Source organism: Olleya sp. KJ81-1, assembly GCF_055808135.1.
Genome location: NZ_CM147854.1, coordinates 874,042 through 931,712, shown reverse-complemented (window position 1 = coordinate 931,712; position 57,671 = coordinate 874,042). Strand labels below are relative to the sequence as shown.

The window sequence follows — 57,671 nt, the reverse complement described above, 5'->3', positions numbered from 1 at the left end:
TTTAAATGTTGCTTTACGCTTAAAGTCTTTAGACAATAATGTATCAATTATTAGTAGTATTGGAGACGATAATAAAGGTAATAAAATAAAAGATTTCATTTTAAGTCAAGGTGTAAATATCGATAATTTACAAGTGGATGTTAAGTTAAAAACTGGTAAGGTTAAAGTAATGCTTAATGCAAAAGGTTCTGCTTCTTATGATATTATGTTTCCTAGAGCTTGGGATAATATTCAAATTACATCGCTTAATAAAAGTGTAACACAACAAGCTGATGCTTTTATTTACGGTAGTTTAGTTGCAAGAGATGAAAACTCTAGAGAGACTTTATACCAACTTTTAAAATATGCAAAGTACAAGATATTTGATGTAAATTTAAGAGCGCCATATTATACAAAAGAGGTTTTAAATCATTTAATGAATGAAGCTGATTTTATAAAATTTAATGATGAAGAAATTTTTGAAATAGGAGAAACATTAAATTCCAAAACACATTCTTTAGAGCAAAATATAAAATTTTTAGCGGATCATACAAACACCAAAACTATTTGTGTAACAAAAGGACGTCATGGCGCAATTTTATATTTTAATGATACCTTTTATTACAATAGTGGTTACCATATAGAGGTCGTTGATACTGTTGGTGCAGGAGATTCATTTTTAGCTACACTAATAAGCAAATTACTTAAAGGTGACAATCCTCAAGATGCCATTAATTATGCATGTGCTATTGGAGCATTGGTTGCGGGAAGTCAAGGTGCTAATCCTAAATTTAGTATGGAAGATATTAATACGTTTATTAACCCTTAAGCTATTTTACGGTTTTTTTAAAATTGATTGATAGTGGTTGATAAGGCTTTATGTTTACATAAAGCTTTTTTTATTCATTTAAAGCCCAATAATTCCATTGATATTTATTTAAATTTTTAGCATCTTTGTATGATGTATTCTGCTATCATAAATCATATAAATAATCACGTATCTCCAAGTTTGGAGGATATTAAATTATTTAATGCTGCTTTAAATCAAATATCTGTATCTAAAGGGCAGTTTTTACTAAAACCTGGCACACATGTTAAGCATGAATACTTTGTTGTCAAAGGCTGTCTAAAAGCATATTACATTGACGATAAAGGTGGTATTCATATTATTCAATTTGCTATTGAAAATTGGTGGATTGGAGATTTTGATGCTTTTTATAATCAAGGTTCATCCATCTTATATATTGAAGCTATTGAAGACGCCACACTATTGGCAATAAATTACGACGTGCTGCAAGAGTTATACACAAAAGCACCAGTTTTTGAACGTTATTTTAGGGTATTAATAACCCAAGCTTTTATCGCACAGCGTAAGCGTATTTTATCTACACTTGAAAAAAATACTAAAGAAAGGTATTTAGAGTTTTGCGTGTCGTATCCAAATATTGAAAACCGAGTACCCAATTATGACATTGCCAATTACCTAGGTATTTCTCCTGAAAACCTAAGCAGAGTAAGAAAACAATTAAAAAGTTAAATCTGTCTTAATTGATGTAGGTCAATTAAATTGATGTTTCTGATTTGTAAATTTGGTGTTATTAACATAATACAGTTTATAAACATGAGCAAACAACCTTTATTACTACCATATAACAAAAGCATAAGTTTAAATAACAGAGTCGTTATGGCTCCTATGACACGTAGTCGTGCAAATAACGATGGTAATGTACCAATAGATCAATTACACGGATTATACTATGAGCAACGTGCTTCTGCAGGCTTAATTATTACAGAAGGATCTCAAGTATCAAAAAAAGCTGTCGGTTATATCAATACCGCAGGAATACATACAGATGCGCAAGTAGAAGGCTGGAAAAAAGTAACCAAACGTGTGCATGATAAAGGCGGAAAAATCTTTATTCAATTATGGCATGTTGGTCGTATGTCACATCCAGACTTTCATAATGGAGATTTACCAGTATCATCTTCAGCTTTAAATCCAAACGCAAAATCGTATACACCTGATGGGTTTAAAGATACTGTGACACCTAAGGCAATGACTATTCAAGAGATTAAACAAACGGTTAAAGATTTTCAAGATGCTGCAGCAAATGCAGTAAAAGCAGGTTTTGATGGTGTAGAGATTCATTCATCAAATGGATATTTATTTCACCAGTTTTTTAATAATTCATCTAACAATAGAACAGATGAATATGGTGGAAGCATAGAAAATAAAACACGTTTTTTCTTTGAAGTTTTAGATGCTATAAAAGAAGTAATTCCGCAAGAAAAAATTGGAGCACGTTTTAACCCATCCTTAGATGGTCTTTTTGGTATGACAATGGATGAAGAGACCATTCCTACTTTTGAATATATTATCAAAAAATTAAATAACTATAATCTAGCTTACGTACACTTATCAGAACCTTTTAATGATGTTTCAGAGATTCCTTATGCAGTCAAAGAGATTGCTAAACATTTTAGACCATTATACAATGGTACATTAATGATTAATGCAGGTTTTGATCAAGAAAAAGGAAACAAAGTTATTGAGGATGGTGATGCAGATTTAGTCGCTTACGGTAAGTTATTTATTTCAAATCCAGATTTAGTAGCACGTTTTGAAAACAATTTAGAGCTGGCAGATTGGGATGAAGATACTTTTTACACAACAGGAGAAAAAGGATACACTGACTATCCAACAGCGTCTAAATAATTATAGTTTAACTTAAATCATACAAAATGAAATTTACAAGAAAAGCAAATGCAGAATGGAAGGGAAGTGGTAAAGATGGACAAGGAAGTCTAACCACAGGAAGTAAAGTTTTAGATAAAACACAATATTCGTTTCATACACGATTTGAAGATGGTGAAAAAGGAACAAATCCAGAGGAGTTAATAGGAGCAGCACACGCAGGATGTTTTGCAATGCAATTAAGCTTTTTATTAAACGAAGACAATTTTACAGCAACAAGTTTGGACGTAGATGCTACGGTTACTTTTGAGGATGGAGCAATTACTAAAATAACACTAAACCTAGAAGGTGATGTTCCAGAAATTGATGCCGAACAATTCCAGCAAATAGCACACAAAGCAAAGGAAGTATGTCCAATTTCCAAAGTTTTAAATACAGAGATAGAACTTAAAGTAACACTTAAAAAAGCATAAAAATGGCAATGACAACAGTAAAAGCATATGGTGCAACTTCAGCAACCGAAGATTTAAAACCTTTAGATATTCAAAGACGTGCTGTAGGTACAGACGACGTAAAAATTGATATTACGTATTGTGGTGTATGCCACAGTGATATCCATACGGTTAGAAACGATTGGAAAGGATCTACCTATCCAGTAGTGCCAGGACACGAAATTATTGGTCGTGTTACAGAGGTTGGATCAGCAGTTAGCAATTATAAAGTTGGTGATTTAGTAGGTGTAGGATGTTTAGTAGACTCTTGCCAATCTTGCGCATCATGTGATCAGGATTTAGAACAATTTTGCGAAAAAGGTGCAACGTGGACCTACAACAGTCCAGATAAACATATTGAAGGTAAACAAACTTATGGTGGATACGCATCGTCAGTAGTCGTTGATAAAAAATTTGTATTAAGTATTCCTGAAAATTTAGACGAAGCAGCAACAGCACCTTTATTATGTGCTGGAATTACAACATGGTCCCCTTTAAGTCACTGGAAAGTTAAAAAAGGAGATAAAGTAGGTGTTATTGGTCTAGGTGGTTTAGGTCACATGGGAGTTAAATTTGCGAATGCTTTAGGAGCGCATGTTGTTATGATTACAACATCTCCAGAAAAAGGTAAAGATGCAAAAAGATTAGGCGCACATGAAGTGTTAGTGTCTAAAGATGCAGACGACATGAAAAAACACCAAGGTAGTTTCGATTTTATCTTAAATACCATTCCTGTAGGTCATAAAATGGATCCGTATTTAGGGTTACTTAAAATAGACGCTACGATGGTTTTAGTTGGTGCAATTGAAGCATTAGAACCTTTTCATGGTGGAAATATTATAGTAGGTCGTAAACGTATAGCAGGATCTTTAATTGGAGGTATAAAAGAAACACAAGAGATGTTAGATTTTTGTGGAGAACACAATATTACCAGTGATATTGAACTTATTGATATGCAAGATATTAATAAAGCCTACGATCGTGTAACAAGTAACGATGTTAAATATCGTTTTGTAATTGACATGAATTCGCTTAAAAATTAAAGCACTTTTTTAATTATATAAAAAACAGCTTCTAAGTTATTTAGAGGCTGTTTTTGTTTTTAGGCTAAAGCCGAAAAATTCTCGTCGATAGATTACCCGATTTCGTATAGTTAAAACCCTCAAACGTCTATCGCTTTATAATAAGATAGTATATAGTTTCACCTTTGAAGTGTAGAATTAAAACACCTTTTAAAATGAAATTATATTTAATCATAGTCAGTTTATTTTTTGTGCAACTGTCGTTTGCTCAAGAAACATCAACTAAAGTTTGGTCGCTTCAAGATTGCATAGATTATGCAATTGAGCATAATATTACGATCAAAGATGCCACTTTAGATAAAAACCTTGCCGAAGTAGATTACAGCAAAGCAAAGTCATCTAGACTACCAAATTTATTTGGTAGTGCATCGCAAAATTTTTCTAACGGAAGTACTATAGATCCTATTACTAGCGATTATGTTACAGATCAAATCCATAGTACAAATGTTGGTATTAATAGTTCGATGACTTTATTTCAAGGGAATCAACTTAGCAACCAAATCAAGCAAAACAAGATTTTGTTAGAGCAAAGTATTTTTCTAGAAGAAGTCGAAAAAAACAATATTGTTTTAAACATTCTAGAAGTGTATCTACAAACGCTTTATAGTAAAGAAAGTATCGCTATAGCGGAAAACAATGTTGTTGCATCAGAAAAAGAAGTTGAAAGAGCAAAAGCAAGGTTAGATGCAGGAACTATTGCTTTAGGGGATTACACCGAAGCACAAAGTCAAGCAGCTACTAACAAATTCAATGTCATATCTGCTAAAAATGATTATCAGCAATACATTATTCAACTGAAACAATTATTAGAATTATCACCTTTAGAAGATATTCAAATTGAAACTATTGATGAAAACATGGATTTAATTAATCTAGACATCGATAAAAATCAACTTTACAATAATGCTATTGGTTTTCTGCCAGAAATTCAGGCAAGTAATTTAAATATTGCAGCAAACGAGAAAGAACTTGACATTGCTAAAGGTGGTTTTTTACCAACCTTATCCTTAACAGGAAGTATGGGTTCTGGTTACACAAGTATTAACGATAATACGTTTTCAGATCAGTTTGATGTCAACTTCAATCAAAAATTAGGGTTGTCGTTAACCATTCCAATATTTAATAGAAATCAAACTAAAGCAGCAGTTAAAACAGCATCAATAAATATTGATAAAGCGCAAATACAAAAGCAAAACACAGAAAAGGAAGTTTATAAAAAAGTAGAAACTGCTTACCAAAATGCAGTCTCTGCACAAGAGCAAGTTATAGCTGCTGAAGCCTCTAAAGTAGCAGCAGAACAAAGCTATAACCTAGCACAAAAAAAATACGAATTAGGTGCATTAAGTACTACAGATTTGGTAATAAGTCAAAACACATATACCAATGCACAACAAAACTATTTACAGTCTAAATACTTAAATATTTTGTACCACGAGTTATTACAATTTTACCAAGGAAACGATATTAAACTTTAATCAAAACGATCATGAAAAATAAAAAAAACATAATCATAACTAGCATTGTAGTACTTGTACTTGCATTTGTAGGCTATAGCTTTTTAAAAAGCGATGATGCCATAGTAATAGAACCTAAAACGGTTACAGCAAAAATAAATAACGTAACCACTATGGTTACTGCAACGGGAACTATTGAGCCAATTACACAAGTAGAAGTTGGTACACAAGTTTCTGGGGTTGTGGAGAAAATTTATGTAGATTATAATAGCGTAGTTAAAGAAGGTCAGCTTATTGCAGAATTAGATAAAACAAATTTAAATGCTGCAAAAACACAAGCACAAGCAGCTTATGATAATGCTGTAAGCCAAAGGAATTACACCAAAACAATTTACGACAGACAGCAAACATTATACGATAATCAAGTCATAAGTAAATCAGATTTTGATGATGCTGCATTTAACTATGCAACCGCTAAAGGTACAGTAACACAACGTTATTCAGACTTACAATCGGCTAGAACCAATTTAGGTTATGCAAATATTTATTCGCCAATTGATGGTGTTGTATTATCTCGTGCTATTGACGAAGGACAAACCGTTGCAGCAAGTTTAAGCACGCCAACCTTATTTACAATTGCTCAAGATTTAAAAGAAATGCAAGTAGAAGCAGATGTAGATGAAGCAGATATTGGAAATGTAAAAGAAGGACAACGTGTAACCTTTACAGTAGATGCTTATTTAGGCGAAACTTTTGAAGGTGAAGTCACACAAGTTCGTTTAGATCCAACAGTAACATCAAATGTCGTAACCTACACAGTGGTTATTAAGGCACATAATCCAGATTTAAAACTAAAACCAGGATTAACAGCAACCATTTCAATTTATACTTTAGAACTAAATGATGTGTTAACTGCGGAAGCTAAAGCCATAAACTTTACTCCAGAAACTGAAACATTAACGTCTTATAATACACATCATAATTTATCAAGTAGTGTTAGTACTGCTTCAAAAAAAGAAACTACACTTTGGGTATTAGGAAAAGATAGAAGTATAACACCAAAAACAGTAACATTAGGCGCTAGTGATGGTGTAAATGTACAAGTTTTAAGCGGAGTTAATGAAGGTGATGAGTTAGTATATAGTTTAAAAGGTGTATCAAAAGCAGAAGCTTCAGGACCAGCAGGAGCAAACGAAAGTCCGTTTATGCCACAACGTCCAGGAGGAAACAAGAAAAAATAAAAGCCATGAGTAAAGACATTATTAAAATAGAAGACTTAAAACGTCAGTTTACCATGGGAACCGAAACGGTACATGCCTTAAAAGGAATTTCGTTTAATATAAAAGAAGGCGAATTTGTTACCATAATGGGATCTAGTGGTTCTGGAAAAAGTACGATGCTTAACATTTTAGGGTGTTTAGATCAGCCAACCTCTGGTGAATATGAAATTGATGGAGTAAGTGTTAAGGCTTTAAGCCGAAATGAATTAGCAACCATAAGAAACGAAAAGATAGGATTCATATTTCAATCTTATAACTTATTGGCAAGAACATCTGCAATAGAAAATGTAGAATTACCCTTGTTATATAACAGTAAAGTGTCTACTGAAGAGCGCAGAGAACGTGCTATAAAAGCATTAGAAATGGTTGGTTTAGGAGATAGATTGCATCATACACCTTCGCAGCTTTCAGGTGGACAACAACAACGTGTTGCTATAGCAAGATCCTTGGTAAATAACCCAGTAATGATTCTGGCAGATGAGGCTACAGGAAACCTAGACACAAGAACCTCGTACGAAATTATGTCGCTGTTTCAAGAGCTAAATAAAAAAGGGATTACCATTACTTTTGTTACACACGAGCCTGATATAGCCACTTTTAGTAGCAGAACTATTGTATTAAAAGATGGAAGTATCATGCAAGATTATAAAAATCATAAAGTACAATCTGCAGCAGAGCAATTAGCTAAACTGCCTAAACAAGACGATTAATTATGAGACTATTAAATTTAATAAAAATTGCTTTTAAGGCAATTGTCCTTAATAAAATGAGAACCTTGCTGACTATGTTAGGTATCATCATTGGTGTAGCGTCAGTAATTGCTATGTTAGCTATTGGTGAAGGTTCTAAAGAAAGTATTCGTTCTACCATTTCAAATATGGGTTCAAATATGATTACCATACAACCAGGAGCAGACGATAGAGGTCCTGCAAGAGGTAGTGGAGGAGATGTGCAAACATTAACGCTTCAAAATTACGAAGTGATTAAAGCGCAAGCCGATTTATTAAGTTATGTAACACCAGTCGTTAATGGTGGTGGACAAGTTATTAATGGCTCAAACAACTGGCCTTCTACAATTTATGGTGTAAATCCTGAGTATCTAGATATTAAGGTTGTTGGTTTACAGAGTGGTAGTATGTTTACAGATGCCGAAGTTAAATCGGCTTCTAAAGTTGTAGTAATTGGGCAAACGGTTGTCGACAATGTGTTTCCAGATGGACAAGAACCTGTTGGACAAATGATTCGTTTTAATAATATACCGTTTAAAGTTATTGGTGTTTTAGAAGAAAAAGGAGAAAACACCTTTGGTCAAGATCAAGATGATGTAGTTATTGCGCCTTATACAACGGTTCAAAAACGTATTTTGGCAATAGACCATTTAAATCAAGTTATAGCATCTGCAATTAGTGAAGATGATGCTGCAAATGCTGTGACTCAGGTTACAGAAATTTTAAGAACTGAGCATAAATTATTAGATAATGAAGAAGATGATTTTAGTGTGCGTTCTATGGAAGAGTTAATTTCAACGTTTAGCTCTACTAGCGAAATGCTAACCGTACTTTTAGTTGCAGTAGCAAGTATATCGCTATTAATTGGTGGTATTGGTATTATGAATATTATGTATGTTTCTGTAAAAGAGCGTACTAAAGAAATTGGTTTACGTATGGCTGTTGGTGGTAAGGGATCGGATATTTTAATGCAGTTTTTAATCGAAGCTATTTTAATAAGCATCACTGGTGGATTACTTGGTGTAATCTTAGGACTTGGAGCCACGGTTTTTATCGAAAATTTCTTAAATTGGCCTACAAGTGTTGCGCTGTACTCAATAGTAATATCATTTGCAGTATGTGCAGTTACAGGTATCTTTTTTGGATGGTATCCTGCAAGAAAAGCTTCAGCTTTAGATCCAATAACCGCTTTACGTTACGAATAAAAAACTCATGATTAAAAATAAAAACATAACACTGTTATCGCACATTCTAGTATGGTTTGTATTGTTTAGCATGCCTTACTTATTGTCTTACGGTCAAGAGCAAGACATAAATAGAGTGGTTATACATTTTTGGATTCCGTTAGTGCTATCTGCTGTTTTGTTTTATCTCAATTATTTTGTGCTAATAGATAAGTTTTTATTCACAAAAAAAACAGTTTGGTTTGTAGGTATTAATGTGATTTGCATAGCGTTATTCATTTATTTTAAAGAAACAGTTGAAGGTGCATTTTTTCAGGATATAGCAAAAAAACGACCAAGTAGTGATAGTTCTGGTCCACCATTTAAGATGTTTATTTATGTTCAAATGGTATCTTATATGGCACCTTTATTGTTTTCAATTGCAGTTAAAACAACAAAACGTTGGGTAAAAACAGAAGCAGAACGTAAGGAAGCTACCAATTTTAAATTACAGTCAGAATTACAACATTTACATTACCAATTACAACCGCATTTCTTTTTCAATTCGTTGAATAATATTTATGCTATGGTAGATATTTCACCAGATCAAGCCAAAACATCAATACATAGTTTGAGCAAATTAATGCGTTACATGTTATATGAAACAAGCGAAGAATCTATAGCTTTAACTAAGGAAATAGATTTTATGAAAAAGTATATCGAGCTTATGAAGCTTCGTGTGTCTGACAAAACAGTTGTTAATTATAGTTTTCCTTCAGTTGAAACGGGAATTAAAATTGCACCTTTATTATTTATTTCATTAATTGAAAACGCTTTTAAACATGGTGTTTCCGCTAGTAAAACAAGTACTATTGACATTAATATGACTTGCGATAATCAAACGGTTTTATTTACTATCGAAAATCATAACTTTCCGAAGAAAACCGAAGATAAAAGTGGCTCAGGAATAGGACTTCCTAATATTAAAAAACGATTAGAGTTGTTGTATCCTAACAAAAACAGTTTTAAAACCTTTGTAAAAGAATCGCGTTTTGTAGCCCAATTAGAAATTGAAACCAACTAAAGTATGAGCAACCTAAAAATATCTTGTGTTATTGTAGATGATGAGCCTATGGCTTTAAATTTAGTAGAAAGTTATGTGGAGAAAACACCTTTTTTAGACCTAAAACAAAAGTGTAGTAGCGCAATTGAAGCTATGGAGTTTATTAAAAACAATCCTGTAGACTTATTGTTTTTAGACATACAAATGCCAGATTTAACAGGTATTGAATTTTCTAAAATGTTACCTAAAGATACTCGCGTTATTTTTACCACAGCTTTTGATCATTATGCGTTAGAAGGCTTTAAAGTAGAAGCTATAGATTATTTATTAAAACCTTTTGATTACCCTGAGTTTTTAGCTGCAGCCAACAAAGCAGCTACTTGGTTTGAATTAGTAAAAGGGAAGAAGCAACCTGTAATTTCTGAAGCAAAAGAATTTCTTTTTGTAAAATCGGAATACAAACAATTGCGCATAAAATTAGCAGATGTTTTATATTTTGAAGGCTTAAAAGACTACATTAAAATCTGGTTAAAAGATAACCCAAAAGCTATTTTAACTTTAATGAGTTTAAAATCTTTGGAACAAGAATTACCAGAAACGCAATTCATGCGTGTGCATCGTTCTTTTATAGTATCACTTAAAAATATAGATGTTATAGAGCGTAGTCAGATTATAATTAACGACCAACGTATAACGATTTCAGAGCAATATAAGCCTAAGTTTTTAGAGTATATTAATAATAATTCTTTGCATTAATTTACTAGGATTTTGTCTCTTCAAAATAATCTCATCTATAAAAATTTTGGTTTAGTAGATACAATCTAGCTAACGGTCTATTTTCATTTTTTAACAGGAATAATTCAAATACCTTTAAACTATTAATACTAAAAAACGTCTTAGTATTAATAGTAAAATAAAGTTGAATTTTAAATCTTTAAATTATGAAAACATTTATAAAAGCATACATATTGCCAGCAGTATTACTGGTAGCATTTGCAACACAAACAGAAGCACAAACAAGAAGAACTACAAGTAATAAAAAGGTTGTTACAACCACAACAACGACTACTAAACGTACTGTTGCTGCGCGTGTGCCTAGTACTAAGGTTACTTATAAAACACCAAAACGTAAAGTGGTTTCGGTTAGAACTGTACCAAACAGAACAGTTGTAGTACATAAAGGACAAAATTATTACTATGCTAACAATAAGTATTATACACAGTCTAGAGGTCGCTATATTGTAATAGCGCCAAAGGTTGGTTTTAGGATTAAAACCTTACCAGTAAATTATAAAAAAGTACGTTATAATAATCGTAATTATTACAATGCTTATGGTGTATTTTATACTCAAATAGGTAATGAATATGAAGTAGTAGATCCAGAAGTTGGAACTATTGTTTATGAGTTACCAGACGATTATGAAAAGGTTGTTATAAATGACGAAACATATTACGAATACGCAAATATTTTATACGAAAAAGTACAAATAGATGGTACCAGAGCTTATGAAGTGGTTGGTATTATAGAAATGGAATAAATGATTTTTTGATTTGGTTTGTTGATAGTGAGAAAAGGGGATAATTGAAAAATTATCCTCTTTTTGATTTATATAATTTATTAAATTAAATAACTGTTTAAAAGGGATTCTAAATCGCATGACATAAATCTATTAAACCAATAAAACTCCACTATATTTGCATAAAATTATATTTTATGTCACAACAATTTTTAAGTTTAGGTATTCACGCAGCATTGCAAAGCACTTTAGCAGATTTGCAAATTACAAAACCAACAGATATTCAATCTAAAGTAATACCTGTAATACTAAACCAAACTGACGATATTGTTGCTATTGCAAAAACAGGAACAGGAAAAACTGCTGCTTTTGGATTACCATTATTACAATTAATAGATAGTAATAAAAGTGATATTCAAGTAGTTATTTTAGCTCCAACAAGAGAGTTGGGTCAGCAAATATTTAAAAATTTAGAAGCATTTAATTCATCTCAATTAAACGTGTCTATTGCTGGTGTTTTTGGTGGTATACCAATAAAACCACAGATCGAAGCACTTAAAAAAACGACACATATTGTTGTAGCAACTCCTGGACGTTTAGCGGACTTAATAGAGCGCAACGCTATAAATATAAAAGAGATTTCATATTTTGTTTTAGATGAAGCAGATGAAATGGTTAGTGCACATAAAGAAGGTCTTGATGCTATAATTAAGGTTTTACCAAAAAGCAGAAGAACGTTGTTGTTTACTGCAACTATGCCAGGAACAATAAAGCAATTGGTTCAAAACAGTTTATCTAAAAAAGTGCTGACTATTGAAGCTGATATGGAAACCGTTGGTCACCAAGGTATAGATCATCAATATGTGGTGGTTGAGCCTATAGAGAAATTAAATGTGTTAATGCACTTTTTAAACGCCAATGATGGTCAGCGTGGTATTATTTTTTGTAAAACAAAAGCAGCAGTTAATAAGTTAGCTAAAAATCTAGCGATAAATAAATTTTCTTCTGGAGCTATACATGGTAGCTTAACACAAGGGATTCGAGATCGTATTATGGGTCAATTTAGAGAAGGTCACATTAATATACTTGTAGCAACAGATTTGGCTGCTCGTGGAATTGACGTAAAAGATTTAGCTTTTGTAGTTAATTATCATTTACCTGATACATACGATGCTTATGTGCATAGAAGTGGTCGTACAGCTAGAGCAGGAGCAAATGGTCTTGCATTAAGTGTTATCCAAGAAGACGAGGTACAAGACATTCCGGAGTTTGAAGCAGAACTAGGTATTAATTTCAAACAATATCAAAAAGCTGATGCTAAAAGTATAGAAGAAAATAATGGATTACTTTGGGCTAAAAAAATCTTTAAAACTAAGGTAAACAGAGATATTCCAGAAGATTTTAAAGCGAAAGTAAAAACTATTTTTCATCATTTAACAAAAGAAGAATTAGTAGATAAAATATTATCTAATTACATAGCAGAAAATAATACCATTGTTGATAAACAAGAGGTTATAAAGAAAAAAAGAAAAAATAAACCATGAGTAGCTATTTAAAAGTACAGCAAGATATTTTAGATAAATTAAATATCAAGGCACTTAATCCAATGCAGGAAGAAGCTTTGTTATCTATTACAAATGCTGAAAACACAGTGTTATTATCGCCAACCGGAACTGGTAAAACACTAGCCTTTTTATTGCCTACCATTACTGCATTAAATACAGATTGTAAAAATGTACAATTACTAATATTAGTACCTTCAAGAGAATTAGCCATTCAAATAGAACAGGTTATTCGCACTATGGGAACCGGTTTTAAAGCAAATGCTGTTTATGGAGGTAGACATTTTAGTAAAGATAAAATCGACTTAGCGCATACACCTGCGATTTTAATAGGTACTCCTGGTCGTGTGGCAGATCACTTAAGACGTGAAACCTTTATAGTGGATGATATAAACACGTTTGTTTTAGACGAATTTGATAAGTCTTTAGAAGTTGGCTTTGAAAAGGAAATGAGTGAAATAATAGCTAGTTTGCCTCATATTAAAAAAAGGATTCTAACATCAGCAACTCAAGACATGGAAATTCCGCGTTTTGTAGGTCTTGAAAACGAATTGATTATTGATTATTCTGATACTAAAGTTTCAAATTTAGAAATCAAGCAAGTTTTGTCTCCAGATAAAAATAAGCTTCAAACGTTAGTCGATTTATTACATGATATAGGTAATAAACCAGGTATTATATTTTGTAATTATAAAGATACTATACAATTTGTAAGTGACTTTTTAACTAAAAATAATATTGGACATGGTTGTTTTCAAGGTGGCATGGAACAAATTGATAGAGAGCGTGCATTAATTAAATTTAGAAACGGTACACATCAAATTATAATAGCCACTGATCTTGCTGCACGTGGTTTAGATATTCCTGAATTAAATTACATTATTCACTATCAATTACCTTTAAAGGCAGAAGAGTTTACACATCGTAATGGTCGTACTGCACGTATGAATGCAGAAGGGACATCTTATGTTATTCAATGGGAAGGAGAGCGCCTTCCGGATTTTATTAAATTTGATGATACAGTAACGCCAAAAGGAACAGTTAATATTTTAGCAACAGATTGGGTAACACTATTTATTTCTGGTGGACGTAAAGATAAAATATCTAAAGGAGATGTTGCAGGTGTGCTGTTTAAACAATGTAATCTAGATAAATCCGAAATTGGAATTATAGAACTTAAACAAGATTGTGTGTTTGTAGCTGTACCAAAAACAAAAGCAACCATTATTATCGATAAAATTAATAACACAAGATTAAAAAAGAAAAAGGTAAGAGTTTATTCTATTTAATTATTGCACGTAGTTTTAACCTATAATTATATATGATTTAACTTAAATGTATTACTACTTATTGTTTAATCAATTTAAAGGCTAATAATTAACAATTTATTAATAAAACCGTTAAAAATTTTAATATTAATATAAAACGTTTATATTTGGTAAACCAGTTTGGTAAACCAATTTCTAAATTTTTATATTTTTATAATGAAATTCGCTTTTTCTTCAACCGCATTTGTATTAAAAACAGCTTTGTTTTTAAGTTTATGGATGTCTTGTTCATCGGTTGATAATCCAGAGGATAACAATACGACGACTATTGGTCAAATTCTCGAGACTGAAAATAGCACACCCATTATAGACTTTACAAATTGGAAATTAACGTTACCAGTAGATTTAAATAATAATGGTTCTCCAGACGAGTTTCAACCAAATCAATTAGTAGATTTTGGTTATCAAAATATAACAGCTATTCAACCATATTTATATGACGATACTTCAGACAATAGTTTAGTGTTTTATTCTATTCCTGATGTTTCAACCTCAAATAGTTCGTATTCCAGAACAGAACTAAGAGAATTAATCAATCCAAATAATGCCAAGCAAAATTGGTCTTTAAACGATGGAGGCGAAATGATTGGAAGATTGCAAGTGGTATCTATTTCAGAAGATGAAGATACTAGTGCAAATTTTCATAAGGTAATCGTAATGCAGATTCATGGTATAATTTCCGAGGAGGATATGGCTATTCATGGATTTTCTTCTAATAATGGACCTCCTTTAATTAAAATATATTGGAAAGATGGTTATATATGGTCACATAAAAAATCATTAATAAATCAAACAACTTCTGGTGATGCACTTCTAGAAACTTCAAGTGCTACATGGTTTGATATTAAACACAATCTAGGTTACGTTGGCTTTGAAGCTTTTGATTTTAGGATTTTAGCCTCAACTGGTAGAGTAGAAGTGCAGTTAAATAATCAAGAACCACTTGTTTATACAGACGTAAGTTTAAATAAATGGCCTTTTCACAACTACTTTAAAGCTGGAAATTATTTAGGTACTACAAGCCCAAACGGTTTTTCGTACATCAAATATTTTAGTTTAAACGTGATACATTAAAAATTATAACAGCAACAAATTAATCAATTTATAGATGAAAAAAATAATAACATTTTTACTAATTACCATAGTATTAGTCTCCTGCGGAAACACAGAAATTTCTAATAATATTAAGGTGAATTCTATTGAAGAATTGCAAAATGCAATTAAGGATAGTAAAGCTGGAGATAACATTGTATTAGCAGATGGTATATATAAAGATGTTGAAATTGAATTTTATGGTAAAGGAACTTCAAATAAGCCAATCACGCTAAAAGCGGAAACTCCAGGAAAAGTAAGTATAGAAGGGATTTCAAACTTAAAAATTGGTGGAGACTATTTAGTAGTAGAAGGGTTACATTTTAAAAACGGTCATACGCCTTCAGAAAATGTAATACAATTTAAAATTAATGATACTTTAATTGCTAACCACAGTACAGTAACTAATTGTGTAATTGATGCTTTTACGCAACCAGATAGAGATGTTAGTGATCATTGGGTTGAGTTTTGGGGACGTCATAACCAATTAAGTAATAATTATATTACCGGCAAATCAAATTTTGGTCCAACCGTAATGGTAAGATTAGATGGTAACCAACATGTAAAAAACTACCATCAAATAATAAACAATCATTTTGGACCTAGACCAAGAAAAGGTGGTCCACATGGCGAAACTATGCAAATAGGAGATAGTGGTACATCTATGACACCATCACATACCAATGTAGAAAATAATTTATTTGAACGTTGTAATGGTGAAGTTGAAATTATCTCTAGTAAATCAAACAATAATACATTTAAAAATAATGTGTTTTTTGAAAGCGAAGGCTCTTTAGTTTTACGTCACGGAAACTATGCTACAATAGATGGAAACGTTTTTATAGGTAATGATAATTCGCAATTTATTGGTGGAATTAGAGTGATTAATACAGGACATTGGATTACAAATAATTATTTTTATAACCTTAAAGGTGAAACGTTTAGAGCGCCTTTAGCTATAATGAATGGAATTCCTAAATCGCCATTAAATCGTTATAATCAAGTTACAGATGTTGTTATTGCACACAATTCTTTTATAGATACAAAAACACCTTTTCACTTTAGTGTTGGGTCAAATGTTAGTCAAAGTGACGTGTTACCAAAATCCGAAATTCGTTCTGCTAGACCAACTAGAACAGTAATTGCTAATAATGTTTTATACAATCAAACACCTTTTGATTTTCCAATTAGAAATTATGATAAGGTAGATGGTGTTTTATTTAAAAGTAATTACACTAATAGCGATAATAAAAGTGAGGTAAAACCTGAAGGTTTAATTACTACTAATATGGACGTTACAGCAGTGTCACCGCAATTAATGGTGCCAAAATTAGCAAATGGTAATGTGTATTCCGGTTTTGATTTTGAAACTATTGATACTGATCTCTTCGGAAATAAAAGAACTGCAGACAACACTACTGTTGGAGCAATTATTAATACAGGAAACCACAAAGTATTATACGATAAATCTAATTACGGAACCGATTGGTATAATACAAATAAGGCAAAAACCGAAGCTAAAACGATTAAAGTTAGCACATCAGTCCAATTGGTTGAAGCCTTAACAAAAGCTAATTCTGGAGACACAATAAGCTTACAACCTGGAGCATATCTAGTTAATCAAGAATTACCAATTTCTAAATTAATTACATTAAAATCTACAGATAAAAATAATAAAGCAGAAATAAGTTTTACATCAAATATTACAGCTTTTTCAATGCAGCCAAAAGGTGTGTTGCATATCGAAGACCTTATTTTAAAAGGAAACCAAACCCAAGCAGCCTTTAAAACTTTAGACAAAAACATGAGTAGCGCTTATGGTTTGTGGCTTAATAATACAGAAGTTAGTGAGTTTAACAGCGTATTAGAAGTGTCCAAAGGGTCTTTTGCAGATACCGTTTCGGTAGCTAATTCAATTATTAAAAATTGTAAGAGTGGAATTCAATTAAATAAAGAGACTAACGACAAAGGTGATTATAACAGTGAGTTTGTTTACGTAACTAACAATACTTTTATTAATGTAGATGCTAATGTTTTAAATTATTATCGTGGTGGTTATGACGAGTCTACCATTGGTGGAAACTTAGTATTTAAGGATAATACGGTTACAAATTGTGGACAATCTGAGACAGAAAACATCTTGATTAAAAATAGAGGTATTGTTAATGTGGAATTTGCTAATAATACCTTTAAAAATAATCCAGTTAAGATTGTAGCTGTTCTTTGGGGAGAAAAAGATCAAAAGCCTGAAAATAATACGATTACCAATTCTGGTGAAATTAAAGTTGTGCAAAATTTGAAACTGAAATTAATGTATTAGTATGAAAGTCTTTTGCTTCAATTTAATAATATGCCTAGGTTTTGTCAACCTTTTAGATGCTCAAAATATTCCCTCTGACAAAGTAATACCTATTCCAGAACTGAGTAATTATTTAACTAAGTCTGTAAAAAAACAGCTTATTGCAAATGGTGACCTATCAGAACAAAGATTGGCTGAGTATTTTAGAGAAAAATTTTCAGAGCGTTACTTTTATGATTGGAAGACAAATGAAGAACGATTTAAAGAGTATCAAACCATTTATCCCGAAGCGGAAGCTGGACATACAGAGCGTGCTCTAGATCATTTAGCAAAATTTGAAGCAAATGCACAATGGAAACTTCCTTTTAACTATCAAAATGGTCAGCCAGTAAATGCTTATGCTTTAAGGCATTTGGCTAGGCAGCATAAAATGATAGATATAGGATACTACTATTTTTATCAAAATAAAAACCAAAAATATTTAGATTATTTCACACAGCAATTAGCGTCATTAAATTTAGCATTAGCTAATAATCAATTTGAAACTCTTCCAGATGGCAATGGTGTTTATGAAGCTTTTAGGTCTGGCTATCGTGTTATAAATTGGTTACAATTACATAGTTTATTTTTGGGTCAATCGGGTTATTCTGATCAAGAACAACTTGTAACAATAGCTACTTTTTTGCAACACGCACAACATTTATTTGAAAATAACCAAGAATTTGTACCTGGTAATCATCAAACTAGAGGGCTAACAGCTTTAGCAATGATTGCCATTATTTTAAAAGATTTTGAAGGTGCTGATCAATGGTATAATCATGCAATGACACTTTTAGGAGTGCATTTAAATAAAGAAATTAATAATGACGGTTTCCAGTTTGAACGCACAGTGCATTACCACATTAGCGACATTGGAACTTATTATTATGTCTACCAATTAGCTAAAAAAAGTAAACTACCTATAGATTCTGTTTGGGAAAGTAAACTAAAGTCTTTATTTACAACGCTTTCAAAAATTGCTTTTCCAGATAAATCAGCTCCTGTATTGTCAGATGATACAGATACACCTTGGGCAGAAACTAATGATATTTCTGGAGCCATGACTTTAGGGTATCTTCTTTTTGAAAATCCTGAGATTGGTTATTTTGCAACAGATCAATTAAGTACTAAGTTTTATTGGACAGCTAGTCAAACTCAGTTAGATAAACTTAAAAACAAGCAATCATCACCTCCCAAAGCCTTATCCTTAGATTTTCCAGATACTGGTTACTATTTAATGAGGGAAGGTTGGGATAAACATGATAATATGATGGTTATTTCGGCAGGAGTAGACCCTGTAAAACCAGACCATCAGCATGGAGATGTACTTGGTGTTCAAGCTATGGCTAATGGTAAGGTGGTTTTACCTAATTATCAAGTTAGGTATTCACTTTCAGACCTAGAATTGTTTAAAAACTCAATGACTAAAAATGTTGCTTTAGTGGATGATCAGTTACTAGGAAAGCAATACACAAGTAATAAAGGAGGTAGTGGTTTTGGAAAATTTAAAAAAATAGCGCAACCTAAAACACTTACATGGTTTAATAATGCTGTAATGGATGTTTTTGTGGGTACTCACGATGGGTTTAATAACATTAGTGTTGATTATGTAAGACAAGTGATAGCTATAAAAAAAGAGTTTTGGATAGTAAAAGACAATTTTAAATCAGAAAGTAATCATACTTATAAACAAGTTTGGCAAGGACATTATACCAAAGAAAATGGACCAAATTTATTACGTGCTTCGTTTGATAACGGTTCAGGATTAGATATTTTACAATTAAATACTATAGATTCAGTAAAAACAGATGGAGCCAGAGGTAAACAATGGTCTGTCGTTTCTAAAAATAATCAAAACTCATTTAATTTTATAAGTGTCATTTTTCCTTTTAAAACCTATGATAAACGTATTGACGAAACAGAAGCAATACCTAATATTAATAATTGGAAATTAAATCAGTCTGACTGGAAAGCTAGTAATAATGACGCAGTCTCGTTGACTAAAGCAGAGGCTTCTTTATTCTTTTCTGTGCAAACAATAACAAACAAACAGGTATCTATTATGTTTTCTCAGACTTCGGATATTTATATTTTTAATACTGATGATACCATAAAAATACAATTACTGTCTCAACCTTACAATGATTTATATATGCAAGTTATGGTTGATGGTAAACCATTAAAGACTGTAAATAAAATAGCTTATAAAACTGGTAAAATTCCTGTAAAAGGAAATCAAGTGTATCAATTAGAAATTGCCTTAAATTAAATAACGATGACTAAACAAATAGCCTTAATCCTTAAAAGCACAGCATTAATACTGGTATGTATTATGTTATCGTGTAATAATAATGAGTCAACAGTAATTCAAAAAAAGGTTGAAAAAGATAATTACAACGCTAAAAGCCATCCAAAATTAATTTTAACTGCTCAAGGCGTAAAAGATATTAGAGCCCAACTAGGTAACATTCCAATTTTTGATAAAACATTACAACTGGTTAAAGAAGAAGTTGATGCCGAAATTGCTTTGGGTATCGACACACCAATTCCGGTAGATTATTCTGGTGGATATACTCATGTAAAACATAAAAGTAACATGATTATTATGCAAAAAGCTGGTGTTTTATATCAAATTTTAGATGACCAGAAATATGCTAAATATGTAAAAGATATGTTGATGCAGTATGAAGCATTGTATAAAACATTACCATTACATCCAAAAACAAGGTCTTATGCCAGAGGTAAATTGTTTTGGCAGTGTTTAAATGACTCTAATTGGTTAGTGTATGTTAGTCAAGCTTATGATTGTATTTATAATTATTTAACTAAAGAAGAACGCAATACGCTGGAAACCAATTTATTCAGACCATTTGCAGATCACATCTCAATAGACAGTCCACAATTTTATCAAAGAGTACACAATCACAGTACCTGGGGAAATGCAGTTGTAGGAATGATTGGTTTAGTTATGGATGATCAAGAATTGACAGATCGTGCATTATATGGCATTAAAGATTTAAAATTAGACTCTAACAAAAAAGACGACGATGGTGGTTTTTTAAACAAAGATGGAAAAGCTGGTTTTTTAGCAAATATTGAAGAGCCTTTTTCGCCAGATGGTTATTATAATGAAGGACCTTATTATCAGCGCTATGCTATGTATCCTTTTTTAATTTTTGCTGAAGGATTACACAATGTAAAACCAGAGTTAAAAATATTTGAATATAAAGATGGTGTTTTACTTAAGTCAATTAATGCATTATTGAATTTATCTGATGCAGATGGAGATTTTTTTCCTTTAAATGATGGTCAAAAAGGGATGTCATATTACACAAGTGCGTTAGTCACAGCAGTAGATATTTCGTACCATTTTGGAACACAAGACCCTGGGTTATTAAGTATCGCTAAAGCACAAGATCGTGTCTTATTAGACGACTCTGGATTAGCTGTAGCACTTGGTATTAAAAATAATAAAGCCGCACCTTTTTCTAAAAAATCTATTAACCTATCTGATGGTCCAGAAGGAACACAAGGTGGTGTTGCAGTTTTAAGAAACGAAACTATAGAATTAGTATTTAAATATGCAGCGCAAGGATCAAGTCATGGGCATTATGATAAGTTATCCTATTCTTTATATGAAAATGGAGAAGAAGTTATACAAGATTATGGTTTAGCTAGATATGTAAACATTGAGCAAAAAGGAGGCGGAAATTACTTAAAAGAAAATAAAACTTGGGCAAAACAAACCATTGCACACAATACGATTACTCAAAATGAAACCTCTCACTTTGACGCAAAATATGAAGTTGGTAGTCAGTATCATTCTGTTTTAAATTATTTTTCTTCAGATAATAAAAATGTACAAGTAGCAAGTGCAAAAGATAGTAATGCTTATCCAAATACAGAACTTTTACGCACTATGGCAGTCATTAAAGACGAAGATTTTGAAAAACCATACGTATTAGATATAATGAAGGTGACTTCAGACAAGCCTAATAAATATGATTTCCCATATTATTTTTTAGGACAATTAATTCAGACAAATTTTGATTATAAAACACCTAATACATTAAATCCATTAGGTAGTAAAAATGGATATCAACATTTATTTGTTGAAGGTACAGCAAAAGCGACTAATGAGAATAGTCAACTATCATGGTTAAATAAAGGTAAGTTTTACACATTAACAACTTTGACAGAAGCAAATGATAACTTGTTGTTTACTAGGATTGGAGCAAATGATCCAGAATTTAATTTAAGACGTGAGGCAGCATTTATGGTCAGACGTAAAAATGCTAAAAACACCATTTTTGTATCCACTATAGAAGCACATGGAAGTTACAGTCCAGTAACTGAGTCTGCTATAAACTCCAACAGTAATATAAAGCAATTAAAGGTAGTCTTAAACTCGGAAGCCTATACAGCTATTCAAATTACAAATGTAAAGGGTATTACTAAATTATTTATAACAGCTAATACAAATGCTATAGTAGACGCAAAACATAAAGTTACAATTAACGATAAGGATTACGAATGGTCAGGTTCTTATTATTTTAAATAAAATAATTAAATACAAATAAAAATGAAAAGATTTAGCGAAAAGTACATTGTCGCAAAAGACATGGAATGGGAAACACTAGGAGGTGGTGTCTCCAGAAAATTTTTGGGTTATGACAATCAAATTATGATGGTAAGTGTAAAGTTTGAAAAAGGAGCTTTAGGTGCGCCTCATCAACATTTTCATACACAAGCTACGTATTGTGTTTCTGGAAAATTTGAATTTGAAATTGATGGCGTTAAGCAAATTGTTGAAGCTGGTGATGGTGTTTATATTGAACCAAATCTATTACATAGTGCAATTTGTTTAGAAGAAGGACAGCTAATAGATACTTTTAGCCCTGTGAGAGAAGATTTTTTAACAGGTGTTGGACCGTCGTATTTTTCGGATAAATAAGCATTATTATTTCTTATTTACCTACATGTTAGAAGGTTTTGGTTAAAAAAAGTAGTAATAGCGCAACGCACATTTATTTGCTATTTTAACACTAACATCCTCTATTTTAACATTTAAATTTTACGAAAACGTTGTAATTAACAAAATTTTATATATATTTGGTAAACCAGATTGGTAAACCAATTTGAATTATAGTAAATAAACAAAAAAAGGACAAGTTTAAAACTCATCCTTTTTATAAAAATACTTCTTTGACGGGAAGTTATTATGCAAAAACATAACATTACAAAAGTAACAAACATATTGATACTTGCCTAATATTTATGTTTTTAGTGAAACAAATTAATTAACTAAAACTTAAAAATTAATTATGAATTTAAAAGCTAAATCGGCACTATTTGCAATGCTCTTTATGTGTATTGCAGCTTTTGCGCAAGAAAAGTTAACAGTAAAAGGGGTAGTGGTTGACGCAGAGTACAATATGCCATTACCTAACGTTAATGTTATTATTGTAGGCACCAATACAGGAGCTAGTACAGATTTTGATGGTAATTATCAAATCGATGCTAAAGCTGGAGACGTTTTACAGTTTTCATATATTGGATATGCTGCTCAATCAGTAATTATTGATAAGCAAACACAAGTTAATATATCTTTAACTGTTGATGCTAATACTTTAGAAGAAGTTGTTGTAATTGGTTATGGTACTCAAAAGAAAAGCCATTTAACGGGTTCAATATCTAAGGTTGTAAATGATGATTTAGATCAAATCGCAGTACCTAGAGTTGATGATGCATTAATTGGTCAAGTGTCTGGTGTTAATATACAAGCAACATCTGCTGAGGCTGGAGCAGCACCAACCATTCGTATTAGAGGAACAGGATCTATTAATGCTAGTTCTGGTCCTGCTGTTGTAGTAGACGGAATTGTTGTTAGTTCTGATTTTCTTGGTAGTATTGATATGAACGATGTAGAGTCTTTTGAGGTTTTAAAAGATGCAGCATCTGCAGCAATATATGGTAGTGAAGGTTCAAACGGAGTTATAATTATTACAACAAAAAGTGGTAAGGATGGAAAAACTAAGTTTAGTTATGACACCTATACAGGATTTAAAGAAGCACACGATAGTGATAACTATAAAAAAAGCGTAAGTGATTGGGCTGCTAAAGAATTAGCCGAAACTGGTGAACTTTCAGAAAGAACACAGTACATGCAATTATTAGTTAGTACTTTAGGTGTGGACAGAGATTGGCAAGATGTGTTTTTTGATGGAGGTAAAATTACTAGCCATTCGCTTTCTGCTAGAGGTGGTAACAAAAACACAAAGTTTAGTACAGCATTAAGATATTCTCATGATGAAGGTGTTGTATTAACAGATGACTATAAAGTATATAGCTTTAAACTAAAAGTAGATACAAAGCTAAACGAAAAATTAAAATTTGGTGCAAGTCTTACGCCTTCTTACTCTAAAAGAAGAGCATTACCAACATCAATTCACAATCCTATAAGACAGTCTCCTTGGTTACCAATTTATCATACTGAAGAGTCGCTTCAATTTGTAAATCAAGACGATCCTTCTGCAAATTACTATTTTCCAGATCTACAAGTAGGAGATTACTTTTTAGAAGATCATTTAATGGAGCTTGATTTAGATGGAGATGGTAGTTCTACTAGACCACGTACATCTGGAGATGCTAATGCTTACGCACAGTATGCTGAAAGAGAGCATTATGAATTTAACAATAAGCTTTTAGGTTCTACATATTTAAGTTATGAAATTTTAGACGGACTGACAGCTAAAACATCACTTGGTGTTACGTTAGAAGGAAGAAAAAGAACGCGTTGGAATGGTACACAACACCACCAAAATGGAGCAAGTAGAGCATCTTACGAGTTGCAAAACAGAGAATCTAGACGTATAATATCAGATAACACTTTATCATATTCTAAAGATTTTGGAAACCATGAGTTTGATTTCCTTGCAGGTTTTACAGTTCAAAACCGAAGAATTGAAAACAGTGCAGTAGAAGGTTCTGGTTATACTAATGACTTAATTAAAAATCTTAATGCAGCAACTACTATTGCTAGCTACGGAGAATATAATATCGAAAAAAATAAAATCGGTTATTTTGGAAGGGTAAACTATGCATATAACGACAAGTATTTGTTATCAGCGTCATTTAGACGTGATGCAAGTTCTGTATTTGGAGCAAGTACAAAATGGGGTAATTTCCCAGCATTATCTTTAGGTTGGAATGTATCTAACGAAGATTTTTTAAGCGAAAGCGATGTTGTAAACAACTTAAAATTAAGAGTAAGTTACGGTCTTACAGGTAATGAAAACTTTGATACAGGAAGTGATCTTACAGATTGGTACGCATACTTATCTTTATTAAACGACTCAAATGCTATTATAGATGGTAACGTTACTACAGGTTTTTCTCCAGCTAATATTGCAAATGCAGAGTTAAGATGGGAAGCTTCAAAAGAGTTTAATCCAGGTATTGACTTTGGATTATTTAACAACAAAATTAGTGGTTCTTTAGATTATTATAAAAGAACAAGTAATGACTTATTGTTAAACAACCCAGTATCTTACACGACAGGTTTTTCTGAAGGTATTGTAAACTTAGGAGAAGTTGTAAATAGTGGTTTTGAATTAGAGTTTAGAACAAAAAATATTTCGACAGAAAACTTTAGATGGAACACAACTTTAATCGCTTCAACAAACAAAAATGAATTAACTGATTATGGTGATTCAAATGGTGCAACTCCAGAAGATACATTTGGTAGAAATTCACAATGGATAAACCTAGTAGGTAACCCAATATCATCGTTTTATGGTTATGTAGTAGATACAGAATTAGCAAACCAATACTGGGAGTCTCCTTACTTCCCAATTAATGGACAATCACAAGATGTAATTGTAAAAGATTTAAATGGTGATGGTTTAATTACAGAAGAAGATAAAGCAATCTTAGGTAATCCTTACCCAGAATTAGTTTGGAGTTTAACTAATGAGTTTAGTTATGATCAATTTGATTTTTCATTCATGGTTCAAGGTAGTCATGGTGCAGAGGTTAAAAACATTGGAGACCAATATTTTGCTACACATTGGCAAGGTGCAACGACTAGTCCGCAAGAAGTAGTCGATGCAGGAATTATTCCAGATGCTTCATTTTTACAAGAAAGAGTATTAACAGATGACGTGGTACAAAGTGCATCTTACTTTTCTTTAAGAAACATCAACTTAGGTTATACTTTACCAGATGACATAACAGAAAGAATTGGTTTATCTAAATTAAGAGTTTATGCTACTGCTCAAAACTTATTATACATTACGTCTAGTGAGTATAATGGATTTAACCCAGAGTTTGTAGATGATGATACACCAACACAATATGGTGCACAAAGAGCAGGTACACCTATTTTTAAAACTATCTCTTTTGGTTTAAACGTAGACTTTTAATTAAAAAAAACATATAAATTATGAAACATATAAAATATATAGCGGTCTTAGTTTCAGGAATGATGTTATTTTCTTGTAACGATGATTTTCTAAACCCAACGCCAGACTCAGTAGTAGTAGTTGATCAGTTTTTTAATAACGATGACGATGTACTTGCTGGAATTATCGGAATTTACGATGCTATTCAAGGCGTAAATGAAGATACCGAAACTAACTCTTCAAATTTTAATAGAGGTGTACAGTTTGAATATCTTTTAACAGAAATGAGAACTGATAATACTAGATCTGCTACAACAGAAGGATCTAAAGCAGATTTTCATAGATATCTAGTAGATGCAAATAATGTGGAAGTAGAGGATTACTATGCTAGTTCTTACGAAATCATTTTTAGAGCAAATACTGTTTTAAATTATATTGAAAAAGCAGATGCAGCAAATAGAGCATCTTACACAGCTGAAGCTAAATTTTTAAGAGCATACGCTTACTTTAACCTAGTACGTTTATTTGGTGATGTACCATTAATTACATCTGTAGTTGGTCCAGAAGAAACAGATGTACTTTTTACAAGAGTTAGTACTTCAACTATTTACACTGTTATAATTGAAGACTTACAAGAAGCAATATTAAATTTAAATAGTACTTATAAGTCAAGAGCATCTACTGCAGCTGCACAAGCATTATTAGCTAAAGTATATTTAACTAAACAATCACCAGATTATTTAGGCGCTCAACAATTATGCGAATCAATAATACAAAGCATGCAATTTTCATTAATGCCAAACTTTCATGATGTATATTATTCAGAATTAAACGATGAAATACTATTTGCAATTGGTTATGTAGCAGGTAACACTGCAGAGAGTCAAGGATTCTCATCAGAGTTTACAACATCTGTTGGTAGACAAGATGGATTAAATGTAATTAATGATAATTTAATTGCGGACTTCGGACTTTATGGAGGAGATAGAACAGCAGAATCTTACATTACTGTTGGTTCTTTCTACGAAGTAGCTAAGTTTTTACCTAATGGTTTTGGATTAGCAGATAATTATGGTCCAAATCCACGTCAAGCAGGAAACGATTGGATTGTATCACGTTATGCAGATGTATTATTAATGCATGTAGAAGCTATTATGGCAGGTGGTGCGCAAACAACAGTACAAGCAGCAAGAGATTCTTTTAACGAAGTTAGATTAAGAGCTAATATGCCAACGATAGATGCTCCAGATGCGATAACTAAACAAGATTTAATTAATGAAAGACGTGTAGAATTGGCTTTTGAAAACCATAGATTCTTTGATTTAGTAAGATTTGGAATTGCAAACTCAGTATTAAGTGCACATGCTACAGAGATGGACTACACTTTTAATACAAGAGATTTATTACTACCTATTCCAGCTAGAGAAATTAATATAAGTAATGGACTTTTAAGTCAAAACCCAGGATATTAAAACATAAAAAAATATGAAAAACAAAGTTAATATTATTCGTACGACTACGTTTTTACTTGTAAGCATGATAATGTCATTCACTTTTACAAGTTGCGAAGATCAATTTGAGTTTGAGTTACCAGACGCTAATTCAAAAGTAGACACTGTTTTACCAACTGCAAATTTTACATATGCAGCAGATATAGATGATTTTAAAAAGATTTATTTCTCTGATTTATCATCAGAATCTACAATGTATTTGTGGGATTTTGGTGGAGGTGTAACAACAACGGATCAAGATCCTACTTATACATTTGAAGCAGGAGAAGGGACTTATCCAGTTACTTTAACAACAAGTGACGCTAATGGTGCATCAGACACAGTAACAATAGATGTTGTGGTGTTTGAACCAGAAGAGCCTTTAGCTATCATACCTGTTATTTTAGAACCAAGTTTTGAGGATAATACATTACCTGATGGTTCAGGAGATGGTCGTGATTCTTGGAAAAACTCTAACTTAGGTGGTGTAATTCAAATTAATACAAGTAGCACTGTTCCAGATGGTGGACAAGCAGCTAAATTTCCAGGAGCAGGAGACAGAATTGGTTACCAAGAAATTGAAGTATCTCCAAACACAGATTACGTGATTTCTTACTCTTATAGACTAGAAGCTGCTGGTGGATCATGTACAGTTGCAATACTTGCAGGTGGTGGATTTACTACACAAGCTGAAACAGATGCAGCAATCTTACAATCTTTTACAGGATCTGCAGAAGCTTACACGCCAGTAAACATTATGTTTAATTCTGGTGCTAATAACACAGTAAGTATTTACATCACAAATCAAGGTGAAGAGGCTAGAGTAGATAATTTTACAGCCGATTTACAATAATTAATAACATTCAATAAATATTAAAGACTGAAACTTATGCGTATAAAACTTAAATTAATAGTCTTGTTTGTTTTTGTTTCAGTCTTCAATGCTAACTGTCAATCTAATAAGGTTGTTACAGAGTCTAAAGTTGAATCAAAAAAGAAGAAGAAAAAAAGAAAAGAAATAGATATAAACTACCAAACATAGATTTAACCCATTGGAAAGTAACAACTCCTGCTGGTGATGGTAAAAAGCCACAAGAAGTGTCTCCTCCAGAAATTATGGATTATGCTACAAATGAATCGTTAAAACCTTATATGTATAACGATTCTACAAAAGGAGCAATTGTTTTTTATGCATTTCCAAGTAGCGCAACCACTGCAAATACTAAATACTCTAGGTCAGAACTAAGAGAGCAAATGGTATCTGGAGAGAATAATGTTAATTGGACATTCAAGCAAGGTGGTTATATGAAAGGAAAATTAGCAATAGATGATATTTCTAAAGATAGTGATGGTAAATATCATCGCACTATCATTATGCAAATTCATGGTAGATTGACTAATGAACAAAGAGATTTAATAGGAGAGAAAGATAATAATGCACCACCAATTCTTAAAATTTATTGGGACAAAGGAAAGATTAGAGTAAAAACAAAAGTCCTTAAAAACTTAGATGCAACAGAAGAAGAAATGTTACATGAAGATGCTTGGGATGATGACGAAGGATTTAATTTTGAGCAAGAAGTAGGATTCAAAAAATTTACTTTAGAAGTGGAAGTTTCTGACGGAAAAATGGTGGTTATTTTAAATGAAAATGAATACAAAGTTTACGAAGATATCCACATGAAAAAATGGGGTGTTTTTGAAAACTATTTTAAAGCAGGAAACTATTTGCAAACCAGAGATGAAGGGGCTTTTGCAAAAGTTAGATATTATGATTTAGAAGTCAAACACTAAAAATATTTGATTAGTCTTGTTGTTAAGTTAGGCTTTATAGGTCATTAAAAAGACCGTAAAGTTTAGCTTAATAATTAAATAAAAGTCTACTCAGAATTCTTAAATTTGACATGAAAAGTTAAATAAATAAAATGTTATTTATATGAAATTGGAAATCCTTACAAAAAACGAAAATTTTAATATTCAGAAGACAATAATTGCTAACATCAGAGATTTAATTAATAAAAAAAATCTTGAACCTGGAGATAAATTGCCAGCTGAACGTATGTTATCAGAAATGTTTGAAGTTTCTAGAAGTAATGTAAGGGAAGCCATTCAAAAATTAGAATTTTATGGTCTGTTAAAATCAATTCCGCAAAGCGGAACATTTGTAGCAAATATTGGAGTCATAGCACTTAATGGTATGATAGAGGATATTTTAAGATTAGAGGATCCTGATTTTAAATCGTTAGTCGAAACCCGAATTTTGTTAGAATTAAAAACGGTTAGATTAGCAGCTTTAAGACGTACAGATGAAGATTTAGAAAAAATGAAATCTGCCTTAGATGCTTATAAAAATAAAGTAGTTAATAAAGAAGATGCAGTTCAAGAAGATTTGTTATTTCACTTAGCTATTGCAAGAGCTAGTAGAAATAGTACAATGAATACTTTTATGTTAATCATCACTCCAGAAATAATTACAAATTTTGAAAAGTATCATGTTTGTGATAAAAATCTATCTCAAACAGCTATTAAAGAACACGAATTAATTTTTGAAGCAATTAAAAATCAAGACCCAATTGAAGCTAAACAAGCAATGAAAAATCACTTTAACGAACTGTATAAATACTGTTATAACTTATAAAATAAACAGATGATAATTTAAGATCGTTAATTCTCAAATTATTTTCAATCAAAAACAATATAAATTAAGTTAATCAACTGATAATGAGTAGTTACTTGTTATTCGGTTTAGACTTTTATTTTTTTAAATTAAAAAAAACATGAAATTAAAAGGACTTAGATGGTGGGTAGTTGGACTTGTAGCTTTGGTTGCAGTTGTTAACTACATAGACAGACAAGCTTTTGGAGCACTTTGGCCTGAAATTGCTAAAGATCTATTTCCAGACATGGATCAAGATGGACATAAGTTAATATTTGGAACAATATCAACAGTTTTTATATTATCATATGCTGGTGGTCAGGCATTGTTTGGTAAAATCTTTGATTGGATTGGTACCAGAATGGGATTTGCACTTTCAATAGGTGTGTGGTCTATAGCAACAATGTTTCATGCATTTGCACAAGGTATGCTAAGTTTTTCAATTTTTAGATCAATATTAGGTTTAGCTGAAGCTGGTAATTGGCCAGGAGCAGCTAAAGCAAATGCAGAGTGGTTCTCCTACTAAAGAGCGTGCTTTAGCACAAGGCGTATTTAATTCTGGAGCTGCAATTGGAGGTATTGTTGCCTACCCTGTTATAGGACTATTATCTGCTTATTTAGAGTGGAAAGCTATATTTATAGTTGTAGGTGCTCTTGGATTATTATGGTTAATCCCTTGGTTATACATTGTAAAGTCAGGACCAAAAACACATCCATGGTTATCTGAGGATGAAAGAAAATACATTCTTTCTGGACAAAAAAATCAAGACTTAGATGAAGACGGAAATTACGATGATGGTTATGTACCAACAACTGCACAACTTCTTAAACATAAAGAAAGTTGGGGAGTAATTATTGCATCAGCAGCATTAGATCCTATATGGTGGTTATTTATAGTATGGATACCAATTTATTTATCTGAAGTCTTTGGATTAAACGTTAAAGAAATCGCATTTTCTGCTTGGTTACCTTACGTTGGTGCTATGATTGGTGCTTGGGCTGGTGGTCTGATAGCGCAAAATAGATTAACAGCAGGTTGGTCAGTGGATAAAACTAGAAAAATGGTAATTACATTAGGATGTTTAATTATGATTCCTTGTTTCTTTTTACTTAAAGCACCAGGATCTGCTACAACTGCAGTAATTATAATGGCAGTGTTACTTTTTGGATTTCAAATAGCAATCGGAAATATCCAAACGTTACCTAGTGATATGTTTGGAGGAAAAATAGTAGGAACATTATCAGGTTTTGCTGGTATGGCTGCAAAATTAGGTGCTGCAGGATTAACTCTTTTAGTAACGTTTATAACAACAGGAGGTAATTATACTCCCGCTTTTTTAATAGGAGGCGCTTTAGCAATAATTGCATTATTGGCTATTTGGATATTATGTCCTAAAATAGAACCTTTAAAACCAAGTAATTAATTAAGCATATAGATTTTTAAATATAGAATAACAACAATAAAAACAATTAGAAATGAGTAATACAAACGGAAAAGTAGCTATAGTAACAGGAGCCACAGGTGGAATTGGTTTTGAAGTAGCAAAACGATTAGGAAAAGATGGCTATACTGTAATCTTAAACGGTATTGATGATGCAGCTGGAGCTGAAAAACTAAAAGAATTAGTAGGTTTAGGTATCACTGCAGAATATTACGGTTTTGATGTTACAAGTGAAGCCCAAGTAACAGAAAACATCGTTAAAATTGGAGAAAAATATGGTCGTATTGATGTACTTGTTAATAATGCAGGTGGATTAGGTGGTCGTTCTAGATTTGAAGAAATGACAACTGAGTTTTACAGAAACGTAATGGCATTAAACTTAGACTCTGTATTTTTTGCTTCTAGAGCTGCAATTCCTTTTCTTAAAAAAGGAGAACATCCTTCAATAATAAACTATACATCAAATGCAGGATGGACTGCAGGTGGACCAGGAGCAGGAATTTATGGTACGTCTAAAGCAGGTGTGCATGCCATTACAAGAGCATTAGCTAAAGATTTAGCAGAATACGGAATACGTGTTAATGCTGTATCTCCAGGTACAATTGATACACCTTTTCATGCACAAATTAAAGCGACTAAGCCAGAAGTATTTGCATCTTGGGCAAATAATATTATGTTAGGTAGATTAGGTCAGCCAGAAGATGTAGCAGGTGTAATTTCATTCTTAGCTAGTAAGGATGCTTCATTTATCACAGCAGAAACTATCCAAATTGGTGGTGGTCAAGCATTAGGTATTTAATAACCTAAATTTATAAAGTCAGATTGTTTTGTTTAGTCAATTGATTATCTTCACGGTAATACAATAGATTTAAGCAAAACAATCTGGCTTTTAATACAATTAATAGAATAGTAATCAAATTTATAAAATGAGTAAAATTGTCACATTCGGAGAAATAATGCTTAGACTTTCAACAGAACGTCATTTGCGGTTTTCTCAAGCAAAAACATTTGCTGCCTCTTATGGTGGTGGAGAATTTAATGTAGCAGTATCATTAGCAAATTATGGTATTCCTGTTGAATTTGTAACCCGATTACCTGATAACGAAATTGGCGCTTGTGCACTTAAAGAGATGCGCAAATTTAATGTCGATTCTAAAAACATAATTTATGGAGGTGATCGTCTAGGTATTTATTATTTAGAAACTGGAGCAGGTACACGTGGTAGTAATGTGGTTTATGATAGAGCTCACAGTTCTATGTCAACTATTCAAACTGGATCCATAGATTGGGAAGCGGTCTTAAAAGATGCGACTTGGTTTCATTGGAGTGGTATAACACCTGCAATATCTCAATCTGCTGCAGATGAGTGTTTAATCGCCTTAAAAGTTGCTAATAAATTAGGGATTACAATTTCTTCAGATTTAAATTATAGATCCAAATTATGGCAATATGGTAAGACTCCAGATCAAATTATGCCAGAACTTTTAAAATATAGTAATGTAATTTTAGGCGATATTGATACTGCATTTTTTATGTTAGGTAAAGATAAAGTAGACCCTAATTATCAAAACGAAAAATCGTTGCCAGCTTTATACGACCAATTATTTAAATTATGTCCTAATTTAAAAACTGTAGCGACTACATTAAGATATTCGGTTAGTGCATCGCACCAACGTATTGGAGGCGTATTATATGACGGAAAAACAATTTATAATGCAGATGTTAAAGAGGTAACTCCTGTTGTAGATAGGGTAGGAAGTGGAGATGCATTTATGGGTGGATTGATTTATGGTTTAGTAAATGACGATACAGATAAACAAAAAGCATTAAATATAGCAGTAGCAGCTTGCTGTTTAAAACATACTATTTCTGGTGACCTTAATTTAGTAACACTTAACGACATAGAAAAATTATTAAGTGGTGATTCATCAGGAAAAGTTTCAAGATAAAAAACAATAACATGGCACAATATTCAAGAATAGAAGTTGCATCAGTAATGCAAAAGACAGGCTTAGTTCCTTTATTTTATAATGAAGACATAGAAGTCAGTAAAAAAATATTAAAAGCATGTTACGATGGTGGTGCAAGACTTTTAGAGTTTACAAGTAGAGGAGACTTTGCTTTTGAAACCTTTGCAGCACTAAACAAATATGCTATTGCTAATTTACCTGGAATGATTTTAGGTGTTGGCTCAATTACAGATGCTGCAGCTGCATCATTATATATGCAATTAGGAGCAAATTTTATTGTAACACCAGTATTAAGAGAGGATATTGCTTTAGTATGCAATCGCAGAAAAGTATTATGGTCTGCAGGTTGTGCAACATTAACAGAAATAGCTAGAGCAGAAGAGTTAGGTTGTGAAATAGTAAAATTATTTCCTGGTAATGCTTACAATCCAAGTTATGTAAAAGCAATAAAAGGACCATGTAGTTGGACTAGTATTATGCCAACTGGAGGAGTAGAACCTACACAACAAAGTTTAGAATCTTGGTTTAATGCAGGAGTAACGTGTGTTGGTATAGGCTCAAAACTAATAGCAAAAGATAAAGATGGTAACTATGATTTAGACACCATTACTAACCTTACAAAAACAGCAATTAATATTATTAAAACGCTTAAAAAGTAAGTTTTACTACCTATAAATTTAGCATTTACAAGTATATTTGCACTATAAAGCAGCTTCTAAACAGGCTGCTTTTAATATATGACTAAATATGAAAGTCTAAATAATAAAAGTATGCAAAAAAAAGCAATATTTTATATGACTATCAGCGCATTAGGATTTGCACTATTAAATGTTTTAGTCAAACAATCTAGCCATTTTAATGTTAATCAAGTGGTATTTTTTAGATCCATTGGGACCTTATTTTTTACTGTTCCGTTTTTACTAAAAAACAAGATAAATTTTTTAGGAAATAAAAAAGGTTTATTAATTGCTAGAGGAGTAGTTGGCTGTATTGCTATGACATTGTTTTTTATGTCTCTTAATCATCTATCCATGGGATCTGCAGTATCCATTAGGTATATTTCTCCCATATTTGCAGCTTTTTTTGCAATATTTTTACTAAAAGAACATATCAAATACTTTCAATGGATATGTTTTTTTATAGCCTTTTTGGGAGTAGTTATACTAAAAGGATTTGATAATAATATTGATACTTTAGGCTTATTATATGCATTATTATCTGCTGTTTTTACTGGATTAGTTTATATTATAATCCGTAAAATTGGAAGCCATGATCATCCCATTGTTGTAGTAAATTATTTTATGATTATTTCTGCAATCATTGGAGGCGTGTTAAGTATAAACCATTGGACAAATCCACAAGGTATGGAATGGGTTTTATTGCTAAGCTTAGGAATCTTTGGTTATTTTGGACAACTATACATGACTAAAGCTTTACAAAATGCCGAAATTAATCAAGTTGCACCATTAAAATATATTGAAGTTGTATTTACAATGATAATTGGAGCTATTTGGTTACAAGAAATCTATACGCTAATTAGCTTACTTGGTATAATTTTAATTATTCTGGGATTAACTTTAAATATTGTTTTAAAAACGAAATTTAAATAAAGTATTCTATTTATAGTTTATCGTCTATAAATTAAGTCGTCGATGAATATTACTTTTTAATTTGAAGTAATTGATTTACAGTATATCGTTTCAAATTCCGAATAAAACTATTTATCATGTATTTCTAACAATAGAAGAGGTTTTGAAATATTCTATTTTACATAATATAAATTATAGTACATTTTTATAACAATTAGCGAATAGCACTTTTTTGTGCTATTTTACATAGTTGCAGATATAATGTCTTTAGACTTATATCGATAGATAAATCGACTTCAGGAGATTCACGAACTCCAATTTATTTAAATATAAAATCGTGAGTAATTATGTAAAAGCTAATTGTGGCTTCGTTAGATTAATTTAGATCTCTAGCTTTTATATTTATGCTATTTGTATAAATTAAATATTCTGTACAATCATTCAATATTTTTTAAATACGCGATTCTCAGGAGTGTGAATTTTCATACAATAAATAGCGAATCAAATTTTAATAGATTTGTTACAAATTATGTAAAATAGAAATAAACGATATGTTCTTCAAAAATTATAAAACAAATAGCTGTTTAATAATACAATCTAAAATCAAGTAGTTTACACAATTTGTAATGTCTTTGATGTAATTCTTCCACAACATCAAACATATTATCATCTTCTTTAAATAAATTAAAAAAGGCAATATCAAGATTAGAGCTGGTTATTCCGTTATATTCATAACCATAACCAGAGATAGCTTTTGCTCCAGTAATATCTAAAAAATATTGTGCTTCTTCTTCATCTAAATCCAACACTTTAGCATTGGAAAAATGTAGAATCTTGCCTTGTAATCTTCCTTCAAAAAGCTCTGCAACTTCTTGTAAACTATAATTATAATCGTTTAGAATAATACTATTAGCTTCGCCTGGAATTACTAGATAAATTATTTCATAATCATTAAAGTTATGATCGTCCAAGACCAATGCATTTAGGTTAGATTCTAAACCTTCAATAGAGTCGCATGTGTTATAAATACTGGCAACACCATACTGTGATGTTAATAAGTCTAGTTTGTTTTGCGTTTCTGTTACAGTTTCAATCTCTTCATCTTCAACTGCTTCAAGACAGTAAATAAAATAGTCTGTTTCTAATACTTGTGTTTGTGGTAATTGCTGTTTTTTATCTAACAAATCTTATTTTTTATGCTTAATATATTGACTACAAAAATAATACATATCTTCTGTTTTTTAGGTGATTTTAACTTAGTCATAAGACTACTTAAAACTTTAAAATTTAGAGCACACGATTATAAATTATCCAAAACACCAAGTGCAGCCTTCTCTCCTGCTATCATAGCAGCATTTAAAGACCCATTTAATTGTATATCTCCTGCTAGAAAAATTGTATCAGTCAAACACGTTTGTGATGGTAAAAGGTTGTACTGTAAATTTTGTAATTTAGGTAAAGACATTGGGATTTTATAATGCTTGATAAGTTTAATCACATCAATACCACAATACTGTTTTAATTCGGTTTGAACACGTTGTATCAATTTATCTGAAGACAAGTTTTGATTATCTACAACAGTAACAGATAGCAACTCTTTATTACCCTTTAAATCGGAAGCAAGGCTAGTGTGATAAAAAATGTTATTTATTACTGTATCTTTTTCAGGGATTAAACCAATTAAAGGTTTATTAATAACTCTACTTTCAGTTTCAAAATACAAAGTATCACAGCTTTGCCAGTCTGTTACTTTTTTGTTTAGTTTATTAACTAATTTACTAGGTTCTGTTGCTATAATGGTAAAATCACTTTTAATCTTTTGCCCATCTTCAAGAGTTATATCGCTATCATTAACAGTTGCCACTTTTGTATTAAATTTAAACGTGGTACGCTTTAAATTATTTGATAGTTGTTTTGGTATGGCTTGCATTCCTCCTTTTGGCAACGCTGCGTCACCTTCACCAAACATTTTATATACAAATTCAAACATCCTGCTAGAGGTTTCTAATTTTTTTCTAGAAAGATTCCGCTAAAAAAAGGATTAAAAAAGTCATTTATCATTTTTGAAGAAAAACCAAAATCTATTAAATAGGATTTTGTGGTTTGTTCTTTGCTTGAAAATATTTCTGAAAGTGATTTTTTCTTTAATTTAATATTAAGTTTCAGAATCTTTAATTTATCAGAAAGGGTTCCTACTCTAGCAAATACCGTCGATAATAATAATGACTTATCTCTTAGAGGATCTCCAATACTATTTTGTTTTCCATTTTTAAAAATTGAAGCTCCTGGAATAAACGTTTGTAATTGTAAGGCTTCAAGATTAAGATATTTTTGTGCAGCAGGATAAGCAGTTAATAATACCTGAAAACCATGATCTAATTGATAACCTTCTACAATATCTGTTTTTACTCGGCCTCCAATACTGTCTGTTGTTTCAATAATAACAGGAGAAAATCCATTTTTTTCTAAAACAGTTGCAGCAATTAAGCCACTAATTCCAGCTCCAACAATGTGTATTTTATAATCCTGTTTATTCACTATACGTTTTTTTTGTTTAATTATTTTTATGTAAAGATAAACAAAATTAGTATTTTTGAGAGTAGTTATTTAAAGTTATAAACCAATAAAGCCATCATTATCATGAATTATTTAATTATTACACTTCAAATTATAGTAGGTATAAGTATACTTAACGTATGGCTATTACAGTATAACAAGGCTACCAAATGGCGAGGCGGAAATGCTAAAACCTTAATGGAAGAGTTTCGCGTTTATGGATTATCAAAACAAATGTGTTACGTCATTGGTTTTTTTAAGTTAACACTTGCTGTTTTATTAATTTGTGCTATTTGGTTTCCTGCTTTAAAACAACCAGCAGCTTTAGGATTAGCTGTACTTTTATCGGGATCTGTTGTGATGCACTTTAAGATAAACGATCCATTAATTAAGTCTTTTCCGGCAGCTTTGTTTTTAATGTTATGCCTTGTTATTGCATTTGCATAATGCTGACTATGAGACTATTTTGTAATAATATTGTACGCTTATATATAAATTTATAACTGCGAATAATAGAGATGGTAGGGATCGTAATATGCTATCCTTAATTTTTATTCTAACTAAAAAGCCTAAAAACATTAAAATTGATAATCCTGCAGCAGCTATTACTGTTACTATTGGAAATAAGAAATAACCTAAAATTAGACCTAACGCGCCTAACAATTGTAATATACCTGTTAGCTGTCTTTGTTTGTCTAAACCAAATCTGACAAACTCGTCTTTCATTGTTTGAGAAACAAGGCAATTAATACCGTAAAATAAAAAGGCACAGCTAGATAATAGTATTGCTAAATTTAAAAGACTCATTTAAAGTATGTTATAAGATGTTTAATAAAAAAAGCTAGAAACCTTATTTAAGGTTTTCTAGCTTTTTCATAACTTCTTCAGCTTCAAACGTTTTTTGGTCACTTAGTTTTCTGTTTGTAGTAGATAACGTGTGGGCTTCTTTTAAAAGCGTTTCATATTTAGCTTGTAATTTTTCTTTTTCTGATTTCTTTTTAAATATTCCGAACATAGATTTTAATCTTTTATACTAATAACACCTTTTATATTATTGTATAAAGATACAATATGTTTAACTATACATTGTTAAAGTTAAACAAAAGTATTGAATAAAATTTCTTTTTTTAGTAGACCCTCTGCTCTTATATTTTTAATACCTTAATAAACCATAATTTTCTTAACTAATTGCTTGTTTCCATGTTTTATTTTTACAAAATATAGTCCATTTGATTGGTTTTTAAAGTCGATCAATGTATCCTCTATTTCTTTAATGGTATTGATTACTTTAATGGTTTTACCAGTTATTTCAAATACTTCTATTTGGGACAACTTATTATCAAATTGTTTATTTAAAAGTTTAACCACTCTATCCGTTGGACTGTATACTATTTTTAATGCATCTATTGTAAATTCAGTATTGCTTAACGTATAATTACAAGCATTAAATATATCGTATATGTTCTCTCCTGAAGCGTTAACCGTTATTAACCTATTACCTCCTGATACTGTTGCACAAGAGTCGTCAGGTCCTGGTGTTTCGTCATTCCCCCAACCTGCTGCACTCAAGTATTTGTATTCAAATGTTATTGGATAGTCTGCAGGTGTTGGAAAACGTAATGTAGCACTATGAATATTTGAGTTAGCATTTGGAAACGACAATACGCTAGGATTCCAGTCAGTTAACCAACCTGCCATATGTACATTTCCGGCAGCAATAGTCCCTTCACTTGCCATATCTACATTAAAAGTAACTTCAAATCCTGTTCCTGATGTATTACAACCGTTAAAAGGTACTGGTTCTAAAATAACATCTAAGTTAGAATTATTAATATACAAGTATCTATCACCATTTGATGGTGCACATGGGTAATTTGCAGACTCTTCTGTTCCCCAAGTATTCCCATTTAAAAATTTGTAACGATGCCAACCTTCATTTAGTGGTATGGTTACAGAATAGATACCTGTTGCGCCTTCTTCCGTAAGCATAGTAGCATCTGTAGACCATCCATTAATTGTTCCTACAACATGAATTCCGTCTGCACTTATTGTCTGGCCAGTCATATCTACCTTTAGGGTAACATTAACTTGTGAAAAACTTTGTATTGATATTAAAATGGTAAGAATTATTAATCCTTTGAAGTAATTTTTTTCATAATAATAAATTGTTTAGATTAATAAACTAGTGTCTGCATAGCATGCGGTAATATTGTATTTTGAATTTGCGAACCACCAACAATTAATTTATAATCAATTGGACTGTCTGTTTTATTCATTAATACTGTTACAATTTGTCCATCAGGATTTTGAAACGATGTACTTTCAATTGTACTTCTGCTAGTAGTTGTACTAATTCGTTTTGCTTTTGACTTTATGAATTTTGAAAAATGACCTATATAATAATACGTTGGTGTATATATAAGTTCGTTATTTTGAGTGTCTGCATGTATTGGTGCAAAACAAAAATTTTGAACATGGTTTGGTCCTCCTTTTTCATTTAATAGGATGTTCCAATCGGTCCAACCTACTGTTCCACTATTAAAATCATTAATCATAGAGTTACCATAACGCTCTGCATTAGACCAACGATTATATTGAGTGGGATCAAATTTTTCTTGACATCCTTCGGTAAACAGTAAATTCATTTCAGGAAAAGATGCTTTAATATTTTTTAAATTATCGTATTTAGGTTCTCCACCAGTCCAAGTTTCATACCAATGAAAACCAATTCCCCAAGCGTATTTTATAGCTTCTGGATCTTCAAAAATCGTATTAGCTCTATGCGATATTAAATCTCTATTATGGTCCCAAACCACAATATTTTTATCACCTAAATTATTTTTTTCAAATGTTGGGCCTAAATTATTTTTTAAGAAATCACGCTCCTCCTCTGCTGTATAAATACAAGATTCCCAGCGTTGTTTAGCCATGGGTTCATTTTGGATTGTTACACCCCAAACAGGTATACCTTCTGCTTCATAGGCTTGAATAAATTTAACAAAATAGTTGGCCCAAGTTTGGTAATATTCTGGTAATAATTTTCCTCCTTGTAGCATGTGATTATTAGATTTCATAAATGCTGGAGGACTCCATGGACTAGCATAAAACACAAGATCGTCTTTAATTATTGCTTGTGCTTTTTTAATCATAGGAACACGTTTTTCTAGATCTTTTTCAATAGAAAACGTTTTCAAATCACTATCGCCTTCTTCTATATAGGTATGGCTTCCCAATCCAAAATCGCTACTATGAATACTAGTTCTAATAATATTATAGTTAATACCTTCTTCTGAATAATAGGCCTTAAGTAGCTCGTCTTGTTTATCTTTACTTAATAATGAAAATACTTCTGCAGACGCATCTGTAATAGCGCCACCAATACCTAAAAATTCTTGAAATTGTTTTTTAGGATTAACAAATATGGCTACTTCCGTTTCTAAAGGTTGTTGTGCGTTATTAAAAGTCTTTAAACTATCTAAAGACAACCTTTTATCTGTGTTTTCTGCGGTAGTATAAACTTTTGCGTCTTTACCCAATAAGTTAATTTGCTGCTTAGCAACAGTTTCTTTTTTAACCGATTGAGTGTTATCGTTTTGACTTTGAGTATCTGCGTCTACGTTTTTGCAAGCAAATACTGTAGCGACTACAAATAATATATAAAAACAGTTTTTAATCATTTTATTTTTTTAATTACCAAACAAAAGTTGCTACAGCACCAGCTGGCATTGTAACTGAAATTGGTTGAGTTTCTACGTTTATATTAAGGGATTTTTGTACATCAGAGTTATTTAGTACAATAACAACAATCTTATTATCAGGAGTTTTATAAGCAACATTAGGAAATTCAAAAGACGTATTAGATTCTATTCTAACAGAACCTGCTGGTACAAATTTTGAAGCATGTGCAATAATATAATATCCAGGATTACGTTGTACTGAATTCCCATCGATAGTAATGGCACCTAAACATTCTGTACAACCTCCATCAGTATGAGGGTTATTGTTTGGATCTGCAGCTAAATTCCATTGTAACACGTTTTTGCTCCAATGTCTTGGTGCTCCAACAATTAACTCTCTAACATGCCAACGTATATCAGAATAGAAGTCTCCTGGTGCTTGTATCCACTGCTCTGTGAAATACACATTTTTGTCAGGATGTGCGTTGTGAACAAGAGACATATTACTTATTTGACCTGCATATAAATGAAACGCTGAACCATCAACATAATTTTTTGCTGAAGCATCATTTAAAATAGAAATCGGGTAATCGGGATTATCTAAATTATGATCAAATAGAATAATTTTAGTAGAGATGTTTTCCGTTTGAAATACAGGTCCTAAGTTATTTTTAATAAAATCTTTTTGTTGGTAAGCACTCATTACCATACTTGGATTATTGTATGGGTTTTCTGGTTCGTTTTGTATTGTAATGGCATCTATAATAATACCTTGAGCAGCCATAGCCTCTATATATTTTACAAAGTAATTAGCATAGGTATTATAATACTGTGGTAATAATACTCCTCCTATTGTTGAGTTGTTGTCTTTCATCCATGTTGGTGCAGACCAAGGTGTTGCTAGTATTTTAATATTAGGATTTATAGCTAAAATCTCATTTAATACAGGAACTAAATTGGTCATATCTGGATTTATTGAAAAATTATCTAAATTCTCATCCGTTTGACCACTTGGTAAGTCATTATAACTAAATGTGGTTGCATCCAAATCTGATGCTCCAATACTAATTCTTAAATAACTAATACCAATACTGTTATCTCCTGAACCAAAAAGTTCTTGTAATAATTCAGATCTTGAACTAGTGGACATATTGTTAATTAACATAGCACTTCCTCCTGTTAATGTATATCCAAAACCATCCATTTCTTGATAGCTTGTACTTTCTGTTACGTTAATAGTAAAGTTAGAGTTTGCTACCATTGGAAACAACCCATTTGTAGTTGCTTTAAGTAGATTAGCTTGGTCTGGTGAAGTTAAATAAAAATCAACGTTAACATCTGCTATTGTAGGTGGTGGATACGTTTTAATATCATCTTCGTTGCAAGCTTGAAAGGCAACTAGAAGAAGCAAAGTAATGTAAAATTTCAAATTATATCGTTTTAATAAATTCATAAATATTATCTTTTTATTGTGCAAATTCGTAGGTTCCTGTTTGATAATCATCATTTAAAATTATGGTTACCGTATAAGATCCATCTGTAGTAATATTAAGTAGATTGGATCCACCTCCATTTATAAGGTTTCCGGTTAATGCTGTTGGATTATCACTACCAAAATCTAAATCCCAAGGACTTATAAATTTGCTATCATATCCTGCTGTCAGATTTGTGGTTACAGTATATGTATTAGGATGATTATAAGTCATTGCAATCTCTTGGCGATCATCCCAAACTTGCCAATGAAACAATTTAATGTTGTAATACGTCCACGTCAAAGTAGGAGCACTAAAATCTATACTAAATTGTAAAGCTCTGTCAGTGATGACTGAAAAAGTATTATTACTCTCTATCAGAGTTAAAGTATCAGAAACTAAATCGCCATCTGGTGTCGTACTATCTGCAAGAGGTTGGTTAATCGTATAGGAAGTTCCGCTACCATCTGCTGCACTATTTAAACTGTAAACATTATTAGCTTGCATAGGTATGTAGTGGTTTGAACTAAAGGTGTCACCATCTAATGAAAATTCTTCTATCATATTTCCGTTTTCAAATAAAAACAATTGAGTTGGCGTTACTATTGGCTCTATAATTGTATCATCTATTTCAAATGAATAATTATAATTGTCTGCAGATAAATCTAACGTCACAAAATATAACCCTAGTGGGTTGTTTGATATATCTTGAACTGATACTCCTTGACTACTAGCATCAGCTTCTAAAACAAGCGTATTGGTTGTACCAACAATTTGTTTTAATAAATACGACCAATCTCCATTAGCTCTAAATACAAATCCACCAGATTCTAACAGGTTTATTGAAGCTTTCCATACACTATTACCTTGATATTCTAAGGGTTGGTCTCCTCCCCAACCACCAGTAATAGGTGTACCAACCATACTCCAAAAATTAATTTGTAATAACTCGTAAGTGTTTGTGTCAAGATCTACTTTTATTCTAAACTGTCCAGAAGTGCTAGCTACTATTGCATCACCAAACGGAACTATATTACCTTCACTACCACCAAATTGCAAAGCAGGAAGAGAGCGCTCACTATAAAATTTATAGTTTTCTCCAGCAATTAAACTGGTGTAAACCTCATAAATATTAGATAAATCTCCATCACTATTTGTTAAACGCTTTAATGCAATTGCTTGAGATAAATCGTTATTGTTTTCGGTTGCTGTTCCTGAAATATACAAGCTTTGTGGTAGCATATCGTTTTCAAAACGCGTCATATTAACATTAGTAAATGCCATACTAGTTTTACTTAAACTAGTGGCTTGTACAGCTACGGTTAATGATGCGTTTTCGTTAGCAGGAAAACCTGAAAAAGCTAAAGCCTGATCTAAAGCTTCATAACTAATGGATAATGAAGTGTTGATTCCGTTATTTGAGGATTCTGAAATAAAAATTGGTTCAGAAAAATCCACTGTACCTTCTTGTAATAACATTACCCTGTAGGTAACAGCGTAACCTAATGATGACTCTGCTGCTTCCCAACTAAAAGTAACAGATTCAGTAGGTGTGTCTTGATCTAAAACAATACTTTGCTCAGATGTTGGTGTTAAAATTACAGGAGCACTTAGGTCCCATTCTCCCTCAGGTTGTAAGTTTCCTTCAGTTTCACAGGAATAATATGTAAAACTAAGTAGTATGCTAAATATTACAATACATATGTTTTTTGTTTTCATAGCTAATTATTAAAGTGGGTTTTGTGTTAGAGCTGGGTTTCTATCTAATTCTTGTTGCGGAATTGGTAATAATTTTTTAGCATCAGTCATATTATAATTTACCTGATTACCAGTTCTTAAGTCAATTTCTACCAAATTATTCATTGTTGAAATTAAAGCATTATATCTAGCAAGATCATCCCAACGTTGACCTTCTTGAAATAATTCTAATCGTCTTTCTTTAAGTATGGTTTCTCTTAAAACTTGTTGAGAGTTACTTTGTGCATTAGTTAAATCAGGTAATTCAGCTCTAGATCTTATTCTATTTACTTCTGTTATTGCAGCTTGAAGTTGATTGGTTTCATTTAAGGCTTCAGCTTTAAGTAAAACAATATCACCATAACGAATTAGATAGGTATTATCAGAACTTGCAAAACCATTGGCATTTTTCCATTTATAACTAAATGGAATTACAGATCCTTGTGTATTCCCCCAAAATTCGTCAACCCATTGGACTGACTCAAATAAAATAGAAGCATTTTTTCTAACAATATCACCTTCAGTATCAAAAGCATTAATTAGGTCTACAGATGGAGTAACAAATTTTCTCCAGGAATCACCACTTACAGATGGTGGTAATAATAATTGTGGTCCATAATTACCTTCATTACCTCCAAGATATTGCACCTCAATTATTGATTCTGCGTTATTATAATTATTACCACTAAATAAATCGTTATATGCTATTAATTGATAGTTAGCGCTACTAGTCTCTACAGCTTGTATGTGTGATAAAACAGCATTATAATCTGGATTAGGTTGTTGTGCATATGCTTTAGCTGCTAAAGCATGAGCTGCACCAGATGTCGCTCTAGCTTTATTTATACTAGCATCATTACTGTAGGTTTCAGGTAATAAGGTTGCTGCTAGCTCTAAATCTGCTATTATTTGTGCATAAACGGTTTCTTGTGTTGCTCTTGGGATATTAACAGCATTTGCATCTGTTGATGTTATTGTATTAGTAATTAATGGAACGCCTCCCCATAATTTAACTAAGGTAAAATAATGGTAAGCACGTAAAAAGATGGCTTCACCTTTTATTTGGTTTTTGCGTGCTTCAGTAAGTAAAGGGTCAGAAATATTACTAACACGCTCAATTACCAAATTAGCTTTTGAGATTGCATTGTATAGATTAGACCAATGTGTAAATATTCTAGAATGTGTAGCAGGAATTGTAATATTATCTATTTGAAAAACCTCTGGATTGTCACCACCTGCATAACAATTATCCGAACGTACATCTTGAAACAATAAATAATCCCAAACATAATATTCTGAAGATTGAAAGGACTCATAAGCACCTACTAATGCTGCCTCTATTTGGCTTGCTGTTTCATAGGCATTACCACTAGTTTCCTCTGAAATAGGTTGAAGGTCTAAAAAGTCTTCACAACCAACCATTGTTGTTAGCAGTAATCCTAAAGTTAATATTTTAAATAGTTTCATAACTGTAATAATTAAAATGTTGCGTTTATACCAAAAATTAAGTTTCTAGTTTGAGGATAGGTTCCAAAATCTATACCTTGTACAGTGTTACTTCCGCCAAAAGCATTAACCTCTGGGTCAAAACCAGAATAATCTGTTATTGTAAAAATATTTTCTCCTGTACCGTAAATTTTTAGGGCAGTTATACCTAGCTTGTCAATTAGATTTTTAGGCAAATCGTAACTTAAGGTTATGGTTTTAAATCTTAAATATGAAGCGTCCTCGATAAAACGTGTTGAGACCCTGGAATTATCACTATTACCAAAACTAGCTCTTGGTATATCTGTAATATCTCCTGGTTGTCTCCAACGATCTAAAACTGCAGTAGATTGATTTTTAGGATCTATCATACCTTCGGTTTCAATTCGTGTAACATTTAACATGTCGTTACCCTGAGATCCTTGAAGAAAAACAAATAAACCAAAGCCTTTATAATTTAAAGTATTAGTTACACCATAGTAAAAATCTGGGTTAGCATCACCAATAATTGTACGGTCTTCTGGTGTAGGATTGAAGGTGGAGTTACCTTCATTATCAATATAATAAGCGTTACCAGATGCTGGATCAACACCACCAAAAATATAACCATATAAAGTACCCAAAGGTTCGCCTTCTCTTACTAGACTAGCTTCACCTCTACCTCCTGTTATACCACCTTGTAATAATTCTTGTCCAACAAGACTAACCACTTCATTACGATTAAAGGATATATTAAATCCAGTATTCCATGAAAAAATATCAGAATTAATGTTTACCGTATTTAAAGCTAATTCTATTCCTTTGTTTTGTATTTCTCCAATATTTCTAATTGCATTATCAAAACCAGAAGTCGTTGGTAATGGCGCGTTTAATAATAAGTCATTAGTTTTTTTAATGTAGGCATCAGCTGTAACAGATAGTCTGTTATTTAACATAGAAAGGTCAAAACCTATATTTGTTTGTTCAGACTCTTCCCATTTTAATGTTAAGTTTTCAATAGATCCCGGAAATGTACCAGGTTGTGTGACACCACCAAATGGGTAATTTGCTCCAGATCCAACACGACCTAAATAACTATAAGCGTTAATATTGTCATTACCAACAAGTCCCCAACCTGCCCTAAGTTTAAGGTCATTAATTAATCCGTCTTTATTAATAAATTTTTCGTTTGAAACACGCCATCCTAAAGAGAATGATGGAAAATATCCCCATCTTTTGTTAGGTCCAAAAACACTTGATCCATCTGCTCTAAAATTAGCAGTTAACAGATATTTATCGTCAAAACTATAATTAACTCGACTTAAAAAGGAAGCATTCGCTCTTTCTGATTTCCAAGCAGAAGCATCAAAAATTTCAGAGCCTCCATTTGGTGTTGTAACAGATTCACTAGCAAAATTTCTAGTCTGAATAGAACTGTTTTCAAATGTAAACTTTTGATTGACAGATCCCACTAAGGCTTCAACAGTATGTTTATTAAATGAATTATTATAACTAAATGTATTTTCAACAATATAATAAGATTTTTTATCTGTATTATTAATACCTTGACCACCAATAGCAGCACCAAAACCTGTTCTGAAAGGATCTAAAAACGAATCAAATACGCCATTACTATTATCAATCCCATAGTTAAACTTGTATTTAAAATTTTCAAGAAATTTAGCTTCTAAATAAATATTTCCTAAAAAACGGTTGTTATTATATTCTCTATCTAAACCGTCTGTACTAGCCAATGGGTTTTCCCAATTTTGAAACGGATTACTAGTAAACATTCCAGCGTCATTGTATACACCAATTATAGATGGTGTGGTTAAAGCACCCAAAAGGACACCTCCTTGATTTACGTTGTTATTGTCATTAATATCCACATCTTTATAAGAAGTATATGCTATTCTGGTACCAACTTTTAACCAATCATTAATGTCTTGATCAATATTAATTTTAAAATTACTTCTTTCAATTTCAGACGTTCTTACTGCTCCTTCTTGGGTTAAATGACCTCCTGAAATAAAATAACTAGTTCCTTCAGTTTTACCAGATACTGAGGCTTGATAATTTTGAGAAAATCCATTTTGAAATATCTCTTCTTGCCAATCAGTACGTGCTGTAAAGCTGTCCCAATCTGTTGACAATCCCATTTCTGTCATTAAATCTCTATATTGTTCACCATTTAATACTGGTAAAGTGTTCCAGACTTGTGACACTCCGGAATAGATATCTAAACTTACTTTTGGTTTAGAAGTTGTTCCACGTTTAGTAGTAATTAAAACCACACCATTTGCTCCTTGAGCACCATAGATAGCAGCCGAAGAGGCATCTTTTAACACTGTTATAGTGTCTATATCACTAGGATTAATTGATCTTGTGTCTGTTGTAGGTACACCATCAACCACATATAATGGTTCGCTGCTTGCGTTAATAGAGTTTGTTCCTCTAATACGTACACTAAATCCACCTGATGGTTTACCTGATCCAGATATGACTTGGACACCTGCAGATTGTCCTTGTAATAAGGAACCTACTTGAGTGTTGGGTCTAGATTCAAAAGAATCGCTGTCAATTGTAGAGACCGATCCTGTTATATCTTTTTTAAGTTGCGATCCATAACCAACAATTACAACTTCATCTAAAACACTTGTATCTTCTTGCAAATCAACATTAATAACAGACTGTCCTTTTACTAAAATCTCTTGTGTTTTAAATCCAATATAGCTAAATACTATAACTGAATTTTGATTTACACCTTCACTTAAGGTGTATTTACCATCAAAATCTGTACTAACACCAATTGAAGTTCCTTTTAATATCACTGAAACTCCAGGTATAGGTAATCCATCTTTCTCTGTTACAACACCTGTAACTTTATTTTGTGCTACACTTTTACTTGTACACAATAATGAAATGAAAATTACCGTAATGAAAACTAATTTTTTATAAATCATTTGCCTCTATATGTATTAATTTATGAAGTCAATAAAATGGTTTAGCAAATTACCCTGAAATAACAGCAACTACAATAGAGAAATCTGTAAAAGTGGATTTTATAGTGTGTAAATATTTGTTAAAATATTTAAAATCAATAGCTTATAAATTTTAAACAGAATACGAAAAGTGGATTTTATTGGATGATTAAAGAGTTTTATATCCGAAATCAGTAATTTATAGAGGGTATTTTTGATAATATTATTTAATATTTAGATAGATTTTATCATCTTCTCAAAATTTGTTTTATCAATTGCAGATTTATTAATAGCTGCTCTGTAATTATAAATGGTATTTACAGAATACCTTAAGATTTTTGCAATTCTTGAACTATTATCAATTCCTAATTTGATAAGTGCCAAGATTCTTAATTCTGTATTTAATTGGTTTATATCTGTTAATTCAATTTGATGTTCTGGTTTTAGTAACTTATTGACTTCTGACAAAAAATTTGGATAAATATGTAAAAATGAACTATCAAAATTGTTGTTAAAAATTTCTAATTCTTCATCAATTAGTCTTTTAGATTTTGATAATTTAAGCAACGCATTCATTTGATTTGCATTAACATATTTGCTTACCAATTTCCTGTAAACATCTAATTTAGTAATATATTCTGAATACAGATTTACAAAATTACCAATGTAATGTTCCTTAATTTTATCTACTTCTGAGAGCTCTAAATAAAGATTTTTAAGTTCTTCATTAGATGTATTAAGCTTTTTATTAAAAACTATAAGTTGATTATTAGCAATTTTAAGTTTATCCTTGGCTTCTGACACTTTTTTGACTTGCTTATAAACCATATAAATTGCTATTAGTAAAAACGCAGCTAAAACACTAATAAAAACTAAAGAGTATTCTAACTTTTGCTTTTGCTTTGCAGTTTTTTGTTCATAGGCTTTTGTAATTAAAGGCATATTATTAGCAATATCTACAAAACGTAAACGCGAATTATAAAACTCAGCATCATTGTAAGAAAAATTAATGTATTTATGTGCTCTGTCAATATCACCTTCTGAAAAAAGTATCTTAGCTAAAGTCCCCATTGATGCATTATCCTTTACAGACGCTTGAATATCTGATATTGCAGAGTGTACTAAATACTCTTTTTGTTTAGTTAATTGGTTGTTTAACTCATACAACAAGGATCTTTCAAAAGTTATTAAAGAGTATAAACGAGAACCTAATTTAACTTTTCCAAGTCTTTGCGAGTTAACTTTAAAAGCCTTGTCCAAATTTCGTTTATCTCTATATTCCTTTTCTTTAAGTCTTAAGGCTTCCTCAGAGTCAGGTTTAAGTCTATCATATAATGAATCTTGATAGGCTTTGTATAGCTCTAAATATATTAATTTATTGCTATTTACTGCTGTATTATAGGATAGACCTGAATAACCTTCTTTATGAGCAATAAAATAATTATTTAGTAAAGATTTTGGTAGTGAGTTTCTTTTTATTTTACTTAAGGCATCAATTGATTCTTTAAATCGTCCTGTGTTAACTAATAATAATCCCATTTTTAGGATGGCTTTATCTAGTAACTCATCATTATTAAGCAATTTTCCAATCTCTATGTTTTTTTCTATATAATCTAAAGCTTTATTAAAACTGTAAAATTGATACTCCTCAAAAATAGCATTGTTAATTATGTACTGGTCATTGAGGTTAGAAGTATTACTTACTTTTTTAATTAAGCTATCTATTTGTGCTTCCTTTTCTAAATCATACATTTTATAATTACGCATCCTAAATTCTAAACTACTGATAATAGAATCTAGATTTTGAGACATAAGGTTATTTTGAAATAACAATAGAAATAAGATATAAAAAGTCGACTTCAAATTAAAAAGATGTTTTAGAAAAAATTATAGCGAATTTAACTCTAAAATAATGATAAAAAAGGATCTTTTAATATTTTAAAATGTTGCTACTAATTTTTGAAAAGCACCATTATTTTAAAATAAAAAGATTATGACTAAACTTTAGACACGAAAATCGTTTAGTATTTAAATTACAATTAATCCACAACAACAGCATCAATACAAGTCCATCCTAAGGAGTTAACATCTTTAATATCTGTTGTCTCATCCGTAAATTTGTCTACCGTTATTGTTTGATTTGGTTTTAGAGTGTCTGATATTTTAATAAGCAATTTATGTATAATAGTGTTGGTTTTGGAATAATATTGAACTTCTATTGTACAATCCTTATAAGTTGTATATTTAGAAGTGTTAGTAAGCATCAAGCTTAATTGGTGACTAGCTTGTGTTTGCCTTTTACGATAGCTACCTGTGGCTTCAATTTTAGGTTTAACCAACTCTTTTTCGGAAGCCATTTCAAGTTGTATTTGTGCAGTTTCTAATTGTTGTTGTTTTGATTTTTCACTTTCGCAATTGCATAATGTAAGTGCAAGTAGTAACAGCGTAATGATATGCTTCATAAAAAATAACTCGAGTTAATTACAATTTAGGTATTTATTTTGGTGTAAAAAAATACACAAGAGTTATATTATACAATAGATTTACTTATAAAAATAGGACTGGTTAATATAATTATTAGTCCGCAGTTTATATTAGTTTTTTAATAACGTAAAATAAAAAGTAGTTCCAATGCCTTCTTGACTGTCAACCCAAATAGCCCCTTTATAGTAAGTAATTATTTTTTTTACAATGGACAAACCTATACCAGAAGATGATCCTGTACTTTCTAATTTAGTAAAGACTTTAAAAATTTTGTCGTAATAATCAGATTTAATACCAATACCATTGTCTTTGACAAAAAACTGATAATGATCCTCATGATCTGTATAACCAACTTGTATAGTTCCTTTTTCTGGATTACCATATTTTATGGCATTTTGTATCAAGTTTTGAAACACTTGTTTAAAACGCCAAGCGTTACCATATATACTTGGTAAATTATCTTGTACTGTAATAGTAACGTGGCTTGGTACTAATAAAGTTTGAATAACCTCGTCCACGATAAGATTAAAATCAATAGATTTATCTTCTGTCTCAAGCCTGTCAATGGTAGAGTAATCTAAAATTCCTTTGATTAAAAAATCCATCTTCTCTACATTAAAAATCACTTGATGTAATGGTGTTAATGCTGCATCATCCAAAACCTCTTTGTTATCATCCATAAACCAACTTATTAAAGTGTGGATATTAATTAATGGTGCTTTTAAATCGTGAGATACAACATGAGCGTATTCATTTAACTCTTCATTTTGACGTGATAAAAACTGTAATAATTCTTCTTTTTTAGCCTCTTGCTCCTTAAGACGTTCTTCATTTTCTTTTCGCTGTATAATGTTGACTAACATATTAGCAAAAACAAATAAGATTTCTTTTTCGTGGTCATTAAATTTATTGATTTGTTTAACGGAGTCAAATCCTATAAAACCTATCAATTCTTTGTTTTTAAACTTAGGTATCGTTATTAAGCTTTTAATGCCTTGTGGCTCTAAAACAGCACGTAAACCATGCTCGCCATCTTTTGGTAATAAACTGACATCTTCCACAAAAAAGGCTTCTCCTTTTTTATGTGCTTCAACCCATTGCGGAAAATAATCTAATGGGACTTGCTGTAAATTATCCAATTCTGGTTCAATACCTTGTGCACACCACTCATAAGTATTAGACGTGGTGTTGTCTATAAAATTGTATGAAAAAATGTAACTTCTGTCAGACTCTACAAACTCGCATATTTGTTGTAAAGAAGTATTAATTAAATTATCAATGTCTGATAAATCAGAGTTAATATATTGTGTAGATATACTAATTAGCAACTCTTGAAAACGAATTTGTCGCTCTATAATTTTATCTTTTTCTAATTGTTTTAAATAATTTAATTTATTGGTTTTAAGTTGTTCTGAGTGGGTTCCTAAAGGGTCTTGATAATCATTTTTCATAGCACTAATCAGAATTTTAAATGCGGTTAAGTTAGTTTGGTTTTACTAATATAATATTTACATTTTTAAAACTAATATTATCCATGTTCAAATTAACATTTTTTTTCCTACAATCTTTTAACGACGCTAGTTGACTTAAGTATTTGATTAGCAAATTAGTCCGTATTTACACCAAGAGATTAACTATTTTTAAAGCTACTTTGTATAAAAATCAAGTATATTTGTACAGGTTGAAATTGAAGTAAAATAGCTATAAATTCAATCTTTCTTTTTTACATAAAATAATTTTCAAATCAAACAATTATGAAACAATTTGGAATAGTGTTAACAGCACTATTAATTAGTGGTCTATCATTTGCTCAATTAGAAGTCTCTTTAAGTACAGGTTATGCTGTTGGAAGTGCTGGAATGAAATTAGGAGAATCTATTAACCTATCAGAAACAGAAAACGCTTATGGTAGTTATGGTGAAGGTGCAAACGTGCAATTAAGAGGTACTTATTATTTTAATGAATCTTTTGGTGTAGATTTAGGTTTAGGATACTTACATGGTACAGACCAAACGGTATCTGAAATTAGCGTACCAAACCGTGAAGTAGATGCTGTTGCTAGAGCTCGTGCTTTTGGAGCATCAACATCTATTGTCTATAAATTTACAAACAATATTTATGGTCGTTTTGGTGCTTTATTAAAATTAGGTGGAAAAACTGAAGCTGTAGTCTATGATAAGTCAACACTTAGTCAAGCTGAAGCTGATGGTTTTGGAATCCCTTTAGGGTCTTATTCTGAGACAAATTATAAAGAAGATTTTCATGGACATTTTCCGTTAGGATTTGTAGGTGCTTTAGGTTATAAATTTAATTTAAATGATAACTTAAATTTATTTGTTGAAGCTGAGTATTACGGAATTAGCTTAAAGCGTAAAGATTCTGAAATTACTGAATTCAATACAGACGTAGTATTACCTGATGGTACTGTTGCATTTGCTGGTTTTTACAATATAGATAATTTACCAAATGGTTATAATAAAGAAACAACTTATGTTGATAATTTATCTAATACAAATACAGATTCATCTAGAAAATTATCTCAAAAAGTACCTTATTCGTCATTCGGAATTAACTTCGGAATTACTTATAAATTTAAAAGTAATTCTAAAAAACAATAAGTCTTTTAGAAAGTACATATTAAACAAATAAAGCCTATTAAAACGTGATTTTAATAGGCTTTTTTATGCTGAAAATTTAAAGTCGTTTAATTTGAAATACAAAATTACTTGATTGATAATTATAATGTTAAGATCTTAAAATCGAAACTATATTATTAACAGTATGCCTTGCTGTTTTGCCAACACCGTAAATAGTCGCAGATGCAAATCCAGTCCAACTACCATAACCAACTAACCATAAATTTGGTAACTTTTTACATTTTGTATAACTGGTCTCTATTTTATTATTTTCAATAATATCCAAGGACTCTAAATGTTTTAAGTTAGCCTTAAAACCAGTGCACCAAATCACTGTGTCAAATGCAGTTTTATCTCCATTATCCCAAACAACTCCATTGTCGTAAAATGAAGAAAAAGGACGTTTAGACGTTAGTACACCTCTACCTCTAGCCTCTTTTACGCTTTGCACCATGACAATATCGCTTAATGATGTTTTTAAACCAGCATTAGTATTACCTGTTTTTCCATAAAACTTATCTGTAGCATCATTAAATAAATAGCGACCATCAATATCATCAGGTAAAAAATTAGGCTCAGTTATAGTAACCCATTGGGTTTTTGCAACTTTAGAAACTTCTGCTAAAACTTGTGCTCCCGAGTTTCCGCCTCCTATTATTAATACACTTTTGTTATTATAGGAATCTGCATTTTTATATTGTGAAGAATGTATCATGGTTCCTAAAAACAATGCTTGCTTAGGATATGTTGGTATAAAAGGGTTTTGTGCAGTTCCTGTAGCACTAACTAAGGTTTTACAGTAATACGTTCCCGTATTTGTTTCAAGTTTATAGCCAAACGCTGTTTTATGTACAGTGGTTACTTTAGTACTTCTTTTAATATTTAAATCGTAACGTTTTTCATATTGTTTTAAATACTCAATAAAACTTGTTTTACTAGGATATTCGGTTTCGCCTTCAGGCATTCCCCAACCAGATAATGAGCTGAATTGTGTTGGAGAAAACAACTTTAAACTGTCCCAAGTATTTGTCCATGATCCTCCTGCTTGATCTTGATCGTCCAAAACTAAATATTCAATTTTATAACGTCTTAAAAAATAGGCAACAGACAAACCTGCCTGACCACCACCAATAACAAGTGTTTCGTATATTTTCATTAAAACTAAAAGATTAATTAGTAAAGCTTCATCATTAAATGTACAAAAGTTAGAGCTAATCAGTATTTAGCTCATCCATAATTTCTGCAAATAATTGATACGATTTAATACGGTCGTTAATATCATAAATATTAGTAACAGCAATAAGCTCGTCAGCTTTAGTCTGCTCCATAAACGCTTTAATTTTAGGCTTTACAGTATCTTTGCTACCAATAAAAGAATACTTTAACATTTGATGTACCTGAGGATTTTTTAAAATCTCTTTGTAATACTCTGTCATCTCTGTTGGTGGTTGCACTGCTTGTCTTTTGCCTGTAAACAAGCCAACAATCATGCTAATTAATGACGTAGATAGACGCTCTGCTTCTTGATCAGTATCTGCAATAATAATGTTTACACCAGCAATAACATAAGGTTTTTGCAACACTGATGAAGGCTGAAATTTAGTTCTATAAATATCTAAAGCATCCCATAAATGAGTTGTCGCAAAGTGACTTGCAAATGCATAAGGCAATCCCTTTTTAGAGGCTAAATGTGCACTATCTGTACTTGATCCTAAAATGTAAATAGGAACAGTCACACCTTCTGCAACCGTAGCTCTAACTTTAGATGTTGCATTATCTTCAGAAAAATATTGCTGAATTTGTCCTACCATATTAGGAAATGCGTGTGCAGCTTCCATAAAATCAGATCTAATAGCTTCAGCTGTTTCACGATCTGTTCCAGGCGCTCTACCCAAACCTAAATCAATACGGTTAGGATATAACGTGGCTAATGTACCAAACTGCTCTGCTACTATTAATGGAGAATGATTTGGTAACATAATTCCTCCAGATCCAATAGTTATTGTTTTGGTGCCTTGTGCAACATAACCAATTAAAATTGAGGTTGCACTACTACCTATATTGGGCGAGTTATGGTGTTCTGCCAACCAATATCTTTTATAACCAAAGTCTTCCGCTTGTTGCGCTAAATATAACGCATTATCATAGGTTTGCTTTAGTGTATGATCTTGAGACACTAACGCTAAATCTAAAATAGAATATGATATTTTTTGAGTTTCCATAGTTTGTATATGTGCTATTATAAGTCTGTTTTAGACTTTAAATATTACAACTACAAAGTTACATAACATAGTACTGCTAAGGTTGTATGCATCTATTAAACTTTTGCTAAAGCCTTCTTAATAAATTATAATAGTTGTGCGCATTAAGAAAGACTTAAGTGTTTATAATAGTTGTATTTTTGTGTTTTAATATCCAAAACACGGTTGTAACAAGAAAGTATTAAATACATGATTATACCTAAACTACATTATATAACGCAAGGCGAAACTACTAAACAAATTTTAGAAAATGTCCAAAAGGCATGTACTTCTGGTGCAGAATTAGTACAATTACGTTATAAAAATGTGTCTGAAAAAAAGTTTTTAAAATTGGCTGAAGCGGTTATAAAAATAACATCTCATTATCAGACAAGATTAATTATAAATGACCATTATAAAATAGCTAAAACTATTAAAGCAGATGGAGTCCATTTAGGACCTTCAGACACTTGTCCAACTATTGCTAGAAAACACTTATATACTTGGCAAAGTATTGGAGGTACTGCTAATACTTTAGAAGACTGCGAAACTTTAATCACTAAAGAAGTTGATTATATTAGTTTGGGACCTTTTAGATTTACTGATACTAAAGCCAATGTAGGACCAATTCTAGGTTTAGAAGGTTATACTGCAATTATGGATGTATTAAATACAACAACGCCAATTATTGGTGTTGGAGGAATTACAACTTCAGATATTGAAGCTATTTTAAAAACGGGAATTTCTGGAGTAGCTGTTTCTAGTCAAATTACTAAAAACTTTGATAGTATAAAAACATTTAACCAATTGCTTAAAGCATCTGTTATAGCAGAACAACGTCATACTTTTGAATAATTTATAATAACATTAAGTTTTATAAAACAAAAAAGCTATCATAATTTTAATTATGATAGCTTTTTTTAAGTTGTAATTTAAGGATTAACTAATTAGTTAATCTTAATAGTTAATACACCTCTTCTGTTTTCTGCTCTACCAGCAGCAGTTGTATTAGTAGATGCTGGTTGCGTCTCTCCTACTGCTGTAGTCGTAATAACATCTGAAGCTAATCCTTTAGATACTAAATAATCTTTAATAGTTTGTGC

Annotated in this window: 48 protein-coding genes and 1 pseudogene (2 of these 49 only partly in view); 32 read left to right on the top strand and 17 right to left on the bottom strand. The window is 31.4% G+C overall.

What is annotated here, in order from left to right:
* From AC0L3M_RS04320 to AC0L3M_RS04180, 29 genes and pseudogenes are all read left to right on the top strand, one after another.
* A protein-coding gene (locus AC0L3M_RS04320) for a carbohydrate kinase family protein (RefSeq protein WP_473431970.1) crosses the window boundary here: on the top strand, positions 1-808 show its 3' portion. 74 nt of this gene lie to the left of the window's left edge; only the last 808 of its 882 coding nucleotides appear in the window; its start codon lies off the left edge, out of view; it ends in the stop codon at positions 806-808.
* Positions 809-937: 129 nt separating this feature from the next.
* Positions 938-1,516 carry a Crp/Fnr family transcriptional regulator gene (locus AC0L3M_RS04315; protein WP_348661344.1) on the top strand — a complete coding sequence of 193 codons (579 nt, stop codon included), beginning with the start codon at positions 938-940 and terminating at the stop codon, positions 1,514-1,516.
* Positions 1,517-1,600: 84 nt separating this feature from the next.
* Positions 1,601-2,695, top strand: coding sequence for an alkene reductase (locus AC0L3M_RS04310; RefSeq protein ID WP_473431969.1), 1,095 nt, complete (start codon positions 1,601-1,603; stop codon positions 2,693-2,695).
* Between the two features lie 26 nt (positions 2,696-2,721).
* Complete coding sequence (locus AC0L3M_RS04305; RefSeq protein WP_473431968.1) at positions 2,722-3,147, top strand: OsmC family protein; 426 nt, start codon at positions 2,722-2,724, stop codon at positions 3,145-3,147.
* 2 nt (positions 3,148-3,149) lie between these two features.
* Positions 3,150-4,208: an NAD(P)-dependent alcohol dehydrogenase gene (locus AC0L3M_RS04300; protein WP_473431967.1), complete on the top strand. Its 1,059-nt coding sequence runs from the start codon at positions 3,150-3,152 to the stop codon at positions 4,206-4,208.
* Between the two features lie 194 nt (positions 4,209-4,402).
* On the top strand, positions 4,403-5,722 hold the full coding sequence (locus tag AC0L3M_RS04295; protein WP_473431966.1) for a TolC family protein: 1,320 nt from the start codon (positions 4,403-4,405) through the stop codon (positions 5,720-5,722).
* An 11-nt stretch (positions 5,723-5,733) separates the two neighbouring features.
* The gene (locus AC0L3M_RS04290; protein ID WP_473431965.1) at positions 5,734-6,942 is read left to right on the top strand and encodes an efflux RND transporter periplasmic adaptor subunit; all 1,209 of its coding nucleotides are present in this window, start codon (positions 5,734-5,736) and stop codon (positions 6,940-6,942) included.
* Positions 6,943-6,947: 5 nt separating this feature from the next.
* A complete protein-coding gene (locus AC0L3M_RS04285; RefSeq protein WP_473431964.1) occupies positions 6,948-7,691 on the top strand; it encodes an ABC transporter ATP-binding protein in 744 nt (247 codons plus the stop codon).
* 2 nt (positions 7,692-7,693) lie between these two features.
* A complete protein-coding gene (locus tag AC0L3M_RS04280; RefSeq protein WP_473431963.1) occupies positions 7,694-8,914 on the top strand; it encodes an ABC transporter permease in 1,221 nt (406 codons plus the stop codon).
* 7 nt (positions 8,915-8,921) lie between these two features.
* Complete coding sequence (locus tag AC0L3M_RS04275) at positions 8,922-9,956, top strand: sensor histidine kinase (RefSeq protein ID WP_473431962.1); 1,035 nt, start codon at positions 8,922-8,924, stop codon at positions 9,954-9,956.
* A gap of 3 nt (positions 9,957-9,959) precedes the next feature.
* Positions 9,960-10,691, top strand: coding sequence for a LytR/AlgR family response regulator transcription factor (locus AC0L3M_RS04270; RefSeq protein WP_473431961.1), 732 nt, complete (start codon positions 9,960-9,962; stop codon positions 10,689-10,691).
* A gap of 185 nt (positions 10,692-10,876) precedes the next feature.
* Positions 10,877-11,473 carry a DUF6515 family protein gene (locus tag AC0L3M_RS04265; RefSeq protein WP_473431960.1) on the top strand — a complete coding sequence of 199 codons (597 nt, stop codon included), beginning with the start codon at positions 10,877-10,879 and terminating at the stop codon, positions 11,471-11,473.
* 176 nt (positions 11,474-11,649) lie between these two features.
* The gene (locus tag AC0L3M_RS04260) at positions 11,650-12,996 is read left to right on the top strand and encodes a DEAD/DEAH box helicase (protein WP_473431959.1); all 1,347 of its coding nucleotides are present in this window, start codon (positions 11,650-11,652) and stop codon (positions 12,994-12,996) included.
* Positions 12,993-14,303, top strand: a complete 1,311-nt coding sequence (locus AC0L3M_RS04255) for a DEAD/DEAH box helicase (protein ID WP_473431958.1) — start codon at positions 12,993-12,995, stop codon at positions 14,301-14,303. The genes AC0L3M_RS04260 and AC0L3M_RS04255 overlap by 4 nt, the downstream gene beginning before the upstream one ends.
* 195 nt (positions 14,304-14,498) lie before the next feature.
* Positions 14,499-15,416 (top strand): polysaccharide lyase family 7 protein, encoded by a 918-nt coding sequence (locus AC0L3M_RS04250; protein ID WP_473431957.1) that lies wholly within the window; start codon positions 14,499-14,501, stop codon positions 15,414-15,416.
* A gap of 34 nt (positions 15,417-15,450) precedes the next feature.
* The gene (locus AC0L3M_RS04245) at positions 15,451-17,754 is read left to right on the top strand and encodes a chondroitinase-B domain-containing protein (protein WP_473431956.1); all 2,304 of its coding nucleotides are present in this window, start codon (positions 15,451-15,453) and stop codon (positions 17,752-17,754) included.
* A gap of 1 nt (position 17,755) precedes the next feature.
* The gene (locus AC0L3M_RS04240; RefSeq protein WP_473431955.1) at positions 17,756-20,041 is read left to right on the top strand and encodes a heparinase II/III family protein; all 2,286 of its coding nucleotides are present in this window, start codon (positions 17,756-17,758) and stop codon (positions 20,039-20,041) included.
* Positions 20,042-20,047: 6 nt separating this feature from the next.
* A complete protein-coding gene (locus tag AC0L3M_RS04235) occupies positions 20,048-22,333 on the top strand; it encodes an alginate lyase family protein (RefSeq protein ID WP_473431954.1) in 2,286 nt (761 codons plus the stop codon).
* 21 nt (positions 22,334-22,354) lie between these two features.
* Positions 22,355-22,726 carry a cupin domain-containing protein gene (locus tag AC0L3M_RS04230; protein ID WP_145001713.1) on the top strand — a complete coding sequence of 124 codons (372 nt, stop codon included), beginning with the start codon at positions 22,355-22,357 and terminating at the stop codon, positions 22,724-22,726.
* 370 nt (positions 22,727-23,096) lie between these two features.
* Entirely contained in the window at positions 23,097-26,195 is a 3,099-nt protein-coding gene (locus AC0L3M_RS04225; RefSeq protein ID WP_473431953.1) for a SusC/RagA family TonB-linked outer membrane protein, read from the top strand.
* A 20-nt stretch (positions 26,196-26,215) separates the two neighbouring features.
* Positions 26,216-27,646: a RagB/SusD family nutrient uptake outer membrane protein gene (locus tag AC0L3M_RS04220; RefSeq protein ID WP_341586591.1), complete on the top strand. Its 1,431-nt coding sequence runs from the start codon at positions 26,216-26,218 to the stop codon at positions 27,644-27,646.
* A gap of 13 nt (positions 27,647-27,659) precedes the next feature.
* Positions 27,660-28,517 (top strand): PKD domain-containing protein, encoded by an 858-nt coding sequence (locus AC0L3M_RS04215; protein WP_145001710.1) that lies wholly within the window; start codon positions 27,660-27,662, stop codon positions 28,515-28,517.
* 245 nt (positions 28,518-28,762) lie between these two features.
* Positions 28,763-29,458, top strand: coding sequence for a polysaccharide lyase family 7 protein (locus AC0L3M_RS04210; protein WP_473431952.1), 696 nt, complete (start codon positions 28,763-28,765; stop codon positions 29,456-29,458).
* Between the two features lie 142 nt (positions 29,459-29,600).
* Positions 29,601-30,302, top strand: coding sequence for a FadR/GntR family transcriptional regulator (locus AC0L3M_RS04205; protein ID WP_473431951.1), 702 nt, complete (start codon positions 29,601-29,603; stop codon positions 30,300-30,302).
* Between the two features lie 139 nt (positions 30,303-30,441).
* A pseudogene (locus AC0L3M_RS04200) lies at positions 30,442-31,744 on the top strand (MFS transporter).
* A gap of 52 nt (positions 31,745-31,796) precedes the next feature.
* Entirely contained in the window at positions 31,797-32,561 is a 765-nt protein-coding gene (locus AC0L3M_RS04195) for an SDR family NAD(P)-dependent oxidoreductase (protein ID WP_145001706.1), read from the top strand.
* Between the two features lie 127 nt (positions 32,562-32,688).
* Positions 32,689-33,711: a PfkB family carbohydrate kinase gene (locus tag AC0L3M_RS04190; RefSeq protein ID WP_473431950.1), complete on the top strand. Its 1,023-nt coding sequence runs from the start codon at positions 32,689-32,691 to the stop codon at positions 33,709-33,711.
* Between the two features lie 11 nt (positions 33,712-33,722).
* Positions 33,723-34,391: a bifunctional 4-hydroxy-2-oxoglutarate aldolase/2-dehydro-3-deoxy-phosphogluconate aldolase gene (locus AC0L3M_RS04185; protein ID WP_145001704.1), complete on the top strand. Its 669-nt coding sequence runs from the start codon at positions 33,723-33,725 to the stop codon at positions 34,389-34,391.
* A gap of 111 nt (positions 34,392-34,502) precedes the next feature.
* Complete coding sequence (locus AC0L3M_RS04180) at positions 34,503-35,342, top strand: DMT family transporter (RefSeq protein ID WP_473431949.1); 840 nt, start codon at positions 34,503-34,505, stop codon at positions 35,340-35,342.
* A gap of 563 nt (positions 35,343-35,905) precedes the next feature.
* On the opposite strand, the gene AC0L3M_RS04175 is transcribed toward AC0L3M_RS04180, so the two are convergent.
* From AC0L3M_RS04175 to AC0L3M_RS04165, 3 genes are all read right to left on the bottom strand, one after another.
* Positions 35,906-36,505 carry a DUF6642 family protein gene (locus tag AC0L3M_RS04175; RefSeq protein ID WP_473431948.1) on the bottom strand — a complete coding sequence of 200 codons (600 nt, stop codon included), beginning with the start codon at positions 36,503-36,505 and terminating at the stop codon, positions 35,906-35,908.
* Between the two features lie 116 nt (positions 36,506-36,621).
* Positions 36,622-37,311, bottom strand: a complete 690-nt coding sequence (locus tag AC0L3M_RS04170) for an FAD-dependent oxidoreductase (protein ID WP_473431947.1) — start codon at positions 37,309-37,311, stop codon at positions 36,622-36,624.
* A 14-nt stretch (positions 37,312-37,325) separates the two neighbouring features.
* Positions 37,326-37,859, bottom strand: a complete 534-nt coding sequence (locus AC0L3M_RS04165; RefSeq protein ID WP_473431946.1) for an NAD(P)-binding protein — start codon at positions 37,857-37,859, stop codon at positions 37,326-37,328.
* Between the two features lie 102 nt (positions 37,860-37,961).
* Between AC0L3M_RS04165 and AC0L3M_RS04160 the strand changes: the two genes are divergently transcribed.
* On the top strand, positions 37,962-38,324 hold the full coding sequence (locus AC0L3M_RS04160) for a DoxX family protein (protein WP_473431945.1): 363 nt from the start codon (positions 37,962-37,964) through the stop codon (positions 38,322-38,324).
* Between the two features lie 6 nt (positions 38,325-38,330).
* On the opposite strand, the gene AC0L3M_RS04155 is transcribed toward AC0L3M_RS04160, so the two are convergent.
* From AC0L3M_RS04155 to AC0L3M_RS04105, 11 genes are all read right to left on the bottom strand, one after another.
* A complete protein-coding gene (locus AC0L3M_RS04155; RefSeq protein WP_473431944.1) occupies positions 38,331-38,684 on the bottom strand; it encodes a DoxX family protein in 354 nt (117 codons plus the stop codon).
* Between the two features lie 43 nt (positions 38,685-38,727).
* Complete coding sequence (locus AC0L3M_RS04150; RefSeq protein WP_473431943.1) at positions 38,728-38,892, bottom strand: Lacal_2735 family protein; 165 nt, start codon at positions 38,890-38,892, stop codon at positions 38,728-38,730.
* A 146-nt stretch (positions 38,893-39,038) separates the two neighbouring features.
* A complete protein-coding gene (locus tag AC0L3M_RS04145) occupies positions 39,039-39,941 on the bottom strand; it encodes a T9SS type A sorting domain-containing protein (RefSeq protein ID WP_473431942.1) in 903 nt (300 codons plus the stop codon).
* Between the two features lie 110 nt (positions 39,942-40,051).
* Positions 40,052-41,554 (bottom strand): glycoside hydrolase family 30 protein, encoded by a 1,503-nt coding sequence (locus AC0L3M_RS04140; protein ID WP_473431941.1) that lies wholly within the window; start codon positions 41,552-41,554, stop codon positions 40,052-40,054.
* Positions 41,555-41,567: 13 nt separating this feature from the next.
* A complete protein-coding gene (locus AC0L3M_RS04135; protein WP_473431940.1) occupies positions 41,568-42,983 on the bottom strand; it encodes a glycoside hydrolase family 30 protein in 1,416 nt (471 codons plus the stop codon).
* A gap of 37 nt (positions 42,984-43,020) precedes the next feature.
* Positions 43,021-44,745 (bottom strand): SusE domain-containing protein, encoded by a 1,725-nt coding sequence (locus tag AC0L3M_RS04130; RefSeq protein ID WP_473431939.1) that lies wholly within the window; start codon positions 44,743-44,745, stop codon positions 43,021-43,023.
* Positions 44,746-44,754: 9 nt separating this feature from the next.
* Positions 44,755-46,230, bottom strand: a complete 1,476-nt coding sequence (locus tag AC0L3M_RS04125; RefSeq protein ID WP_473431938.1) for a RagB/SusD family nutrient uptake outer membrane protein — start codon at positions 46,228-46,230, stop codon at positions 44,755-44,757.
* An 11-nt stretch (positions 46,231-46,241) separates the two neighbouring features.
* Positions 46,242-49,190 (bottom strand): SusC/RagA family TonB-linked outer membrane protein, encoded by a 2,949-nt coding sequence (locus AC0L3M_RS04120; RefSeq protein WP_473431937.1) that lies wholly within the window; start codon positions 49,188-49,190, stop codon positions 46,242-46,244.
* Between the two features lie 252 nt (positions 49,191-49,442).
* The gene (locus AC0L3M_RS04115; protein ID WP_473431936.1) at positions 49,443-51,020 is read right to left on the bottom strand and encodes a DUF6377 domain-containing protein; all 1,578 of its coding nucleotides are present in this window, start codon (positions 51,018-51,020) and stop codon (positions 49,443-49,445) included.
* 227 nt (positions 51,021-51,247) lie between these two features.
* On the bottom strand, positions 51,248-51,670 hold the full coding sequence (locus AC0L3M_RS04110; protein ID WP_473431935.1) for a hypothetical protein: 423 nt from the start codon (positions 51,668-51,670) through the stop codon (positions 51,248-51,250).
* A 132-nt stretch (positions 51,671-51,802) separates the two neighbouring features.
* Complete coding sequence (locus AC0L3M_RS04105; RefSeq protein ID WP_473431934.1) at positions 51,803-53,143, bottom strand: GAF domain-containing sensor histidine kinase; 1,341 nt, start codon at positions 53,141-53,143, stop codon at positions 51,803-51,805.
* Positions 53,144-53,446: 303 nt separating this feature from the next.
* On the opposite strand from AC0L3M_RS04105, the gene AC0L3M_RS04100 reads away from it, so the two are divergent.
* Positions 53,447-54,310, top strand: a complete 864-nt coding sequence (locus AC0L3M_RS04100) for an outer membrane beta-barrel protein (protein ID WP_292945434.1) — start codon at positions 53,447-53,449, stop codon at positions 54,308-54,310.
* Between the two features lie 127 nt (positions 54,311-54,437).
* Here AC0L3M_RS04100 and AC0L3M_RS04095 read toward each other — a convergent pair whose 3' ends face one another.
* Both AC0L3M_RS04095 and AC0L3M_RS04090 read right to left on the bottom strand, forming a co-directional pair.
* Positions 54,438-55,484, bottom strand: coding sequence for an ArsO family NAD(P)H-dependent flavin-containing monooxygenase (locus AC0L3M_RS04095; RefSeq protein WP_473431933.1), 1,047 nt, complete (start codon positions 55,482-55,484; stop codon positions 54,438-54,440).
* Between the two features lie 55 nt (positions 55,485-55,539).
* The gene (locus AC0L3M_RS04090; protein ID WP_473431932.1) at positions 55,540-56,550 is read right to left on the bottom strand and encodes an LLM class flavin-dependent oxidoreductase; all 1,011 of its coding nucleotides are present in this window, start codon (positions 56,548-56,550) and stop codon (positions 55,540-55,542) included.
* A 228-nt stretch (positions 56,551-56,778) separates the two neighbouring features.
* Between AC0L3M_RS04090 and thiE the strand changes: the two genes are divergently transcribed.
* Positions 56,779-57,423, top strand: a complete 645-nt coding sequence (thiE, locus tag AC0L3M_RS04085) for a thiamine phosphate synthase (RefSeq protein ID WP_473431931.1) — start codon at positions 56,779-56,781, stop codon at positions 57,421-57,423.
* Positions 57,424-57,515: 92 nt separating this feature from the next.
* Here thiE and AC0L3M_RS04080 read toward each other — a convergent pair whose 3' ends face one another.
* A protein-coding gene (locus tag AC0L3M_RS04080) for an OmpA family protein (RefSeq protein WP_473431930.1) crosses the window boundary here: on the bottom strand, positions 57,516-57,671 show its final stretch. It continues 1,707 nt past the right edge of the window; the window shows 156 of its 1,863 coding nt (coding positions 1,708-1,863); its start codon lies beyond the right edge, outside the window; it ends in the stop codon at positions 57,516-57,518.

Excerpts from the sequence above, each read along its gene's own strand:
- AC0L3M_RS04205 (WP_473431951.1), top strand. The coding sequence starts at position 29,601 with ATGAAATTGGAAATCCTTACAAAAAACGAAAATTTTAATATTCAGAAG.
- AC0L3M_RS04105 (WP_473431934.1), bottom strand. The coding sequence starts at position 53,143 with ATGAAAAATGATTATCAAGACCCTTTAGGAACCCACTCAGAACAACTT.
- AC0L3M_RS04220 (WP_341586591.1), top strand. The coding sequence starts at position 26,216 with ATGAAACATATAAAATATATAGCGGTCTTAGTTTCAGGAATGATGTTA.
- AC0L3M_RS04285 (WP_473431964.1), top strand. The coding sequence starts at position 6,948 with ATGAGTAAAGACATTATTAAAATAGAAGACTTAAAACGTCAGTTTACC.
- AC0L3M_RS04245 (WP_473431956.1), top strand. The coding sequence starts at position 15,451 with ATGAAAAAAATAATAACATTTTTACTAATTACCATAGTATTAGTCTCC.
- AC0L3M_RS04160 (WP_473431945.1), top strand. The coding sequence starts at position 37,962 with ATGAATTATTTAATTATTACACTTCAAATTATAGTAGGTATAAGTATA.
- AC0L3M_RS04125 (WP_473431938.1), bottom strand. The coding sequence starts at position 46,230 with ATGAAACTATTTAAAATATTAACTTTAGGATTACTGCTAACAACAATG.
- AC0L3M_RS04290 (WP_473431965.1), top strand. The coding sequence starts at position 5,734 with ATGAAAAATAAAAAAAACATAATCATAACTAGCATTGTAGTACTTGTA.
- AC0L3M_RS04150 (WP_473431943.1), bottom strand. The coding sequence starts at position 38,892 with ATGTTCGGAATATTTAAAAAGAAATCAGAAAAAGAAAAATTACAAGCT.
- AC0L3M_RS04315 (WP_348661344.1), top strand. The coding sequence starts at position 938 with ATGATGTATTCTGCTATCATAAATCATATAAATAATCACGTATCTCCA.
- AC0L3M_RS04270 (WP_473431961.1), top strand. The coding sequence starts at position 9,960 with ATGAGCAACCTAAAAATATCTTGTGTTATTGTAGATGATGAGCCTATG.
- AC0L3M_RS04180 (WP_473431949.1), top strand. The coding sequence starts at position 34,503 with ATGCAAAAAAAAGCAATATTTTATATGACTATCAGCGCATTAGGATTT.
- AC0L3M_RS04100 (WP_292945434.1), top strand. The coding sequence starts at position 53,447 with ATGAAACAATTTGGAATAGTGTTAACAGCACTATTAATTAGTGGTCTA.
- AC0L3M_RS04310 (WP_473431969.1), top strand. The coding sequence starts at position 1,601 with ATGAGCAAACAACCTTTATTACTACCATATAACAAAAGCATAAGTTTA.
- AC0L3M_RS04110 (WP_473431935.1), bottom strand. The coding sequence starts at position 51,670 with ATGAAGCATATCATTACGCTGTTACTACTTGCACTTACATTATGCAAT.
- AC0L3M_RS04240 (WP_473431955.1), top strand. The coding sequence starts at position 17,756 with ATGAAAGTCTTTTGCTTCAATTTAATAATATGCCTAGGTTTTGTCAAC.
- AC0L3M_RS04295 (WP_473431966.1), top strand. The coding sequence starts at position 4,403 with ATGAAATTATATTTAATCATAGTCAGTTTATTTTTTGTGCAACTGTCG.
- AC0L3M_RS04215 (WP_145001710.1), top strand. The coding sequence starts at position 27,660 with ATGAAAAACAAAGTTAATATTATTCGTACGACTACGTTTTTACTTGTA.
- AC0L3M_RS04260 (WP_473431959.1), top strand. The coding sequence starts at position 11,650 with ATGTCACAACAATTTTTAAGTTTAGGTATTCACGCAGCATTGCAAAGC.
- AC0L3M_RS04090 (WP_473431932.1), bottom strand. The coding sequence starts at position 56,550 with ATGGAAACTCAAAAAATATCATATTCTATTTTAGATTTAGCGTTAGTG.
- AC0L3M_RS04185 (WP_145001704.1), top strand. The coding sequence starts at position 33,723 with ATGGCACAATATTCAAGAATAGAAGTTGCATCAGTAATGCAAAAGACA.
- AC0L3M_RS04225 (WP_473431953.1), top strand. The coding sequence starts at position 23,097 with ATGAATTTAAAAGCTAAATCGGCACTATTTGCAATGCTCTTTATGTGT.
- AC0L3M_RS04170 (WP_473431947.1), bottom strand. The coding sequence starts at position 37,311 with ATGTTTGAATTTGTATATAAAATGTTTGGTGAAGGTGACGCAGCGTTG.
- AC0L3M_RS04115 (WP_473431936.1), bottom strand. The coding sequence starts at position 51,020 with ATGTCTCAAAATCTAGATTCTATTATCAGTAGTTTAGAATTTAGGATG.
- AC0L3M_RS04255 (WP_473431958.1), top strand. The coding sequence starts at position 12,993 with ATGAGTAGCTATTTAAAAGTACAGCAAGATATTTTAGATAAATTAAAT.
- AC0L3M_RS04265 (WP_473431960.1), top strand. The coding sequence starts at position 10,877 with ATGAAAACATTTATAAAAGCATACATATTGCCAGCAGTATTACTGGTA.
- AC0L3M_RS04155 (WP_473431944.1), bottom strand. The coding sequence starts at position 38,684 with ATGAGTCTTTTAAATTTAGCAATACTATTATCTAGCTGTGCCTTTTTA.
- AC0L3M_RS04230 (WP_145001713.1), top strand. The coding sequence starts at position 22,355 with ATGAAAAGATTTAGCGAAAAGTACATTGTCGCAAAAGACATGGAATGG.
- AC0L3M_RS04235 (WP_473431954.1), top strand. The coding sequence starts at position 20,048 with ATGACTAAACAAATAGCCTTAATCCTTAAAAGCACAGCATTAATACTG.
- AC0L3M_RS04195 (WP_145001706.1), top strand. The coding sequence starts at position 31,797 with ATGAGTAATACAAACGGAAAAGTAGCTATAGTAACAGGAGCCACAGGT.
- AC0L3M_RS04305 (WP_473431968.1), top strand. The coding sequence starts at position 2,722 with ATGAAATTTACAAGAAAAGCAAATGCAGAATGGAAGGGAAGTGGTAAA.
- AC0L3M_RS04275 (WP_473431962.1), top strand. The coding sequence starts at position 8,922 with ATGATTAAAAATAAAAACATAACACTGTTATCGCACATTCTAGTATGG.
- AC0L3M_RS04190 (WP_473431950.1), top strand. The coding sequence starts at position 32,689 with ATGAGTAAAATTGTCACATTCGGAGAAATAATGCTTAGACTTTCAACA.
- AC0L3M_RS04250 (WP_473431957.1), top strand. The coding sequence starts at position 14,499 with ATGAAATTCGCTTTTTCTTCAACCGCATTTGTATTAAAAACAGCTTTG.
- thiE (WP_473431931.1), top strand. The coding sequence starts at position 56,779 with ATGATTATACCTAAACTACATTATATAACGCAAGGCGAAACTACTAAA.
- AC0L3M_RS04280 (WP_473431963.1), top strand. The coding sequence starts at position 7,694 with ATGAGACTATTAAATTTAATAAAAATTGCTTTTAAGGCAATTGTCCTT.
- AC0L3M_RS04140 (WP_473431941.1), bottom strand. The coding sequence starts at position 41,554 with ATGATTAAAAACTGTTTTTATATATTATTTGTAGTCGCTACAGTATTT.
- AC0L3M_RS04095 (WP_473431933.1), bottom strand. The coding sequence starts at position 55,484 with ATGAAAATATACGAAACACTTGTTATTGGTGGTGGTCAGGCAGGTTTG.
- AC0L3M_RS04145 (WP_473431942.1), bottom strand. The coding sequence starts at position 39,941 with ATGACTGGCCAGACAATAAGTGCAGACGGAATTCATGTTGTAGGAACA.
- AC0L3M_RS04300 (WP_473431967.1), top strand. The coding sequence starts at position 3,150 with ATGGCAATGACAACAGTAAAAGCATATGGTGCAACTTCAGCAACCGAA.
- AC0L3M_RS04130 (WP_473431939.1), bottom strand. The coding sequence starts at position 44,745 with ATGAAAACAAAAAACATATGTATTGTAATATTTAGCATACTACTTAGT.
- AC0L3M_RS04120 (WP_473431937.1), bottom strand. The coding sequence starts at position 49,190 with ATGATTTATAAAAAATTAGTTTTCATTACGGTAATTTTCATTTCATTA.